Raw genomic sequence first — 55,890 nt, forward strand, 5'->3', positions numbered from 1 at the left:
GGCCGCGGGCGGCCAGCGCCGCCATCAGCCCGGTGGCCACGGTGGTCTTGCCCGCGCCCGAGGAGGGCGCGGCGATGACGAGACGGGGGATGTCCATGGAGCTAGCGGCCTACCACTCGATCCCGCGCTGGCCCTTGCGGCCGGCGTCCATCGGGTGCTTGACCTTGGTCATCTCGGTGACCAGGTCGGCGAGTTCGAGCAGCGGCTCGGCCGCGTACCGGCCGGTGATCACCACGTGCTGCGAGCCCGGACGGTCCCGGAGCACCGACACCACCTCGTCCACGTCCACCCAGCCCCAGTGCATCGGGTAGGTGAACTCGTCGAGCACGTAGAGCCGGTAGGTCTCGGCGGCGAGGTCGCGCTTGACCTGTTCCCAGCCCTCCTTGGCGGCCTCCTCGCTGGTCACCTCGGCCTCGGCCGAGCGCTGGATCCACGACCAGCCCTCGCCCATCTTGTGCCAGGCGACCGTGCCGCCCTGCTCGGAGGCGCCGAGCACCTTCAGCGCGTTCTCCTCGCCCACCTTCCACTTGGCGGACTTGACGAACTGGAACACCCCGATCGGCCAGCCCTGGTTCCAGGCCCGCAGGGCGAGACCGAAGGCGGCGGTCGACTTGCCCTTGCCGGGGCCGGTGTGCACGGCGGTGATCGGCTGGGTACGGCGCTGACGAGTCGTCAGACCGTCCTCGGGGACGACGGAGGGCTGGCCCTGAGGCATGGGTGTCACGCTGCCTTTCGACGCGGCTGGGTGGTGGCGGAGGGGCGGTGGGCGTGCACCAGGGCGGCCACGCCCTCGGCTCGCAGGTCGTCCAAGGTGACGGCGGTGGCGCCGAGTTGGCCCGCCAGGGTGCGGGCCAGGCCGAGCCGAACGTGGCCGGACTCGCAGTCCAGCACCACCGCGGCGGTGCCCTGGGCGGCCAACAGGCCTGCGGCCTGCCCGGCTTCGGCCAGCGCGGCGCGCCCGCCGGTGGCCCGGCCGTCGGTGACCACCACCAGCAGCGGACGCCGGTGCGGGTCGCGCAGCCGTTCCAGCCGCAGGACTTCGTGGGCGCGCAGCAGCCCGGCGGCCAGCGGGGTGCGGCCACCGGTGGGCAGCTGTTCGAGCCGGGCGGCGCCGACCTCGACCGACGAGGTCGGCGGCAGGGCCAGCTCGGCGCCGGCACCGCGGAAGGTGATCATGCCGATCTTGTCGCGGCGCTGGTAGGCGTCCATCAGCAGCGACAGGACCGCGCCCTTGACGGCGGTCATCCGCTGCCGGGCGGCCATCGAGCCGGAGGCGTCGACCACGAAGAGCACCAGGTTGGATTCCCGTCCCTGGCGCACCTGTTCGCGGAAGTCGTCGTGCCGCAGCACCAGCGCCCGGCCGGTGCGGCCGCGGGCCGCCTGGTGCGGGGCCGCGGCCTGCAGGGTTGCGGCCAGGTGCAGCCGGGTCAGCTGCCCGGCCGGGCGGCGCGAGCGGACGGTCTGCCCGCCGTCGGTCTCGGCGGGGGAGCGGCGGCCCTGGGCGCCCTTACCGGTGCCGGGGACCTTGAACAGCCTGGTCCGGTACGGGTCGTCGGCCGCCACGGGGGCGGACTCCCGGGAGGCGCCGGGCTTGGGAATCTGCGGGGGCGCCTCCTGCGCGGACGACTCCCCGGCGGGCGCCTCGCCGGGGTCGGACGACGGCTCGGGAGCACCGCCGCCGCCGTCCGGGCCACCCCCGTCCGGCCCGTCGTCCTCGGGCCCGCCACCCTGCGGCCCGTCACCGTCCGGCCCCTCGCCCTCGCCCTCCGGCTCCGGCTCCTGCTCGGCGTGTTCCTCCAGCGTCCGGTCCAACTGCTCCTCGTCCAGCCCGGGCGCGTCGAACGGGTTGCGCCGCCGCCGGTGCGGCAGCGCCAGCTGCGCGGCCTTGCGGACGTCCTCCTCGGCCACCGCCGTCCGCCCGTCCCAGGCGGCCAGCGCGACCGCCGTGCGGGCCATCACGATGTCCGCGCGCAGGCCGTCCACCTCGAACGCCGCGCAGACCGCGGTGATCTGGCGCAGCGCCGCGTCCCCCAGCTCGACGGCGGGCAGCAGCGCCCGGGCGGCGGTGATCCGCTCGGCCAGCGCGCGCTCCTCGGCCTCGTAGCGCCGCGCGAAACCGGCCGGGTCGGCGTCGTACGCCAGCCGGCGGCGGACCACGTCGGCGCGCTCCACCGGATCGCGGGTGGCGGCGATCTCCACGGTCAGCCCGAACCGGTCGAGCAGCTGCGGCCGCAGCTCGCCCTCCTCCGGGTTCATCGTGCCGACCAGCAGGAACCGCGCCGCGTGCCGCACCGACACGCCCTCGCGCTCGACGTACGAGCGGCCCATCGCCGCCGCGTCCAGCAGCAGGTCCACCACGTGGTCCTGGAGGAGGTTGACCTCGTCGATGTAGAGCACGCCGCGGTGCGCCCGGGCCAGCAGGCCGGGCTCGTACGCCTTGACACCCTCGGCCAGCGCCCGTTCCAGGTCCAGCGAGCCGACGATCCGGTCCTCGGTGACGCCGACCGGCAGCTCGACGAGCTGGGCCGGCCGGTCGAGCGGCGCGGCGTCCGGGTGCGTCCCGTCCGGGCACTGCGGGTCCGGCGCGGCCGGGTCACAGGCGAACCGGCAGTCGCCGACCACCGTGATGGACGGCAGCAGCCCGGCCAGCGCGCGCACCATGGTCGACTTCGCGGTGCCCTTCTCGCCGCGCACCAGCACCCCGCCGACCGCCGGCGAGACGGCGTTCAGCAGCAGGCCGAGCCGCAGGTCGGCCATCCCCACGATGGCGGTGAAGGGGTATCGGACGTCACTCACAGGCGTTCGCCTTCCATAGCGCGGACCGCGGGCGCACCCGGCGGGACGAAGGGCAGGCCGTCGCCGACGCCGCCCTCGATCAGCCGCCAGAGCGCGTCGGTGTCCGCGTGCTCCTCGATCAGATCTCCCAGCCGGTCGAGCCGGGCCTCGCGCGCCGCGGCGAACGAGGTGTCGGGGGAGGGCACGAACCGCCGTCCCGCCAACGCCGCGACCTCGCGCAGCAGGGCCCGCCGGAAGCCGTCGTTCTCCAGCGCGCCGTGCCAGGTGGTGCCGAACACCGACCCCTGCCGACACCCGTCCAGGAAGGTCTCCCCGCCCTCGACGGTCACCACCCCGTGGTGGATCTCGTACCCCTCGACCCGCTCGCCGAAGGCCTCGCCGACCGGCCGGCCGAGCACCTTCTCGGCGCCGAACCGCACCCGCACCGGCAGCAGCCCCAGCCCGTCGACCGCGCCGGCCTTCGACTCGACCTCGTCCACGATCTCGTGCCCGAGCATCTGGTAGCCGCCGCAGACCCCGAGCACCGGCCGCCCGGCCGCCACCCGCTCGTTCAGCGCACGGTCCAGGCCGCGTTCGCGCAGCCAGGCCAGGTCGGCGACGGTGGCCCGGGTGCCGGGCAGCACCACCAGGTCGGCGTCGGCCAGCTCCTCGGCCCGGCTCGCCCAGCGGACCAGCACGCCCGGCTCCTGCGCCAGTGCGTCCAGGTCGGTGAAGTTGGACAACCGCGGGAAGCGCAGCACGGCCACCCGCAGCACGTCGGCGCCGTAGGGCCCTTCGACGTCCTCGCGGTCCACCACGGTGGAGAGGTCGAGCGAGTCCTCGGCGTCCAGCCACAGGCCCTTCAGCATGGGCAGGGTACCGAGCACCGGACGGCCGGTCAGTTCGTGCAGCATGTCCAGGCCGGGCTTCAACAGCCGGGCGTCGCCACGGAACTTGTTGACCAGCCAGCCCGCCACCAGCCGCTGGTCCTCGGCGCTGAGCAGCGCCAGGGTGCCGAACATCGCGGCGAAGACCCCGCCGCGGTCGATGTCGCCGACCACCACGACCGGCAGGCCGGCGGCCCGGGCCAGGCCCATGTTGGCGATGTCGCGGTCGCGAAGGTTGATCTCGGCGGGGGAGCCGGCACCCTCGCAGATCACCACGTCGAAGCGGCGGCGCAGATCCGCCAGGCACTCCAACGAACGCTCCAGCAAATACGGTTTGCGCTCCCGGTAGTCGAGCGCGCCGACTTCCGCGACGGGCCGGCCGAGCAGCACCACCTGGCTGCGCCCGTCCGCCCCGGGCTTGAGCAGCACCGGGTTCATCGCCGCCTCGGGCTCCACCCGGGCGGCGGCGGCCTGCATCACCTGGGCCCGGCCGATCTCCGCGCCGTCGGCGGTGACCATCGAGTTGAGCGACATGTTCTGCGCCTTGAAGGGGGCGACCCGCACCCCCTGCCGGACCAGCCAGCGGCAGATCCCGGCCGTCACCACGCTCTTGCCCGCATCCGAGGTGGTCCCCGCGACCAGCAGTGCGTTGCTCATTTCCGTCCCCTCCGCAGAGCCGACACGGCGAACCGTCCGGCCACCGTCACCCCCAACGCCAGCAGCCCGACCCGGCGCGACAGCACACACGCCCGCTCGATGTCGTCCACCGCCACCGGCCGCAGCTCGGGGCCCAGCACCGGCCGCTCCTCCACCCGCGAGCCGTAGCGCAGCGTGCCGCCCAGCCGGACGCCGAGCGCGCCCGCGAAGGCCGACTCGGCCTGCCCGGCGTTCGGGCTCGGGTGTGCGGAGCCGTCCCGCCGCCAGATTCGCCAGGCGGTCCCCGGCGAGGGCGCGGCGGCCACCGTGAGCAGCGCGGTCAGCCGGGCGCCCGGCCAGCCGGCCACGTCGTCCAGCCGGGCCGAGGCCCAGCCGAACCGGCGGTAGCGCTCGGACCGGTGACCCACCATCGCGTCCAGCGTGTTGACGGCCCGGAAGGCCAGCAGCCCGGGGGTGCCCGCCAGGGCGCCCCAGACCAGCGCGTTGACGACGGCGTCCGCGGTGTTCTCGGCCACCGACTCGACCACTGCGCGGGCGATCTGCGGCTCGTCCAGGGAGCGCGGGTCGCGCCCGCACAGGTGCGGCAGGCGTTCCCGGGCGGCCGTCAGATCGCCCGCGCGCAGCGCGCCGTCGATCAGCCGCGCCTCCCGGGTGAGCGAGGCCCCGCCGAGCACCGTCCAGACGGCCGCGGCGGTCAGCACCGCCCGCCCGCGCCCGGCGGCCCGGTCGGCGACCAGCGCCGCGCCCGCCACCGTGCCCACGCACAGGGCGGTGTAGAGGCTCCCGGCGCCCCGGTGGTCGCGCCACAGCGCCTGTTCGGCCCGCCCGGCCGCCCGGCCGAAGCCGGCCACCGGGTGGCCCCGCCGGGGATCGCCGAAGCGGGCGTCGGCGGCATAGCCGGCCAGCGCGCCCACGGCGTAGGGGAGAGTGCGGCGAAGTGGGACCCTCACCGCCGTCAGCCCGCGGACGGCGGGCGGCGACGGGGTGGTCGGAAGGCTGCCGGCATGGGCGTGCGTGTCCTCACTCAGGGTCCGCGCCCTGGATCGACGTAACGGGGGCGAGAGTCTCCTGGCTTCCGGGTCCTGACGCACGCTCGGCGGCGTGCTCCCCGGTGACAGTGGCGGGACCGCGCCGGACTCGCACCGGCTTCCTCTGCTTGCCTCCGATTGGCCCCAGGATCCCATCACGTGCCGGAACCGGCAGTCAACCAGCGCCCCGGAGTGCTTGATCACATCCGGGATCGCATCCTCCGGTCACCCGGCACGGTCGGCCGGAACCGTCGTTACCTCCGAGTAGCCCGCGCTCCCGTTCGCCGGCCGCTGGTGAATCCTCCAAGGCCCGATCGAGGCCCGCTCCCCGGCTTCGTGCGTTCAGAGGCTGGGGCGCCACCCACCCCGCCCCTAGCGTCAAGTCATGCGACGCAGAACGCCGGCCCCCACCCCGGTCCCCTTCTCCCCCCAGGCCGCCCGGGCCCACCGCTCCGGGCTCGGCCTCACCCCCGAACAGGTCGCGGCCGGGATGGCCGCGCACGGCGTCCGGCTGCTGCCGACGCACGTCCTGGGCTGGGAGAGCGGTGAGCTGCACCCCACCGAGGAGGAGTTCGTCGCGCTGGCCCGCGCGCTCTGGTGCCCGGCGGCCCAGCTGATGGGCGTGCGCCCCAGCAGCCTGCGCGACTTCCGGGTGGCCCGCGAGCTCGGCCGGGAGCAGACGGCACGTCAGATCGGGATCGGCCTGAAGTCGTACGAGGCGGCCGAGCTGAGCGGGCGCTGGAGCGGCGACGAGGCGCAGACCCAGGCGCTGGCCCAGGTGCTCGGCCTGACCCTGCGCGACCTGGTCCGGGTGACCGGCGCGGGCGAGGAGCTGGAGCAGCGGCTGCGCCAGTGCGTGGACGGGCGCTGGCAGGCGCAGCTGAAGGCGGTCGGCCGGCTCGTCCCCGCGCCGCGCGCCGCGCTCTCGACCGTGCTGGCCGCCCTGCAGGGCGAGTACCAGGTGAACTCCTACTGGGGCTCCAGCGCCCCGGACGAGCAGCAGCAACCGGACGAGCCGCTGGAGCGCCGCTTCTGGGCCCTGCTGGCCGCGACGGACACCGGCATCCCCGTCTAGCGGCGCTGCGGTGGCCGCCCGCCCGCGCCCGGGGTGAACTGGCTGGAAAGTAACCCCTCACCACCCCGGGGAGAGCCATGCGTTGGGGAATCGTCGTCGCCGCGGGCACCGCCGTCGCCGCCGGAGCGGGGGCCGTCGTCCTGATCGTCGGGCGCCGGGTCTCCGATCTGGCGGTCCAACCGTCCCCGGGCGGTGAGAGCGGACCCCGCGCGGCGGACCCCGCGCTGCGGGTACGGGCGCTCGGCGCGGGCGACGTCACGCTGACCCGCACCGGCGCCGCCGAGCGCCGCGGCCGGTACGCGCTGGAGTGGCCCGGCGGCCACGCGGTGGTCGGCGAGGTGCTGCGCACGGGCCCGAAGACCGTCACCCGCCGGCTGGAGCTCAGCGCGGGCAGCCCGCCGGCGATCGGCACCGAGGTCGAGCTGACGCCGCGGGTGCTGCGCGGGGACCCCGGCTCGGCCTGCGGTCTGGACTACATGGACGTCCTGGTCGACGGCGAGCTCGGCGCGCTGCCCGCCTGGTACGTGCCGGCGCTGCGCGGCACCTGGGTGATCCTCGTGCACGGACCCGAGGCCGACCGGCGCCAGGCGCTCCCGGCCCTGCCCGTCCTGCGGCGCCTGGGCCTGCCGGCGCTGGTGGTCAGCTACCGCGGCGACCAGGGCGCGCCGCCCTCGCCGGACGGGCTCGGCCACTTCGGCGAGACCGAGTGGCGCGACGTCGAGGCGGCGATCCGGTTCGCCAAGGAGGCCGGCGCGGCCCGGATCATCCTCTACGGCTGGTCGCTGGGGGCGGCGACGGTGCTGCGGGCCGCCGCCCGCTCGGACCACCGCTCGGAGCTGGCCGGCCTGGTGCTGGACTCCCCGGTGCTCGACCCGTCGGCGTCGGTGCGCGGCCGGGCGGCCCGCGCGGGCGTGCCGGCCGGGGCGGCGACGCTGGGCGCCTGGGCGGCCGAGGGCCGTACCGGCATGGACGTGGCCGGTTTCGCCCGGCTCGCCGACGGCGCGGACCTGCCCGGGCCGACCCTGCTGCTGCACAGCCCGCAGGACGGCATCGCGCCGTGGCACGACGCGGCCAGGCTGGCCCACCGCCGCTCGGAACTGGTGAGCCTGCACGCCGTCCCCGGAGCCGAGCACGCGGCGCTCTGGAACGCCGATCCGGCCGGCTACGAGGAGAGCCTGCGGCGCTTCCTGACGCCTATTCTCTGAACCGGTGCGGAGCGGTTTCGGATTCGCACGCGGTCAGTCACCTCTTGACCACGGACGGTGCCGCCATGTTAATGTCGTGCACAGGTCACGCGGATCGGGCAGCCCGGTTTGGGCACCATTGCCCCATCTCCGCCCGTCGGTTGTCACCGGCTGCCAAAGACGCGCCGAACTCGATGTGACAGAAGCCCCGTGCACGGGGAAGACTGCACGGCGTGACGTCTCGGAACCCGCGCGACCGTGATGCCCCGCTCCCGCCGACCATGGGTACCGGCGCGACGGTGACCCGTCTACCCGGTACGGCCCCCCGCGCGGATACCGCGCTGCCGGCCGGCTCCGGCGTACCCCGACGCCGAACCCCCAGGCCCGCCCCCGGCCGAGGCCGGGTCCCGCTGCCCGAGGGCTTCCCCGTACCCGCCGAGCTCGCCCCGCTGGCGCGCCGGATGCTCGCCGACGCGGTGCGCATCGCGCGCTGGGCCGGTGAGCTCGAAGCCGTCGACAAGCGCGGCGAGTTGCTGCCCGACGACGCCCGGGCGGCCGGGCGGGCGCTGGCCGTGACGGTCGGCGCCGCAGCCAAGGCCTGGGGCCAGGCCCTGCTGGTCGGCCTGGTCGAGCCGCGCGACGGCGGCGCCGCCCCCGGCTGGCGCCTGCACGCCTGGGAGCGCGACGACGAAGCCGTGCTGCGCGGCTGGTCCGCGCTCTTCGACGCCTGGACCCTGCTGGCCCCCGTCCCGCCCGCCGCCCTGCGCGGCGTCTTCGCGGTGCTGGCCGGCCAGGCCGTGGACCAGGCGCCGCAGCTGCTCTCCTTCCTGCACCTGGTCGACGGCCCGGTGGCCGAGAGCGAGCTCATGGAGCTGCTGCGCCGCGGCCTGGACGAGCGCCGGCACGGCGCCGGCACGGGCTTCGCGACGCTGTCGCCGGTGCCGCACGCGGCCTCCGCCGTCTCGGCCGTCCGTGGCACCTGCCGCGAGCCGCAGATCGACACCCCGCCCGCGCCCTCGGACATCGCCGCCGTGCTGGACTGGATGCTGGACGGCCTGGCGGCCGTCGGCGCCGTGGTCCGCTCGGCGGAGGCCGCCGAGCTCTCCCCGCTGGGGCACTGGGCGGTGCGCGCCAAGCTGGAGGAGATCTGCACGGTCGCGCAGACCGCCGCGGGCCACATCGAGCAGAGCGCGCTGGAACTGCTGGACGCCTGCGCCAACTACTCGCCGGGCCCGGCCCGCGCCGAGTACCGCGCCTGGGTCGCGGCCCGGCCCGTGGACCGGGCGGTGGCCGAGCTCCTGGAGGCCGCCCGGGGTGACGACGCGCTGCTGCGGGGCCTGGCCTTCGAGGCGCTGCGGGTGGCCGGCGGAACGGCCGAGCAGGGGGTCCGGGCGGCGGTGGACGAGGCCGTGCTGCGCCCGTACGCGCTGCTCTGGCTGGCCGAGCAGCTGGACGAGGGCGGCGTGGTGCCGTCCGACGTGCTGAGCGCCGAGGACGCGGCCTGGCTCTGGGTGGACACCGCCGCCGCGGTACTCGACCACGGCGAGACCGAGCTGCTGGTGGGGCACGTCGAGGGCGCCAGCGCCGGCGACCCGGTGCGGCTGTTCGCCCGCGCCCGGCAGTCCGGCCACGCCCGCGCGGCCTCGGTGCTGACGGCGGTCGCCGGGGTGCACCCGGACCCGGCGGTCGCCCGCGCCGCGCGCCGCTCCGCCTTCAGCGTCCACCGCGGCGGGGCCTGAGGGCCCCAGCACGCCCCCGGGCCCCACGCCCGGGGCCGTGGGGCCACCGGCTCCGTCCGGGCTCCACCACGGCCCGATCCGGGCGTTTCACCCTGGAGCGTGACCGGACAGCGAAGTGCCCCGCCGGATCAGGGATCCGACGGGGCACTCGGGTGGAACAGGCGATCAGCAGCCGCGGGACTCCGCGCGGCGGGCCCGCACGTCGCCGACCTTCTGACCGACCTTGCGGCGGATCACCAGCAGCGGCGCCATCGCGGCCAGCGCGATCTGCGCGACGGCACCGACGTGCATCAGCACGTCGCCGCCCGGCAGGCCGGTCGCCCAGGCGGCCAGGCAGCCGATCGAGACGACGATCCAGGCCAGCGTGGCGGTGGCCAGCAGGCCCTGCGGCTTGGGGTACTCGACCTGGCTGACCATCAGGTACGCCACGCCGAAGATCGCCAGCAGACCGACCAGGAAGGGCGGGTCGAGCAGCACGATGGCGATCACCGTCATCGCGCCCATCGGGCAGGGCATGCCCTGGAAGACCCCGGGACGCATCTTGACGGTCGAGAAGCGGGCCAGCCGCAGCACCACCGCCAGCAGCACGGTGAGCGCGATGAAGGCGGAGAGCCCCTGCTTGCCGCCGGGCGACACGATGCCCCAGACCGCGACGAAGTAGGCCGGCGCGATGCCGAAGCTGATCAGGTCGGCCAGGTTGTCGAGCTCGGCGCCGAGCGCGGAGGAGCGCAGCTTGCGCGCCACCAGGCCGTCGAAGAGGTCGCACATCGAGCCGAGCAGCAGCAGCGTGACCGCGGTGGCGGCGCCGTGCCGGACCACCCCGCCCGCGGAGCCGTCGCTCCCGTTGATGTGCGGGATGAGCATGTTCGTGGTGATCGAGTAGATCGCCAGGAACCCGCAGACCGCGTTGCCGAGGGTCAGGAAGTCGGCCGTCGACAGGGTCTGCGGCGAGCGGGGGGCCCGCAGCTCGCGGTCGCGCGCCCAGCGGCGGCGACGCAGCTCGGTCTCGTCCGACTCGCTCAGTCCGACCAGTGTTTCGGGATCAGTCACGGTCAAGGCGTGTCACCCCCGCGGTGGTCTTCTGGCCGACCGTGACGCCGACCTCGACGCCGGCCGGGAGGTAGGTGTCGACGCGGGAGCCGAAGCGAATCAGACCGATCCGCTCGCCCTGCTCGACCTTGGTCCCGGCGAACGTGTAGGGCACGATCCGGCGCGCCACGGCGCCCGCGATCTGCACCATCTCGATGTCGCCGAGCTCGGTGTCGAAGTGCCACACCACGCGCTCGTTGCGGTCGCTGTCCTTGTTGAACGCGGGCACGAAACCACCGGCGATGTGCTCGACGGAGGTCACCGTGCCGGGCAGCGGGGCCCGGTTGACGTGGACGTTCAACGGACTCATGAAGATCGCGACGCGGGTCCGGCCGTCCGGCCAGGCGTCGATGCTCTGCACCACTCCGTCGGCCGGCGAGATCACTCTGCCGGTACCGATCTCACGCTCGGGGTCGCGGAAGAACCACAGCATGCCCGCGCTCAGCGCGCAGGCCGGGACCGCGGCCACGGCCCACTTGCCGTTCCGCCTGGTGAGGGCGGTGGTGAGGGCTGCGGTGGCCAGGGTCGGGACGAACCAGGGGGTGGCTCCGCGCGCGATGGTCACGCGGGGTCGCCGGCCGGCCGTCTCGGGAGCGAGGGCATCGCGATCCGTGACGGAGGTGTGAGGGGACGGGCTGATGGGCATCGAAGACCTTTGTCGCGGGCCCTGGGGCTTGGCACAGTATGGCCGCTGCACGGGGGCCACCGCGGGGATCGGGTGAGAAAGGGACAGCTGCTGTCCCGGTGGATGCTATCGGGAGCAGGTGGTGGGTGGGCAACCCGCCTGCTCGTTCAACTGTCCGCAGCCGGGCTGCTGTGCGCGCGCTATGTATACGACCGTAGCTGCCCGCAGTCCCGTCCCCAAGGGGTCTGTCGAGATCCGTGAGCGATCTCTCAGCCCCATGGGTGAAGCGCGGGGGGCGCGCGGAAGCAGCCACAGGGCGCGTGCCGTCCTGCACGAGCCCTGTGACCTGCGGCGACCCTCGGCGGACCGGTGGATCCCGGCCACCGACTACTCGGCGATCTTGTACTCCTCCAGCAGGCGGCGGCCCACGATCATCTTCTGGATCTCCGCGGTGCCCTCGCCGATCAGCAGCATCGGGGCCTCGCGGTACAGCCGCTCGATCTCGTACTCCTTGGAGAAGCCGTAGCCGCCGTGGATCCGGAAGGCGTCCTCGACGACCTCCTTGCAGTACTCGGAGGCGAGGTATTTGGCCATTCCGGCCTCCAGGTCGTTGCGCTCGCCGCTGTCCTTCTTGCGGGCGGCCATCACCATCATCTGGTGCGCGGCCTCGACCTTGGTGGCCATCTCGGCCAGCTTGAACTGGATCGCCTGGTGCTCGCAGATCTTCTTGCCGAAGGTGGAGCGCTGCTGGGCGTAGGAGATGCCCAGTTCGAAGGCGCGCCGGGCGACGCCGCAGCCGCGCGCGGCCACGTTGACCCGGCCGACCTCGACGCCGTCCATCATCTGGTAGAAGCCCTTGCCGGGGACGCCGCCCAGCACGCGATTGGCTGGAATTCGCACATCCTGGAGCACCAGCTCCGTGGTGTCGACGCCCTTGTAGCCCATCTTCTCGATCTTGCCGGGCACGGTCAGGCCGGGCACGGTCGGGTTCGGTCCGAACCCGGCGGTCTTCTCGATCAGGAAGGTGGTCATGTTGCGGTACGGGGTGTTGCCGCCCTCGTCCGTCTTGCAGAGCACCGCGACCAGGGTGGACGTGCCGCCGTTGGTCAGCCACATCTTCTGGCCGTTCAGGACGTACTCTTCGCCGTCCCGGACGCCCTTGGTGGAGATCGCCGCGACGTCCGAGCCGAGGCCCGGCTCGGACATCGAGAAGGCGCCGCGGATCTCGCCGGCGGCCATCCGGGGCAGGAAGTACTCCTTCTGCTCCTGGGTGCCATGGGCGTTGATCATGTGCGCCACGATGAAGTGGGTGTTGACGATGCCGGACACCGACATCCAGCCACGGGCGATCTCCTCGACCACCAGGGCGTAGGTGAGCAGGGACTCGCCGAGCCCGCCGAACTCCTCGGGGATGGTCAGGCCGAAGAGGCCGAGCTGCTTCATCCCTTCGACGATCGCGGTCGGGTACTCGTCCTTGTGCTCCAGCTCGGTGGCGACCGGGATGATCTCCTTGTCGACAAAGTCCCGCACGGTGGCGAGGATGTCCCGCTGGATCTCGGTGAGGCCGTCGGTCTGTGCGAGGCGTCCCATCGTGCGGCTCCAGGTCTGGCTAAGAGGGTGGGGGAGAGGGTGTGTCGGGGGCCCCGCGAAGCGTGACTTCCGCGGAGCCCCCGGAACCGGGTGGGGGTCGGCCGATGACGGCGGCCTACCCGTCCGGGGTCTTCAGGAGAGCGGCTCGGGCCGGCCGGGCTGCTCGCCGCCGCGGGCCGTGGTGTACGTCGCGGTCGGCACCATCACCTTGCGGCGGAAGATGCAGACGACCGTGCCGTCCTGCTTGTAGCCCTTGGTCTCGACGTAGACGATGCCGCGGTCGTCCTTGGACTTGGACGGCCACTTGTCGAGCACCAGCGTCTCGCCGTAGAGCGTGTCGCCGTGGAAGGTCGGCGCGATGTGCCGCAGCGACTCGATCTCCAGGTTGGCGATCGCCTTGCCCGAGACGTCCGGCACGGACATCCCCAGCAGCAGCGAGTAGATGTAGTTGCCGACCACCACGTTCTTGCCGAAGTCCGTGGTCTTCTCGGCGTAGTTGCTGTCCATGTGCAGCGGGTGGTGGTTCATGGTCAGCAGGCAGAAGAGGTGGTCGTCGTACTCGGTGACGGTCTTCCCGGGCCAGTGCTTGTAGACCGCGCCGACCTCGAACTCCTCGTAGGTGCGTCCGAACTGCATGGCTACGCTCCCGGGATCTCGAACTTGGAGGTGCGCTGGAAGCCCGCCGCACGGCCCTTGCCCGCGATGACCAGGGCCATCTTGCGGGAGGCCTCGTCGATCATCTCGTCGCCGAGCATGGCCGAGCCCTTCGCGCCGCCGGCCTCCGAGGTGCACCAGTCGTAGGCGTCCAGGATCAGCTCGGCGTGGTCGTAGTCCTCCTGCGAGGGCGAGAAGATCTCGTTCGCGGCGCCGACCTGGTCCGGGTGCAGCACCCACTTGCCGTCGAAGCCCAGCGCGGCGGCGCGGCCGGCCACCTCGCGGTAGCCGTCGGTGTTGCGGATCTGCAGGAACGGGCCGTCGATGGCCTGCAGGTCGTGCATCCGGGCCGCCATCAGGATGCGCATCAGGATGTAGTGGTAGGCGTCCGCCGGGTAGCCGGGCGGCTGCTGGCCGACCACCAGGGACTTCATGTTGATCGAGGCCATGAAGTCGGCCGGGCCGAAGATGATGGTCTCCAGGCGCGGTGAGGCGCCGGCGATCTCGTCGACGTTCACCAGGCCCTTGGCGTTCTCGATCTGCGCCTCGATGCCGATCTTGCCGACCTCGAAGCCCATGGTCTTCTCGATCTGCGTCAGCAGCAGGTCCAGCGCCTTGACCTGGGTGGCGTCCTGGACCTTGGGCAGCATGATGCAGTCCAGGTTCGGGCCGGCGCCCTCGACGACCGTGACCACGTCGCGGTAGGTCCAGTGGGTGGTCCAGTCGTTGACCCGGACGACCTTGGTCTTCTTGCCCCAGTCGCCGTTGTTCAGCGCGTCGACGATGTTGTGCCGGGCGCTCTCCTTGACCAGCGGGGCGCAGGCGTCCTCCAGGTCGAGGAAGACCTGGTCGGCGGGCAGGCCCTGGGCCTTCTCCAGGAAGCGCGGGTTGCTGCCGGGGACGGCCAGGCAGGAGCGTCGGGGGCGAAGCCGGTTGACGTTAGACATGGGGGTGAGTCAGTTCCTTCCAGGGGCGGTGACGGCCGAGGCCCACGGCTGGAGCCTGTTGGCGAGCCGGATCTCGTCGACGATCCGGCCGATGATGGTGGTGATGCCGAAGTCCTTCGGTGTGAACACCGCCGCGACGCCGGCGGCCTTCAGGGCCTCGCCGTCGGCAGCTGGGATGATGCCACCGACGATCACCGGGACATCCTCCACCCCTGCCCGTCGCAGCCGTCGCAGAACGTCCGGAACCAGCTCGGGGTGAGCACCCGAGAGGATCGACAGGCCGACGCAGTGCACGTCCTCGGCGACCGCCGCCGAGACGATCTGCTCCGGCGTCAGCCGGATCCCCTGGTAGACCACCTCGAACCCGGCGTCGCGCGCTCGCACGGCGATCTGCTCGGCGCCGTTGGAGTGACCGTCCAGCCCCGGCTTGCCGACCAGCAGCCGCAGCTTGCCGGTGCCCAGCTCGGCGGCGGTGGCGGTCACCGCCTCGCGGACGGCCGCCAGCTCGCCGCCCGGCTCGGCCGCCACCGCGACCGGCGCGCCGCCCACCCCGGTGGGAGCGCGGTACTCGCCGAAGACCTCGCGCAGGGCGAAGGACCACTCGCCCGTGGTCACCCCGGCCCGGACACAGGCCAGGGTGGCGGCCATCAGGTTCTCGTCGGTGCGGGCGACCGCCTTGAGGTGGTCGAGGGCGGCCAGCACGCCGGCCTCGTCCCGCTCGTCCTTCCAACGCTTCAGCCCCGCCAGCACGGCCTGCTCGGAGGCCGGGTCGACCACCATGATGGCGGCGTCCAGGTCGGCGGTGAGCGGGTTCTCCTCGGTGGTGTCGAAGCAGTTCACCCCGACGATGCGGTCCTCGCCGGCCTCGATCCGGGCCCGGCGCTCCGCGTGCGAGGTGACCAGGGCGGACTTCAGGTAGCCGCTCTCGACGGCGGGAATCACCCCGCCCATCCCCATCACCTTGGCGATCTCGGCCTCCGCGCCGGCCAGCAGCTCGGCGGTCTTGCCCTCGATCACGGCGGAGCCGTTGAAGATATCGCCGTACTCCAGCAGGTCCGACTCGTAGGCCAGCACCTGCTGGATCCGCAGCGACCACTGCTGGTCCCAGGGACGCGGCAGGCCGAGCGCCTCGTTCCAGGCGGGCAGCTGGACGGCCCGGGCGCGGGCGTCCTTGGAGAGCGTGACGGCCAGCATCTCCAGCACGATCCGCTGGACGTTGTTCTCCGGCTGCGCCTCGGTCAGGCCCAGCGAGTTGACCTGCACGCCGTAGCGGAACCGGCGCTGCTTGGGGTCCTGGATGCCGTACCGCTCGGTGGTGACCTTCTCCCAGAGCTGGGCGAAGGCGCGCATCTTGCACATCTCCTCGACGAACCGGACGCCCGCGTTCACGAAGAACGAGATCCGGCCGACCACCTCGCCCATCCGCTCGGCCGGCACCTGGCCGGAGTCGCGGACGGCGTCCAGCACGGTGATCGCGGTGCACATCGCGAAGGCGATCTCCTGGACCGGGGTCGCCCCGGCCTCCTGGAGGTGGTAGCTGCAGATGTTGATCGGGTTCCACTTGGGGAGGGTGCCGACCGTGTAGGCGATCATGTCGGTGATCAGGCGCACCGACGGGCCGGGCGGGAAGACGTGCGTCCCGCGCGACAGGTACTCCTTGACGATGTCGTTCTGGGTGGTGCCGGTGAGCTTGGAGACGTCCGAACCCTGCTCCTCGGCGACCACCTGGTACATCGCCAGCAGCCACATGGCGGTGGCGTTGATGGTCATCGAGGTGTTCGTCTGCTCCAACGGGATGCCGTCGAACAGGGCGCGCATGTCGCCGACGTGACCGACCGGGACGCCGACCCGGCCGACCTCGCCGCGGGCCAGCACGTGGTCCGAGTCGTAGCCGGTCTGGGTGGGCAGGTCGAAGGCGACCGAGAGGCCGGTCTGGCCCTTGGCGAGGTTCTTGCGGTAGAGCGCGTTGGAGTCGCTCGCGGTCGAGTGCCCCGCGTAGGTCCGCATCAGCCAGGGGCGGTCACGCTTCTGAGCGGTCATCAGATGTCCCGGAAGCGGTTGATGGCGTCCACGTGCTGGGCGCGGAACTCCTGGTCGCGCACGCCCAGGCCCTCGGTCGGTGCCAGGCAGAGCACGCCGACCTTGCCCTGGTGCTTGTTGTGGTGCACGTCCAGGGCCGCCTGGCCGGACTGGTCCAGGGTGTAGACCTTGGAGACGGTCGGGTGGATCTTGCCCTTGGCGACCAGCCGGTTGGCCTCCCAGGCCTCGCGGTAGTTGGCGAAGTGCGAGCCGACGATCTTCTTGAGCGACATCCACAGGTACCGGTTGTCGTACTGGTGCATGAAGCCGGAGGTGGAGGCGCAGGTGACGATGGTGCCGCCCTTGCGGGTGACGTAGACCGAGGCGCCGAAGGTCTCCCGGCCCGGGTGCTCGAAGACGATGTCCACGTCCTCGCCGCCGGTCAGCTCACGGATCCGGCCGCCCAGGCGCTTCCACTCGCGCGGGTCCTGGGTGTTCTCGTCCTTCCAGAACTTGTAGCCCTCGGCGCTGCGGTCGATGATCGCCTCGGCGCCCATCGCCCGGCAGATGTCGGCCTTCTGCTCGCTGGAGACCACGCAGATCGGGGTGGCGCCGCCGGCCAGCGCGTACTGGGTGGCGTACGAGCCCAGGCCGCCGCTGGCGCCCCAGATCAGCACGTTGTCGCCCTGCTTCATGCCGGCGCCGTTGCGCGAGACCAGCTGGCGGTAGGCGGTGGAGTTGACCAGACCGGGGGAGGCGGCCTCCTCCCAGGTGAGGTGGGCGGGCTTGGGCATTAGCTGGTTGGTCTTCACCAGGGCCAGCTGGGCCAGGCCGCCGAAGTTGGTCTCGAAGCCCCAGATCCGCTGCTCCGGGTCCATCATCGTGTCGTTGTGGCCGTCCGAGCTCTCCAGCTCGACGGACAGGCAGTGCGCGACGACCTCGTCGCCGGGCTTCCAGGCGTTGACGCCGGCGCCGGTGCGCAGGACCACGCCCGCGAGGTCCGAGCCGAGCACGTGGTAGGGCAGGTCGTGCCGCTTGGTCAGCGGCGAGAGGCGGCCGTAGCGCTCCAGGAAGCCGAAGGTGGAGACCGGCTCGTAGATCGAGCTCCACACGGTGTTGTAGTTCACCGCGCTGGCCATCACGGCGACCAGGGCCTCGCCCGGGCCGAGCTCGGGGAGCGCGACGTCGTCGAGGTGAAGGGACTTGCGAGGGTCCTTGTCGCGGCTGTCGAGGCCGGCGAACATCTGCTCCTCGTCCTTGTGCAGCGTCACCGCGCGGTAGGACTCCGGCAGCGCCAGGGCTGCGTAGTCCGCCGAGGTGGCGTTGTTGCTGAGGATGGCGTCGAGGATTTCCTGCATGGCTGCCTCCGAAGGCGTACCTGTGTCGAGGGCGCACAGGGCGTCTGGGGGAGCCGGGAGCGGACACCGGCTTCGCTGAGGGTCGGGGTGGGTGGTCTCGTCCCCGGGGTGTGGGGACGCCTGACTACGGCGCGCCGAGGTGGGGAGCCGCGGCGCCGCGACTGGTGAGTAACAAGCTACTGGCACCCTGTGCCACTCGTAAAGACACTGGGTGCCACGAATTTGGGACCCGCCTCACACTCCGCCCCGGACAGCGCGAAGGCCCGCCCCGGCGTACCGGAACGGGCCTGCGAACTGCGCTTACGACCTGCTCAGGGCCGCTCTGATGCTGTCCATCACGATGTCCAGCGGGGCATCGGTGCGGGCGACTGTGATGAGCACCTCACCGCCCGGGGTGGCACTCAGTGCGCTCGTGGCTGTCAGCTCGTGGCCCGTCGCCGGCTCCCCGTTGGCACCGGGTGCCACAGTGCTGCCACGGCGCCGCGCGCCGTGCGGCGCGGTCGCCCAGAAGGTGCCCCGGATGACCTCGAACGAGTGATCCAGCTGGGCCTCCACGTCCCCGTGCCCGCCGGCCCGCAGCCAGCGCCGCAGCACGTGGTTGTGGGCCGCGACCACCGCCGCAGCCGACACCTCGGCGAGCATCGAGTCGTCGTCCCCGCCGCGCTCCCAGCTCGGCGGGATGTCCTCGGCCGCGTCGAAGCGGCCGAGCAGGTAGCGGGTGAAGAGCCGCTCGTAGCGGGCCACCACGGCGATCTCGCGCTCGCGCAGCGTGGGCACCTGGCGGATCAGCTGGTAGCGGGCCACCGAGACGCCGGGAGTGGAGGCGTACATCCGCAGCACCTCCTTGATGCCGCGGCAGACCACGTCGAGCGGGTGCTCGTCGGGTGCCGAGCTGGCCAGCAGGTCGGCCACCCGGACCAGGGTGTCGTCGTGGTCCGGGAAGATCGCCTCCTCCTTGGACCGGAAGTAGCGGAAGAAGGTCCGCCGGGCCACGCCGGCGGCGGCGGCGATCTGATCGACCGTCGTCTCCTCGTACCCCTGGGTGGCGAACAGTTCCATCGCCGCTGCCGCCAGGTCCTGGCGCATCTGCTGGCGTTGGGCCGCGGCCCGGCGGTTGCCGGGGCCCGGTTCGGCGGCCGGGCGTGCAGTGTCCTGCCCGGTGGAGGACTGATCCCGATCCATGCCCGGAACGCTACACGCCCGGCCGGTCCCGGTTGCCGCCCTTGTCGGCATCGCCTGTCGCAGCGGGGTCGCCGGGCTCACCGCGGGGCGCGGCCAGCGTGAGGAGACCGCCCCGGCGCCCCAGGCCGGCCGGGTGACCGGCTCCGGCGGCAGCGGCACCCTGGGCTCGCCGCCGATCATCGGCGTGCGTGGTCGCGGAAGCCGCGACCGGTCTTGCGGCCCAGGCAGCCGGCCGCGACGAGGTGTTCGAGCAGCGGTGCGGCGGAGAGGCCCGGCTCGCGGAACTCCTGGTGCAGCACCCGCTCGATGGTCAGCGAGACGTCCAGGCCGACCACGTCCAGCAGCTCGAACGGGCCCATCGGGTAGCCGCAGCCGAGCTTCATCGCGGTGTCGATGTCGTCGACCGTGGCGTAGTGCTCCTCCAGCATCCGCACCGCGTCGTTCAGGTACGGGAAGAGCAGCGCGTTCACGATGAAGCCGGCCCGGTCCCCGCACTCCACCGGGTGCTTGCGCACGGTGGAACAGAGGCCCAGCACGGTCGCCGTGACATCGGCCGAGGTCAGCACGGTGGAGACCACCTCGACCAGCTTCATGGCCGGCGCCGGGTTGAAGAAGTGCATGCCGATCACGTCCTGCGGGCGCGAGGTCGCGGTCGCGCAGCTGATCACCGGCAGGCTGGAGGTGGTGGTGGCCAGCACCGCGCCCGGCTTGCAGATCTTGTCCAGGTTCGCGAACAGCTCCCGCTTGACCGCCAGGTCCTCGGCCACCGCCTCCAGCGCCAGGTCCACCCCGGCCAGGTCGGCGAGCTGCCCGGACGGCGTGACCAGGGCCAGCGCGGCGTCCCGCTGCTCGGCCGTCAGCCGACCCTTCTCCACCGAGCGGTCCAGCGAGCGGGTCAGCTGGCCCTTCGCCCGGTCGGCCTTCTCCTGGCTGCGGGCGACCAGCGTCACCGGGAAACCCGCCTTGGCGAAGACCTCGGCGATGCCGGTGGCCATCGTCCCCGAGCCGCAGACCCCGACGCTGCGCACCTCGCGCCCGGCCACCGCGCTCGCGCCCCGGGCGCCGGCCTCGGCGACCGTCCGGGACGAGCCCGGGGCCTCGTAGGAGTAGAAGCCGCGGCCGGTCTTGCGGCCCAGCAGCCCGGCCGCGACCAGCTGGCCGAGGATCGGGGCGGGGGCGTGCAGCCGGTCCTTGGACTGCTCGTACATCGCCTCCAGGACGGTACGGGCGGTGTCGATCCCGATCAGGTCGAGCAGCGCCAGCGGGCCCATCGGCAGCCCGCAGCCCAGCCGCATCGCCGCGTCGATGTCCTCGCGGGTGGCGTAGCGCGACTCGTACATCGCGGCGGCCTGGTTGAGGTACGCGAACAGCAGGCCGTTGACGATGAACCCGGCCTTGTCGCCGGCCGCCACCGGCTCCTTGCCCAGGTCGCGGGCGAACGCGGCTGCCTCGTCGGCGACCTGAGCGACGGTCAGGACGGTGCGGACCACCTCGACCAGCTTCATCGCGTGCACCGGGTTGAAGAAGTGCAGGCCCAGCACCCGCTCGGGGCGGCCGGTCGCGGCGGCGATCCGGGTCACCGAGAGCGAGGTGGTGCCGGTCGCGAGCACGGTCTGCGGCGGGCAGATCCGGTCCAGTTCGGCGAAGATCTCGCGCTTGAGCTCCAGCTGCTCGGGCACCTCCTCGATCACCAGGTCGGCGGCGGCCGCGGCGTCCAGCCGGTCGCCGACGGTGATCAGCGCGAGCAGGTCCGAGCGCTCCTGCGGGGTGAGCCGCTCGCGCTCGACGGCGTGCGCGGTGGCCTCCTGGATCCGGGCCAGCGCCCGGTCCGCGGCCGCGCCGTCGGCCTCGATGCCGAGCACGCGGCGGCCGCTGCGGGCGACGGCGACGGCGATGCCGGCGCCCATGGTGCCGAGGCCGACGATGGCGACGGTGGGAAAGGGTCGCTCCATTTTTCCTGACTCCTAGTCAGAGGTCACCACGGACGCGCTCCCGGCGCGGCGACGCGCCGGGAGGAGGGGATCGCGCCCGCGGGCGGGAGGGGTGACGGGGGTGGCAGGCGTCCGCGAGGCCGGTCCGCTCCGGCCGTACCGCGGCGTGGTGCCGTGCTCAGGGGTGAGACCCCGAGGTGAGCCCAGGTGTCGGGCTCAGGGTGAAGGAGTCGCGGTCCGCGGCCTTGATCGGCCCGGAACCGGAAAAGTACGCACCGCACACCCTCGTGGAGGATGGCCCCCGCTGGTGCGGCTCCCGAAGCCCAGCGGTGGTGCGTGCGGTCACTGTAGCGAAGTTACCGGGAGGTAGGAAGGGGGTCGGACGGTCAATCTGCGGCCCGCACGAACACTCGTCCGGGGAGTTCCGCGGTGGGCCCGCCGCGAGGAGGATGGATCGTGTGAGCACCACTCTCGTCGAACCCGGGTTCCCCGCCGAGCCGCCGCAGCCCGGCCGGTCCGCGGCCCTCCCGGACGCCGCTGCCGCCGCTGCCGCCGCCCGCGCCGAGCGGGCTGCCCGGGCCCGGGCCGTCGCGGCCCGGCTCGGCGCGGAGGGCGTCGACGGCGTCGTCCTGAGCTGGGTCGACAACGCCGGGCTGACCCGGGTGAAGAGCGTCCCGGTCCGCCGCCTGGAGCACGCCGCCGCGTGGGGCGTCGGCGCAGCGCCCTGCTTCGACGTCTTCCTGGTCGACGACTCCGTCACTACCAGCCGCCTGATCGGCGGTCCGGCCGGCGACCTCCGGCTGATCCCGGACCTCGACCGGCTGGTCCGGCTCGCCGCCCAGCCCGGCTGGGCCTGGGCCCCCGCCGACCGCTTCGCCCAGGACGGCACCCCGCACCCCGGCTGCCAGCGCCGCTTCGCCGGCCGGATGACCGAGGCGGCCCGGCAGCGCGGCCTCACCCTGCGGGCCGGCATCGAGATCGAGTGGGTGGTCGCGCTGGCCGGCGCCCCCGACGAGCCGCCCGGCTACCCCACGCACGGCCCGGCGTACGGCATGCACCGCCTCACCGACCTCTCCGACTACCTGCGCGATCTGCTGCGCGCCCTCGCCGAACAGGGCCTGACCGTCCTGCAACTGCATCCCGAGTACGCGCCCGGCCAGTTCGAGGTCTCGCTCGCCCCCGACGGCCCGGTCGGCGCCGCCGACACCACGGTGCTGGTCCGCCAGACCATCCGGGCGGTGTCCGGACGGCACGGCCTGCGGGTCTCCTTCGCCCCCGCGGTCGAGCCCGGCGTGGTCGGGAACGGCGGACACCTCCACCTCTCGCTCTGGAGCGGCGGGTCCGAGGGCGGCACGGGCGCCGAGCGCAACCTCGCGCAGGGCGGCCCCGGCCGCTACGGGCTGACGGCCGAGGGGGAGTCCTTCCTGGCCGGCGTCCTCGCCGAGCTGCCCGCCCTGCTCGCGCTCGGCGCCCCCGGAGTGGCCAGCTACCTGCGGCTGCGGCCGCAGCGCTGGGCGGGTGCCTACCAGTGCTGGGGGATGGAGAACCGGGAGGCCGCCCTACGGCTGATCCCCGGCCCGCCCGACGAGGGGCCCGGCGCCGCCAATGCCGAGATCAAGTGCTTCGACGGCGCCGCCAACCCCTATCTGGCCGTCGGCGCGGTGATCGCCGCCGGCCTGGCCGGTCTGGACGCCCGGCTCGCGCTGCCGCCCGAGGTCGCCGACGACCCGGCCGCCGCACCCGCCGGAGCGGTGTCGCGCCTGCCGGGCAGCCTGGAGGAGACGGTGGCGGCCTTCGAGCTCTGCGCCGTGCTGCGCGAGGCACTGGGCGACCCGCTGTACGAAGCCGTGCTCGCCGTCCGCCGCGGTGAGTGCGAACTCTTCGCCGGGCGCACCGACCAGGAGGTCGCCGCCGCCACCCGCTGGCGCTACTGACGCCGTGCCCGAGCCTGACAGCGTCCCCGAGCCTTACGGCGTCCGCGAGCCTGACAGCGTCCGCGAGCCTGACGGCGTCCGCGTTCCCGACGCCCTGCCCGTGCCGTTGCTGGACCAGCACTGCCACGGCGTCGTCGCTGCCGACCTCGACGACGATGCCTTCGGCGCGCTGCTGACCGAGTCCGACCGTCCGCCCGCGCCCGGCACCTCGCCCTTCGACAGCGCGCTCGGCCTCGCGCTGCGCCGCTGGTGCCCGCCCGCGCTCGGCCTGCCCGCGCACGCCGACCCCGCCGCCTACCTGGCCCGGCGGCGCTCCCTCGGACCTGCCGAGTCGACCCGTCGGCTGCTCGCGGCGGCCGGCCTGCGGGCCCTGCTCGTGGACACCGGCCTGACCGAGGCATCAGGCCAGCCGCTGCTCCCCGCCGACGAGTTGGCGTCCCTTGCCGGGGCCCGGGTGCGCGAGGTGGTGCGGCTGGAGAACGTCGCCGAGGCGCTGGCCGCCCGCGCGCCGAGGGCGGCCGACTGGCCGGCCGCCCTGCGGGACGCGCTCGCCGCCGCCCTGCGGAAGGCCGACGCCGTCGCCGTGAAGTCCGTCCTCGCCTACCGCCACGGCCTGGACATCCCCGCCGACCGGGTGAGCGACGCCGAAGCCGTCCGGGCGGCGGCCGGCTTCCTCGCCGGACCGGCCGGCCGACTCGCCGACCCCGTCCTGCTGCGCCACCTGCTCTGGACCGCCGTCGACCTCTGCGCCCGGCGCGCCCTGCCCCTGCCGCTGCAACTCCACACCGGCTTCGGCGACCCGGACCTCACCCTGCACCGGGCCGATCCCTCGCTGCTCACCCCCTTCATCCGCGCCGTCGAACCCACCGGTGTGCCCCTCGTCCTGCTGCACGGCTACCCCTACCACCGCCAAGTCGGCTGGCTGGCCCAGGTGTTCCCGCACGTGTACGCCGACACCGGCCTGACCCTCAGCCATACCGGCCCCCGCGCCGTCACCGTGCTGGGTGAGCTGCTCGAACTCGCGCCGTTCGGCAAGGTGCTCTTCTCCACCGACGCCTACGGCCTCCCCGAGCTCTACCTGGTCGGCGCGGCCCAGTTCCGCCACGCCCTCGCCACTCTGCTGGGCGACTGGCAGCGCGCCGGAGCCTGCGCGCCCGCCGACGCCGCCCACCTCACCCGCCTCCTCTCCTTCGCCAACGCCCGCCGCCTGTACGGCCTGGGGTGAGTACCAGCCCTGGATGAGTACCAGCCTGGATGAGCACCGGTCTGGGATGATCACCTTCGCTCGACCTGTCGTCGTCAACGAAGGGAAGCACGTGATCACCATCGCCAAGCTCGTTCCGGCCGACCGTCCGCAGTGGGAGGTCCTCTTCCGCGCGTACATAGAGTTCTACGAGCGCACCCTGCCCGACCACATGTACGACCGTGCCTGGGACGCCTTCCAGGAGGACACCCGGATGCACGCCATGGGGGCGAAGCTGGACGGCCGCCTGGTCGGCATCACGCACTTCCTGGTGCACGCCAACACCTCGGCGCCGGACGTGTGTTACCTCCAGGACCTGTTCACCGCACCGGAGGCGCGCGGCAAGGGCGTGGCCCGTGCGCTGATCGGCGCGGTGACCGACTGGGCCCGGGAGCAGGACTGCTCGCGCCTCTACTGGTCGACCCACGAGACCAACTCGCGGGCGCGGCTGCTCTACGACCAGGTCGCGAAGAACCACGGTTTCATCATCTACAAGGTCGACCTCCCGTAGCCGTCCTCGCCCCGCTTGTTCTGCTCGTCCTCGTTGTGCGCGTCCTCGCCCTGCTCGTTCTCGGCCGCCGCGGACCGTGGCAGCGTCAGCGTGAACACCGCGCCGTTGTCGTTCTCGACGGTCACCGACCGCGGTGCCTCGCAGTGCGCGACCACGTCGGCCACCAGGTGGGCGAGGTCGACCGGTTGGAGCCGGACGACCGCCTCGCCCGCGTCCATAGTCACCGTTGCGCAACGCCACTGGCGGCCGGCCTCGCGGCGGGCCCGGGTGAGCTCGCGGTTCACCCCGGTGCGCCGCTCACTTGGGGCCGTGCAGGTCCGGGACGTGTTGCAGCCATGCCGGCCGGCCCGCCTGGGCCTTGGCGATGCGGGCGGCCTCGGTGGCGCGCAGCTGCTCGTCCGTCGCGAAGTCCCTCGGTAGCCAGTGGCGGGAGAGCGCCGCGCGGGCGGCCAGATGCTGGACGTAGGCCGCGCGCAGCGCGTCCACGTCGGCGAAGCCGGGCTCGTCGGCGAGCCAGGCGTCGGGGACCAGGGCGAGGACCTCACGGAGCAGGGGCTCCGTCACCAGGGGCGCCAACTCGGCGTCGGCCGCCGCGACGTCGGGGTGGTAGCCGCCGAGCGCGTGGCCGCTGAAGTCGTACGCCTTCGCCACCGCGTCCGCGGCGCCGGACCAGCGGTGGTGGAAGACCAGCGCGGCGCCGTTGTCGATCAGCCAGAGGCGGCGGTGCCAGACCATCAGGTTGGGGTTGCTGCGGGTGCGGTCGACGTTGGCCGTCAGCGCGTCGAGCCAGATCACCCGGCCTGCTTCCAGCGGGTCGATCTCGACCGGCTGCGCGGGCGGTTGCACAGGTGAGCGCGTGGACGGTTGCGCGCGCGTTTGCGCGGGCCGTTGCGGCCGGACCGCGTCGGTCGGCGCCGGTCGGAAGTCCCGGGCTCCCGGCAGGTAGTCCATCCCGAGGTTGATCCCGGCGCTGGCCCGCAGGAGGTCCTGGATCTCGGCGTCCTCCTCCTGGGCGGCCACCGCCGGGTCGAAGTCGACGAGCACCAGCTCGGGCACCCGCAGCCCGAGGCGGCGCGCCAGCTCCCCGACGACCACCTCGGCGACCAGCGCCTTGCGACCCTGCGCCGCGCCGGTGAACTTGACGACGTAGGTGCCCAGGTCGTCCGTCTCGACGATCCCGGGCACCGACCCGCCCGCACGTAGCGCGTTCACATACCGCAGGGCCTTCACCTGGTTCAGCTGTTTCAGCACACCGGCCACCCTAAACCGACCCTGTGGCATGTGATTGGCTGGCCGTCATCACGCGCAGCGCTCACATGCGAGAGCACCGGTCACATGTGAGAGCGCTGGTCATCTGCGAGAGCATCGGTCACCGGCAAGAGCGGTGATTGCATGCGAGAGCAGTGATCACAAACGCGCCCAGCGATCACACAAGGAGACGAGCAGCCATGGCCCAGGTCTACGCCAGCACCGAGCGGACCTACCCCGCCACCCCCGAGCAGGTGTACGAGGCCCTCGCCGACTACAAGGTGGTGCGCCCGAAGCTGCTGCCCGCGCAGTACAGCGAGTACGAGGTGCGGGCCGGCGGCTTCGGGGCCGGCACCCAGGTGCACTGGAAGCTGCAGGCCACCGAGAAGCGGGTCCGCGACTGCCTCTTCACCGTCAGCGCCCCGAGCGCGGGCAAGCTGGTGGAGACCGACGCCAACTCCTCGATGGTGATCACCTGGACGGTCAGCCAGGACGCCCAGGCGGGTGCGGGTCAGACCAAGGTCCAGATCGAGACGACCTGGCAGGGCGCCGGCGGCATCGGCGGCTTCTTCGAGCGGACCTTCGCCCCCAAGGGCCTCAACCGCATCCACGACGAGGTCCTCGCCAAGCTGGCCGAGAACCTGGCCGCCACCTCGAAGTAACGGCCACCCGAAGTAACGACCACCCGACGTAACGACCACCCGAAGTAACGATCACCCGACCGTCGCACGGGACACTCGTACGAGCCGCCAGCCGTACGGGTGGACCCCGTCCCCGGGCGGGTGACGCCGGGCGAACACCCGCCGCGCCCCACCCTAGGCTCGCGGCCGTGCATCTGACGATCCTTCATGTTTCCCAGCCCGTCGACGGCGGCGTGGCCCGCGTGGTCACCGATCTGGTCCGCGGCCAGCGCGCCGCTGGGCACCGGGTGCTGGTGGCCTGCCCGCCCGGCGGGCGGCTCGGCCCGGAGGCGGCCGCGGCCGGTGCCGAGGTGCTGGACTGGCCGGCCCACCGCTCGCCCGGCCGGACGGTCCCCGCCGAGGTCCACCGCCTGCGCAGGCTGCTGAAGTCGGCCGCCCCCGATCTGGTCCACCTGCACAGCGCCAAGGCCGGCCTGGCCGGCCGGCTGGCGGTGCGCGGCCGGCTGCCCACGGTCTTCCAGCCGCACGCCTGGTCCTTCGCGGCCGCCACCGGCGCCCTCGCCACCGCCAGCTGCCGCTGGGAGCGGTACGCGACCCGGTGGACCGCCGCGCTGCTCTGCGTCAGCGAGCAGGAGCGGCTGGACGGTGAGGCGGTCGGGATCGACGCCCGCTGGGCGGTCGTTCCCAACGGCGTCGACCTGCGCCACTACGCGCCGGCCGAGCGCCGCGCCGCCCGGCTCTCGCTCGGCCTGGACCTCTCGGAGCCGTTGGCGGTCTGCGTCGGGCGGCTCTGTCGGCAGAAGGGCCAGGACGTGCTGCTCGCCGCCTGGCCCGCGGTGCTGCGCCGGGTGCCGACCGCCCGGCTGGCGCTGGTCGGCGGCGGCCCGGACGCGCAGGCGCTGGCCGCCCAGGCCCGCGCGCTGCCGGAGCCGTACCGGGTCCGGCTGGCCGGCGACGTGGCCGACCCGAGGCCGTGGCTGGCGGCAGCCGATCTGGTGGTGCTGCCCTCACGCTGGGAGGGCATGGCGCTGGCGCCGCTGGAGGCGATGGCGATGGCCCGTCCGGTCCTGTTGACCGACGTGCCCGGCGCCCGCGAACAACTGCCCGAGGCACACCGCGCCGACAGCCTCCTCCCACCGCAGGACCCGGCCGCGCTGACCGACGCGCTGGCCCGGGCGCTGGCCGATCCGCTGGAGTGCGGGCGCCGGGGAGCCGAGGCGCGCGGGTGGGTGACCGAGCGGCATGACGTGCGCTCGGTTGTCGGGCGGGTGTCCGAGTTGTACCAGGAGCTCTACCACGAGTTGATCACCGGCGGGCGTAGGACTCCCCGTGTCCCCGCGGGGATCTGATCGTTTCTCAGGCAGTGAGTGCCCGCCATGGGACTGCCTGTCGTGAGAATCACCGCCGCCACAGGAATGCTTCCCCCGTGTCGCATGGCCATTCGCATCGACAAGTCGGAAATTCCTATTAATGGGCGGGTGGAATGAAATGGCAAGTCAACTTCCGGAATTTTAGCCAGCGTTCGGTAATGTCTGATATTGCCTGCTTCATTCGTATTGTGCGAGATCCTCGACCAAGCCCTTGTGCACATCTGATCGAGAGCCGTCCGCGCGGTAGCAGGTGCTACCCGGACCGCGCCCATGGACCGGGATCTCGGTGCCGGGCAACCGGAGCCGGGAACCCGACGCCAGGGGCACACAGCAGGGGAGTTCGTGCGCTGATGACCATTGACCACGAGAGTGTGCCGCGACCCGGGCGGTCCGCGGCCGGGGGACGGCGGACCACGACCGAGGTCCTCGACCGACCCGCCCGGCCGGCCCAGTCGCGGTCCGCGCCGCCGCTCGGCCGGCACCGCAGGGGCTTCCGCTCCCGTTCCGTGCTGCCGGTCGGCCTGCTCGTGGTCGACGCGCTGGCCGGCTGCGGCGCCGCCGCGGCCTGCGCGGTGGACCCGGCCCACCCGCTGGCGGGCGCGGCCGCGGTGCTCCCCGTCCTGCTGCCGCTCAACCTGGCCGGCGGCCTCTACCGCATCCGGATGACCCCCTCCGCGCTGGACGAGCTGCCCGCGCTGGCCGGCCGTGCCGCCGTCGCGCTCGCCTTCGCCGTCACGCTGGCCGCCGCGCTGGCCGGCCACTGGCCGTCCTGCGGCCCGGCCACCCCGCTGCGCCTGCTGGCCCTGCTCGGCGTGCTGCTGCTCACCGCGGGCCTCGGCCGGGCGGTGCTGTACGGGCTGCTGCGCCGGGTTCGCCGGCGCCGTCCGGTGCCCGTCCTGGTGCTCGGCGCCGGCCCGCTCGGCCAGCGGGTGGCCGCGGTCCTGCGCGAGCGCCGCGAGTACGGCATGCGCCCGGTCGGCTACCTGGACCCCGATCCGGTGCTGCTGTCCGGCGACTCGCCGCTGCCGGTGCTCGGCGGCCGCGAGGTGCTGGAACGCGAGATCCGCCGGCACGGCATCCGCCACGTGCTCGCCACCGCCGGCGCCGCCGACGAGGCGGAGACCACCGCCGCGCTGCGCGAGGCCACCCGGCTCGGCTGCCAGGTCTGGCTGGTCCCGGCGCTGCGCGAGTACGGCTCGCTGGAGCCGTCCGTCCGGCGCTGCGCCGACCACCTCTGGGGCTTCCCGTGCCTGCGGCTGGGCCGCCCGGCGCTGCGCCGCCCCGGCTGGGCCGCCAAGCGGGCGCTGGACGTCGTCGCCGCGGGCCTCGGCCTGCTCGCCGTCGCCCCCGTGCTCGCGGTCTGCGCGATCGCGGTGCGCTGGGACACCGGCCCCGGCGTGCTCTTCCGCCAGCAGCGCACCGGACTGGACGGCAAGGTCTTCACCGTCCTCAAGTTCCGCACCCTGCGCCCCAGCAACGAGCACGAGTCGGCCACCCGCTGGAGCATCTCCCAGGACCACCGGATGGGCCCGGTCGGCCGCCTGCTGCGCCGCAGTTCGCTGGACGAGCTGCCCCAGCTGTGGAACGTGCTGCGCGGCGACATGAGCCTGGTCGGCCCGCGCCCCGAGCGCCCGTACTTCGTGATGCGCTTCGCCCAGGCCCACCCCGAGTACGCCGACCGCCACCGGGTCCCGGTCGGCATCACCGGCCTGGCGCAGGTCAACGGCCTGCGCGGGGACACCTCGATCGAGGACCGGATCCGCTACGACAACCGCTACATCGAGAGCTGGAGCCTCTGGCAGGACGTCAAGATCCTGCTGCGCACCGCCGCTCTGATGCTGCATCCGGACGGGAGCTGACACCCGGTGGCGATCGCCCTCCCCTGGTCCGCCGCGCGCGGTGCGGCCTTACGACGGCCCTGGCAACTGCTGCTCGACCGGCCCAGCCTGCTCGCCGCGGCCACCGTGCTGCTGGTCTGCGTGCCGACCGGTGAGAAGGACGTCACCGCCGCGGTCCACATCACCCCGGCCGACCTGGCCTCGCTCGGCCTGGTCGCCCTGATCGCCGTGGACCTGCTGCGCGGACGACCGATGGCCCTCAGCCGGCAGGCCTGCGTGGTCTTCTGTGGTGTGGTCTGCGCCGCCGCGGCCGCCACGGTGACCTCGATCGACCCGTCCACCAGCCTGACCGGTTTCGTCCGGCTGGTGCAGATCTTCGTCCTGGTGCCGGCCTCGGTGCTCTGCTCGCTGCGCGACCGCGGGGACCTGCACCTGGTGCTCGGCGCCTTCGTGCTGGCCGCGCTGATCGAGGGCGGGGTGGGCGCCGAGCAGTACCTCACCGGGACCGGCGCCTCCTACACCGGCGAACCGATCCGGGCGGTCGGAACGTTCGGCGCGCTGGACGTGATGGCGATGTCCGGGGTGGTCAGCTTCGGCCTGCTGGCGGCGCTGGCCCTGGCGCTGGCCGAGCGCCGCCGCCCGGCGCTGCGGCGCGCCCTGTTCGCGGCGGCGGCCTTCCTGGTCTTCCCGCTCGCGGTCTCCTTCAGCCGGGGCAGCTGGATCGCCACCGGCGTGGCGGCCACCGTCCTGCTGCTGCGCGCCGACGCCCGGCTCGCGGTGCGCAGCGCGGTGATCGGGCTGGCGGCGGCGGTCGTGCTGGTCGGTGGCCTGGGCCTGGGCGGCGGCGGGGTCGCCGAGCGGCTCAGCAGCATCGGCTCGGTCTCCGGCGGCAACGAGGACCACTCGGTCAGTGACCGCTACGACCTCTGGGCCACCGCCGCGGCGATCTGGGCGGACCACCCGGTGACCGGTGCCGGACCCAAGAGCTTCGCCCAACTGCGCGACTCGCACGCACCGTTGCGGCTCTCCTCGGCCAGCGACGCGGCCGACTCGACGATCGGCTTCGAGCGCGAGCCGCTGCTCTCCCCGCACAACATGTACTTCCTGGTGCTCAGCGAGCAGGGGCTGCTCGGCATGGTCGCGTACGGCGGGCTCTTCCTCGCCCTGCTGCTGGGCTGCCTGCGCCGCCCGGGCGAGGCCGGACCGGCCGCCGTCGGGCTGCTCTGCTGGGTGCTGGTCGACTTCCTGTACGCGGATATCGGGGGCACCACCACCGTGCTCACCTCGGTGATCCTGGGCGTGGCGGCCTGGTGGGCGCTGCCGAACCACCGGGACGGCAGCGCGCTGTGACCACCGACCAGACCGTCACCGCGCCACCGACCCCGGTCCCGCAGACCGGCGCCGAGCAGCCCGAGCCGCCCGAGGCGCGGCGCACCGGCTCGTTCCTGGCGCGCGCCTTCGGCGTCACCGCCGTGCTCAGCGCGGTCGGCTCGGCGCTCGGCCTGCTGCGCGACCTGCTGCTGGCCCGCTTCTTCGGCGCGGACGAGGGCACCGACGCGTTCCTGGTCTCCTGGACCGTCCCGGAGACCGCCGCGCCGCTGCTGATCGAGGACGCGATGGCGTTCCTGATGGTCCCGGCCTTCAGCCTGGCCCTGGTGCTGCGCGAGGAGCAGCCCGACGGGCCGGACCCGGTACGGCAGTTGACCGCCGCCACGCTGCCCTGGCTGCTGGCCGTGCTCTGTGCCCTGTCCGGGGCCACCGCGCTCTGGTCACCCGCCGTGGTGCACACGCTGGCACCCGGGCTGGCCGACCCGGCGCTCGCGATCACCTGCACCCGGATCACCGCGGTGACGATCCTGCCGTTTGGGGTGGCCGGCTACCTTGGCGCCGCGCTGCGCGCCCACCACCGCTTCACCGCTCCCGCCGCCATCTACGTGGCCTACAACCTGGGCATCCTGAGCATCCTGACCTTCGGTCACGGCCGGCTCGGGGTGCGCGCCGCCGCCCTGGGGGTGGCCTTCGGCAGCCTGCTGATGGCCGGGGTGCTGGTCCTGCCGTTCGCCCGACGGCTGCGGGCCGGCCGTCCGCGCGCCCGGGCCGGCGCGGCCCGTCGCGCGCGCCCGGCCGTACCGGCGCTGGTGCTCAGCCCGCTCGCCCTGCTGCCGGTGGCGGCCTTCACGCTCAGCCGCCAGTCGCAGGTCTTCATCGAGCGCTATCTCGGCTCGGCGCTGCCGCCCGGCACCATCTCGCACCTCAACTACGCGACCAAGGTCTCCCAGCTCGCCATGACCACGGCGATCCTGATCTGCACGGTGACCTTCCCGCTGGTGGCCCGGGCGCTGGCGGCCGGCGATCTGCTGGCGGCCCGCGACCGGGTGGAGAAGGACCTCGGCCAGGCGGCCGCCGTGGTCCTGGTCGGCACGTCCTTCCTGATCGCCTGCGCGCCGGCCGTGGTCGCGCTGCTCTTCCAGCGCGGCGCCTTCAGCCCCGAGGACACCGCCGCCACCGCGCAGGTGATCCAGGTCTACAGCCTCGGCCTGCTGGCCCAGGCGTTGACCGGGGTGCTGGTGCGGCCGTTCTTCTCGATGCGCCCGGCCGTCCGCCGCGCCGACGACCCGCGTCCGGAGGCCGGGGGGCGTCAGCTGCTCGACTGGTACCCGGTCGCCTCGATGGCCGTCGGCCTGGTGGTCACCACCCTGGTCAGCCTGCTGGCGATGCCCCGGTTCGGAGCGCTCGGCCTGGCGGCCGGCAACGCGGCGGGCATCACCAGCACGGCCGCACTGCTGCTGCGCGGGCTGCCGATGCGCGGCATCGCGTTGCGGATGCGCCAGGTGCTGGCCGGCCAGGCGCGGCTGTTGGCGGCCGGCGTGGGGGCGACGGCGGCCGGGACGCTCGCGGCCCGGGTCAGCGCCCAGCCGGTGCTGTCGATCGCGGCCGGGGGCTGGTGGTGCTGGCGGTCTACGCCGGCCTCGGCGCGCTGCTCGGCGCCCGCGAGGTGCTGGACCCGCTGCGCCGGTTCCGGCCCGCGGGGACCGGCCCCGAGCCGGCCGCCGTGCCGTTCGCCGTCCGCCAGGCCGGCTCCCGAGACCTCCCGGAGGAAGGAACACTGCCCGATGGCCGCTGAACTCAGCCACCCGCGCCTGCCGCAGCAGAGCGCCGGACGCCGGTACGGGGCGCCCTGGGTCCTGATGTACCACTCGGTCGCCGACGAGGAGGACGATCCATACCTCCTCACGGTCAGTCCCGAGCGGTTCGCCGCCCAGATGCGTTGGCTGGCCAGTCGCGGCTGGCGCGGCGTCAGCATGCGCGACCTGCTGGCCGCGCAGGCGGCCGGGGAGCCCGGCCGCCTGGTCGGCCTGACCTTCGACGACGGGTACGCGGACTTCGCCCGGCACGTCGTCCCGGTGCTGCGCGGCTACGGCTTCACCGCCACCGCGTACGTCGTCGCGGACCGGCTCGGCGGCGACAACGGCTGGGACGTCAAGGGCCCGCGCAAGCAGCTGCTCACCGTCGACCAGGTGCGCGAACTCGCCGCCTCCGGCTGGGAGATCGGCTCGCACGGGCTGAGCCACCGGGCGCTGCCCGGGGTCCCGGCCCAGGTGCTGCGCGCCGAGGTCCAGCACAGTCGCGAGGCCTTGGAGGAGTTGGTCGGCGGACCGGTCACCGGCTTCTGCTACCCGTACGGCGCGGTGGACGAGCCCGCCACCCGCGCGGTCGCGGCGGCGGGCTACGACTACGCGGTGGCGATCGGCCACAGCGTGCTGGCGGGGCGCTTCGCCCTGCCGCGCTGCTACGTGGGCGACCGGGACGGCGCCTGGCGGTTGCGCGCCAAACGCGGCCGGCACGGCCTGCGCGACGTGGTGACCGAACTGCGCAGAGCCGGAAGGGGATTCGAGCGATGAAGGTACTGCACATCATCACCGGGCTGGCGGCGGGGGGCGCCGAGCGCCAACTCCTGCTCACCCTGCGGCACCTGCCGCTGGGCTACCAGAGCGAGGTGGCCACCCTGACGAACCCCGGCACGGTGGCCGACGCGCTGCGCGCCGAGGGCGTCCCCGTGCACGACCTCGCGATGCGCGGCAACCGCGACCTGACCGTGCTGCCCCGGCTCACCAGGCTGATCCGGCGCGGGCAGTACGACATCGTGCACACCCACCTCTACCGCGCCGGGCTCTACGGACGGCTGGCGGCCCGGCTGGCCGGGGTGCGCACGGTCCTCGCCACCGAACACTCGCTGCACGCCGGAACCATCGAGGGCCGGCCGGTCGGGGTCGGCGTCAAGTCGCTCTACCTGGCGGCCGAACGGCTCGGCGGCAGCACCGTCGCGGTCTCCGGGCAGGTCGCCGCGACGCTCGCCGCCTGGGGGGTGCCCAGCCAGCGGGTGCACCTGGTGCCGAACGGCATCGAGGCCGCCCGCTACGCGCTGCCCACCGCCTCCCGCGCCGCGCTGCGGCAGACTGTCCGCGCCGCACTCGGGGTGCCGGCGGAGGCCTGGGTGCTCGGCGCGGTGGGGCGGTTGGTGCCCGGCAAGCGGTTCTCGGTGCTGGTGGAGGTGCTCGCCGCGCTGCCCGCCGAGCGTGACGCCAGGCTGCTGCTGGTCGGGGACGGGCCCGAACGGACCGTCCTGGAGCGGCAGGCGGCCCGGCTCGGCGTCGCCGACCGGTTGATCTGCACGGGCGAACGGGACGACGTGCGCGACCTGATGACCGCGATGGACGTGCTGGCGGCGCCGTCGGTCGAGGAGACCTTCGGACTCGCGGTGCTGGAGGGCCTGGCCGCCGGCCTGCCGGTCTGCCACAGCGCCTGCCCCGCGCTGGACGAGCTGCCCGCGGACGCCGCGCCGGGCGCGGTCAAGGTGCCCTCCGACGCCGCGTCCTACCTCACCGCGCTCTCCGCGCTCGGCAACCGGCGCAGCACCGCGCTGCCGCAGCCACCCGCCGTGGCGCACTACGACATTGCCCGCACGGCCGCCGAACTGGCCGTTCTGTACCAGCGGTTGGGACGCGGCGCGAAGACGCCCGTCCGGATCGGACCGAGGGAGTCCTGAGAGATGTCAGAACTACGCAACAGTGCCCGCAAGCTGGCCCGCATCTGGTGGCCGGTGGCGATCGCCGTGCCGCTCGGCGCGGTGGCCGGCGCCGGCTACGCGGTGCTCTCGCCGCCGGTCTACTCGGCCAACTCCTATGTGGTGGTGGTCCCGGAGACCGGCGGTGACGGCGCGCTGGCGGTCAACTTCGCGCAGGCGTACGGCCGGCTGGCCGGCCAGCCGCAGGTGCTGATCGGCGCGGTGGCCGACGCCGGGCGCAGCAGCGCCGAGTTGGCGAGCCTGGTGCACGGCACCACCTCGCCGGACGCGCCGGTGATCGAGATCGACGGCAGCGGCGCCCGTCCGCAGGACGCCGTGCGCTCCGCCGACGCGGTGGCCAAGTCACTGGTGACCTTCGCGAACGCCAACAGCAAGGAGACCGGCGTCAAGCTGGTCCCGCTGGCCCCGGCCGCCGATCCGGACGCGCCGACCACCCCGAGCCGCCAGCTGGACGTGGCGGTCGGCGGGGCCGCGGGCGTGCTGGTCGGCGCGCTGGTGATGATGACCCGGCGACGGACCGGGCCGTCGGGGGAGCGGCCGGCCGAGCCGGTCGCGGCCGTCCCCGGCCCGAGCCCGGAACCCGTCCCGCAGCCCGAGCCCGAGCCCGCCGCCGCGCGTGCCACACCGGAGCCGAAATCCGTGGCGGCCGGGAGGTCCAAGTGACCACCAGCACGCCGGCCGTCACCCGGGCCGGGACGATCGCTGCGCGGTGGACCACCGAGGTCCGCCGCGACGACCTGGCGCTGGCCCACCTCGCCGACGAGTGGGAGGGCCTCGCCGCCCGCTGCCGCACCGCCACCCCGTTCCAGGCGGCGGCCTGGCAGCAGTCCTGGTGGCGCGCCTACGGCCGCCCGGGCGCGCTGTACGTCCTGTTGGTGCGCCGCGACGGCCTGCTGGTCGGTGCGGCCGCCCTGCAACGCGGTCGCACCGGGACCTTCACGGCGCTCGGCGGCCGGCTGATCGACTACACCGAACTGCTGCTCGACGACTCCTGCGCCGCCGAGGCCGCCGCCCAGCTGGCCGCCGCGCTGCCGCTGCACCGCCCCTGGCACGCCCTGGACCTGCGCGAGGTCCGGCCGGGATCGGCCGCCCACCTGGTCTACGCGCACTGGCGCGGCCGCCGCCACCAGCTGCTCGACTCGGTCTGCCAGCACCTCCCGGCCGTGCCGATGGAACAGCTGCTGGCCCGGCTGCCGGGCCGCACCGCGCAGCGCAGCCGCGCCAAGCAACGCAAGCTCGCGGACGCCGGCGTGGAGTCCCGCCGGGTCCCGGCGGCGGAGGTCCCGGCGGCGATGGACGACCTGCTCGGCCTGCACGCCCTGCAGTGGGAGAGCCGCTCGGTCACCCCCGAACACGTCAGCGAGCGGTTCGCCGCGCACCTCAGGGAGTCCACGGCGGGTCTGGCCGAACTCGGCCAGGCGGTGGTCTACCGCTACTACCTGGAGGGCGAGCTGATGGCGGTGGACCTGCTGCTGCTCTGCCCGTCCTTCGCCGGCCTCTACCTCTACGGCGCGCATCCACGGCTGCGCGAGCGCCTGGACATCGCCGGGCTGCTCTTCGGCACCTCGCTGGAGGAGGCGGTCCGGGCCGGGATCCCCGAACTCAGCCTGATGCGCGGCGAGGAGCCGTACAAGGAGCGCTGGCGCCCGGAGCGCGAGCGCAACCACCGGCTGCTGCTCGGGCCCCGCTGGTTCGCGGTGGCGCTGACCCTGCGGCTCACCCGGGTCCGGGCCCGGGCGGCCGCCGCCCCGCATCTGCGCGGCCCGGCCCAGCGGCTGCGGCCTCTGCTCGACCGCGTCAGCCGCGCGCGACGCTGACCGGCCAGCCGGTCGGCCAGACCGAGGGCCAGCCGGGCGGCCACACCGAGGGCCAGCCCGGCAGCGGGACGGACGGGATCGCCGACGGCGACGACGAGGGGGACGGCGACGGCGCGGGGCCCGTGGGCGTCGGCGCCGTGCAGCGCGGGTTCGGCCGCACCGGCCTGACCGGGCGCCCGTCCGTGCCGTGTCCGGGGCAGGCCGGCTCGCCGGCTCCGTTGGACCCGGCCAGCAGGCTCTTGTAGACCGCGCTGGAGCGCGGGTTGCTGCGGCACTCCCAGACGCCGTGCGGGCAGTAGTCGGTCACCGTCTGGTAGGCGGTGTCGTGGGTGCGCGTCCAGTCGACCATCCGCCGTACGAAGTCCGGGTTGTCGCCGTGCCGCCACAGCCCCCACTCCGGGTAGGAGACCGGCTTGCCGCGCTTGGCCGCGAACTCGACCTGGTCCTGCAGCCCGTACGGCTCGCGCACGTAGTCGTCGAAGGTGTTGCCGGGCTGCTGGTCGTAGCTGTCCATCCCGATGATGTCGACCACGTCGTCGCCCGGGTAGCACTTGGTCCAGGCGATCGCGTCCAGGCCGCGGTTGGGGTCGAAGTCGAAGCGGAACTTCTGCCCGGGCACCGAGCGCATCACGCCGACGATCCGCCGCCAGTAGGCCTTCCAGGCCGCCGGGTCCGGCTCGCATCGGCCGGTGTAGGTGGTGCCGTTCATCTCCCACCCGGGCACCAGCACGGTGTCGCCGCCGCCGAGCGCGACCAGCTTTCTGGCCAGCTTGAGGAAGTGCTGGTCGTAGGCCCCGCGCGCGCCCTGCTTGAGCAGCCGGGAGACCTGGTCGCCGTCCTGGACGGCCGGCTCGTTGGGCGCCAGCATCGGGACGTTGAGCACCAGGATCCGGGAGGGGTCGGCCTGTCGCCACTGCGACCAGAGCGCCAGCACCTTGGTGTCGCCCTCGACGTCGTTCCAGCTGTTTCCGGCCAGGTAGGTGTGGCCGACCTGGAGGTTGGCGCCGTTCAGCCAGGTGGCCAGCTGGGCGATCTGCGGGATGTAGGTGTCCCAGGAGCCGACGAAGGCGCCGAACGGCACCTCGTGCGCGGGGCGCTGGACGGGCGGCTTGGGCGCGGCCCCGCGCGGGCGCGCGGCGCTGTCGGAGGAGTCGGAGGAGAGGCCGGGCAGTCGGTCGGCGGTGGGCAGCGGGCCGCCGGTGGAGACGCCCGCGGTGATGAGCAGCAGCAGGGTGGAGGCGGCCAGGGCCGGGCGGCCGATTCGCATGCTCTCTCCTCGGGGGCTTCGCGAGGCGGTCCGAGCACGCCTGCATCACCGACAGTAAGCCTACGAGCCGTCAGAAAAGCCGAATGTCACCCTAAAGGGGACAAGTACGGCGAGTATGGCCGAATTCGGCGTGCAATCTGACGCTCGGTGATCGAGGCGCACTGCTGTCTGAATGTCCGGTTATCTGTCCGGAACGTGGGTAGACGGCCCCGCCATGCTGACGCTCCAGCTCTCGCCAGGTACCCTCCCGAGGTGTCCTGGAAGCCGCTACGTACCCTCACGCCCCGATCCGCCCTGCCCGCCATGGCCGTGCTCCTGGTGCTCGGCGCGGGCGCTGCCGCCCACGCCAACCGCCCGGTCCCGTTCGGCGACCAGGTCTCCGCGCCCGGCCAGGCGCAGGCCAGCCCGGTGGGCGCCCAGTCGGACGGAGCGCCCACGCTGGACCTCCGGGTCGGCCCCGGCCTGGAGGCGTACGACCGCACCAGCGGCGCACTGCTCTGGACCTACCAGCGCGACGGCGCGACCGCGCTGCACCTGTCGGTGCTCGGCGGCAGCGCGATCGTGGTCTGGGACGACGGCATGGTCACCTCGGTCCAGACCAGCGACCACCAGGTCCGCTGGCACCGTGCCGTACCCGGCCTGGCCGAGTGGCTGCGCGGCGACGGTGAGCCCGGTGCCGACCAGCGCACCGATGCCCAGCGCAAGCAGCTCCAGCTGGAGCGGGCCGCCGCCGCGCTGCAGACCGTCACCGCGCCCGAGGCCTGGGTGCAGGTCACCACACCGGGTCTGACCATGGGCTTCCGCGACCGCGACGGCGACCTGCGGTTCAACTTCCGCCCGCTCTTCGGCTGCCTCTTCGACCCGCTGCGCGCCGTCCAGACCGACAGCGCCGTGCTGGTCCCGCGCACCTGCACCGGGACGAACAGCTCCGGTCACCTGCTGCCGGGCGGCATCACCGGTTTCAAGCTGGACGGCCACGGCTGGCAGCTGAACGCCGGACCGAAGGTCCAGCTGACCGCGCTCAACGGCCACCTGGTCAAGATCGACGACGGCCCGCTGGCCGGCACCCGGATCTTCGACACCGACCAGGGTGCGCCCGAGACCCCCTGCGACAGCCCGGCCGAGCCGTTCGCCGCCCTCAAGCCGCCGACGGGCTGCCCCGCGACCGCCGCCGCCGCTCAGCCACTCGCGACAGCGGGGTAGTACCGGCCCCGGCCCGGGCTGGGCGCCGGGTGGCCGGAAACCCTTCGAGCACCTGCGGGCGGCCCGGTAGACTGGGCCGCATGGCTGTTCTCCGCGGGCACTAGCGGCGGTAGGCAGCGAGCTCTTCGGTCCGTGCCGGTGCGGTGCGGGCCGTTCGGCCGCCGTCGCACCGTCCAGCGCCGTCCAGGCGCCGCCCAGACCCCCGCCGCACCCTTGTGCCCCTGCCGCCTGACGTCATGACGCGGCCCGGGGCCGTACCAGCCCCAGGAGCTTTCCCAGCCATGATTTCCGTCAACGCCCTCGAACTGCGCGCCGGCGCCCGCATCCTCATCGAGTCCGCCAGCTTCCGGGTCACTCCCGGCGACCGGATCGGTCTGGTCGGGCGCAACGGTGCCGGTAAGACCACGCTGACCAAGGTGCTGGCCGGCGAGGGCATCCCGGCCAGCGGCACGGTCACCCGGTCGGGCGAGGTCGGCTACCTCCCGCAGGACCCGCGCACCGGCGACCTCGACGTGCTGGCCCGTGACCGCATCCTCTCCGCCCGCGGTCTCGACGCGGTGCTGCGCAAGATGCGCGAGAACGAGGAGCGGATGGCGAACGGCAAGGGCGCCACCCGGGACAACGCGATGAAGAAGTACTCGCGCCTGGAGACCGAGTTCCTCACCAAGGGCGGCTACGCGGCCGAGGCCGAGGCCGCCACCATCGCCGCCGCGCTCGGCCTGCCGGACCGCATCCTCGGCCAGGAGCTGCACACCCTCTCGGGTGGTCAGCGCCGCCGGGTGGAGCTGGCCCGGATCCTCTTCTCGGACGCCGACACGCTGCTCCTGGACGAGCCCACCAACCACCTGGACGCCGACTCGATCGTCTGGCTGCGGGACTACCTGAAGTCGTACAAGGGCGGCTTCATCGTGATCTCCCACGACGTCGACCTGGTCGAGACGGTGGTCAACAAGGTCTTCTACCTGGACGCCAACCGCTCGGCGATCGATGTCTACAACATGGGCTGGAAGCTCTACCAGCAGCAGCGCGAGGACGACGAGAAGCGCCGCAAGCGCGAGCGCGCCAACGCCGAGAAGAAGGCCGCCACCCTCAACGCGCAGGCCGACAAGATGCGCGCCAAGGCCACCAAGACGGTCGCCGCGCAGAACATGGCCCGCCGCGCCGAGAAGCTGCTCTCCGGCCTGGAGCAGGTGCGCGCCTCCGACAAGGTCGCCAAGCTGCGCTTCCCGGACCCGGCCCCCTGCGGCAAGACCCCGCTGACGGCCGCCGACCTCTCCAAGTCCTACGGCTCGCTGGAGATCTTCACCGGCGTCGACCTGGCGATCGACCGCGGCTCGCGCGTCGTGGTGCTCGGCCTGAACGGCGCGGGCAAGACCACCCTGCTGCGGATGCTGGCCGGCGTCGAGAAGCCGGACACCGGCGAGGTGATCCCCGGCCACGGCCTGAAGATCGGCTACTACGCCCAGGAGCACGAGACGCTCGACCCCGAGCGCACCGTGCTGGAGAACATGCGCTCCGCCGCCCCGGACACCGACCTGGTGCAGATCCGCAAGATCCTCGGGTCCTTCCTGTTCTCCGGCGACGACGTCGACAAGCCGGCCGGAGTGCTCTCCGGTGGCGAGAAGACCCGTCTCGCGCTGGCCTCGCTGGTGGTCTCCAGCGCCAACGTGCTGCTGCTCGACGAGCCCACCAACAACCTGGACCCGGCCAGCCGCGAGGAGATCCTCGGCGCGCTGCGTTCGTTCTCCGGCGCCGTGGTGCTGGTCACCCACGACGAGGGCGCGGTCGACGCGCTGGAGCCGGAGCGGATCATCCTGCTCCCGGACGGCGTCGAGGACCTGTGGACCCCGGCCTACCACGACCTCGTCTCGCTGGCCTGACCCCTGCCCGGCTGACCCTCGCGCCACCCGCACCGCAACCGCCCGTGACCACGCCCGTGGTCACGGGCGCTTTCGTTGAGTAGACACGCGCTCCTGCATCTGGCCCAGACGAACCCGTCATCCGGGCCCTCGCGGGAATGCGGGGGTCTGGGATTCCGTTTTAGCCGCACCGCCTCTGTGACGACCGCCGGACGACCCTGCTGATCAGCTCTTTCGTCCGCTACGGCCGTTTTCTCCGGTGCCGTGGACACCCAGGGTGAGCGCCCGGATGCGCGGGCGATACGACTCGCCGTCGTCCGATTGCGCGGATGGACCTTGTCGAATGGGTGGCCAGGAGCCGGGGGATGGGTGATCATGGGAATCCGATCGAGCACAGCTACGAGGAGGCACGGGTGGCCGAGACTCTGAAAAAGGGCAGCCGGGTAACTGGTGTCGCGCGTGAGAAGCTCGCGACCGAGTTGAAGAAGAAGTACGACTCCGGAGCGAGTATCCGTGCGCTGGCGGAGGAGACCGGCCGCTCGTACGGCTTCGTGCACCGCATGCTCAGCGAGTCCGGGGTGAACCTCCGGGGTCGCGGCGGCGCCACGCGCGGCAAGGCCAAAGCGGCTGCGGCAGCTGGATCCTGACCGACCGTCAGGTTGGCGCAGGACTGGACCACCGGTCAGGCCCCCCGGTGGTCCCGGTGACGTGTCAGCAGGTGTTCGACAGGCTCAGCCGGCCCGCTAGCAGCAGGCCCAGGCGAATCGGCGACCGTGACGAGGATGTCCGGCCGCCGATCGTCATGTCCGGATCCGGATGGTTTGCGGTCGGGCCCCGCTGCTCGGTACCCAAGGCCGACGGGATAAGTTACTCTCCGGTAGAAGTAGAGGGCGGCGCACCGGAGCCTGCCCTGCCCGTCGCCGGAGGTGCCCATGACCGCGCCCGTCTCCACCCCTCCCTCCCCGGACTCCGCGGACTCCTGGGAGGAGGTCGGCGTCCGGCTGGAGGTCGAGGGCGAACTCGCCGTGGTGACGCTCTGTCACCCCAAGCGTCGCAATGCCCAGACCCCGGCCATGTGGCGCGCGCTCGCCGCGGTCGGCCGTGAGCTGCCCGGCACCGTCCGCGTGGTGCTGCTGCGCGCCGAGGGCCTCTCCTTCTCCGCCGGTCTGGACCGTGCGATGTTCAGCCCCGAGGGCATCCCGGGTGAGCTGGGCTTCACCGCCCTGGCCGCCGCCCCGGACCAGGAGCTGGACCGCTTCATCGCGGAGTTCCAGGAGGCCTTCACCTGGTGGCGGCGCTCCGACCTGATCACCGTCGCCGCTGTCCAGGGGCACGCGGTCGGGGCCGGTTTCCAGCTGGCGCTCGCCTGTGACCTGCGGATCTGCGCGCTGGACGCGAAGTTCTCGATGCGCGAGACCTCGCTCGGCCTGGTCCCCGACCTGGCCGGCACCAAGCCGCTGACCGACCTGGTCGGCTACGGGCGGGCGCTGGAGATCTGCGCCACCGGCCGGGACGTCACCGCCGAGGAGGCCGCCGCCATCGGCCTGGCGAACCTCGCCGTGCCGAACGAGGAGCTGGACACCGCCGCCCGCGAGCTGGCCGCCGCGCTGCTCGCCGCGCCGCGCAACGCCGTGATCGAGACCAAGGCCCTGCTGCAGGGCGCCGGCGGCCGCTCCTACGACGAGCAGCGTTCCGCCGAACGGGCGGCCCAGGCCCGCCGCCTGCGCGACCTCGCCGGCCTCGGCGACTGACCGAGCCGCACCGCGCGAGCGACCCGCGACCCCGCAGGGGCCCGGCTTCCAGCGAAGCCGGGCCCCTCGCCGTGTCCGGCGGGAGCCCGGAAGCCGTCCGGAATATGCCCGGAGGCGGGGTACGTGGCGAAATGCCAGAGTTGGGGTCTATTGCGGTATAGCTGGAGACGCGACCCCAGGAGGCACTCCCATGCCCGACACCCCGAAGCCGTCCGATCTCACCAAGGCCGGAACACCGCACGGCAGCCCGCCGGCCGAGGAGCGCGGACGCACGGCTCTCGCCGACGGCGTGGTGGAGAAGATCGCGGGGATGGCCGCGCGTGAGGTCCCCGGCATCCACGCACTGGGCTCCGGGCTCTCCCGGACCTTCGGCGCGATGCGCGACCGGGTGCCCGGCGGCCGTTCCAGCATCTCGCGCGGCATCAAGGCCGAGGTGGGTGAGAAGCAGACCGCCATCGACATCGCCTTGGTGGTCGAGTACGGCGTGGTCATCCCGAAGCTCGCGGCGGCCGTCCGGCACAACATCATCACCGCGGTCGAGCAGATGACCGGCCTCGAAGTGGTCGAGGTGAACATCGCCGTGAACGACGTCCATCTGCCGGACGAGCCGGACGAGGACGAGGAGGAGCCGCCCTCCGAGCGGCGCGCCCGGGTCCAGTAGGGCCCCGCAGATCCCGAGCAGGTCCCGAGCAGCGGCCCGGCGCCGTCCACCGATCGGAGAAAACCAGTGAGTCTCGCGTTCATCGGCATGGTGGCCGGCATGGCCCTGGGCTTCGCCGGCTACTTCGGCGGGTTCGCCGCCTTCCTGCTGGTCGCCGTGCTCGGTGCGGGCGGCTTCGTGGCCGGGCGGCTGCTGGAGGGCGACCTGGACCTGGGCGACCTCGGCGACCTGCTGCGCGGCCGCGACCGGCGGCGCCGATGACGACACCCGCGGTGGACGGTCCGGGGCGCCGGGCCAATCCCGGCTGGGGCCGGGACACCGGGCGGGCGACGCCGCCGGCCCAGCGCGGACGGCTGCGGATCGCCGACCGGGTGCTCGCCCGGATCGCCTGGCTGGCGGCCCGGGACGCCCTCGCGGCGGCCGTGGCGGCGATGCCCGCGGTGCCCGAGGTCGGGCCGGGGGAGTCGCCGCGGATCGCGGTGTCCGTCTCGGGCGGCCAGGCCCGGATCCGGGTGGGGCTCGACCTCCCGTTCCCGTCCGAACTGCCCGTGCTCGCGGGGGCGGTCCGGGACGCGGTGGCCGACCGGGTGGGCACGCTGACCGGGATCCCGGCGCGCGAGGTGGTGGTCGTCGTCGAGCGGCTGCTGCTGCCGCAGGAGCCGGCCGCCGAGGAGCAGAGCGCAGAGGAGTCGGCCGCCGAGGAACCGACCGCCGACGTCGCGGGCATTGACGCGCCGACCGTGCGGATCCCGGCGCTGGAGCCCGCGTCCGAGGGGCCGCCGTCCGAGGAGCCCGCGTCAGAGGAGCGCCCGAGCGGCGGGGCCGACGAGCCGTGAGCGAGCCCGAGGGCGTCGAAGCCCCGGCGAACCGGGTGCCGCGCGCGGCGCGCGGGGCCGCCGCCGGCGTGGTCGCGCTGGTCGTCCTGGTCGCCGCCGGGGCGCTGCTCTACGACGTGGCGGCCGTCCGCACCGGCCGGCGGGCCGGCGCCTGGCGGGTGCGGATCGCCGACGAGCTGGCCACCCGGCAGCTGGGCTCGCTCTGGGTGCTCGGCGCCGCCGGGGCGGTGGCGCTGCTCGGCTGCTGGCTGCTGTGGCTGGCCCTCGCCCGGGGGAACCGCCGTTGGCTGGCGCTGCGCAGGCTGCCCGGCGCGCTGATCGAGTGCGCGGGGGTCGCGGCGCTGCTGGAGTCCGCGGCGCTGGAGCTGACGATGGTCGCGGACGCGCGGGTCCGGGTCAACCCCCGCCGAGCCCGGGTGACGCTCTTCGGCAGCGTCGACCTCAGCACGGCGCGGGACGCCCTGACGGCTGAGCTGGAGCGGATCGGCCTGGTCCGCCCGCTGCGGCTGCGGCTGCGGACCCGACCGGCCAAGCACCGTCCGCCGATGCACTGAGCCGACCTACCGAAGGGGTGCCGTTTCGATGAGCAGGGCCACCGTCAACCGCCTGCTGCTCGGCCTCGTCGGCCTGGTGCTGCTGGTCGCGGCGCTGCTGGTGCTGGCCGGCGGGCTGAACCTGTATCGGGACTGGCACCTGGGCCAGCCGTCCTGGTGGCCGCTGGCCTCCTCCCACCGGGTGGCGCTCAGCGAGGCGGCGCGCGCCCGCTGGCGGGACCGGGGCTGGTGGTGGCCGGTGGTGATCGGCGTGCTGGCGCTGGTCGCCGCGCTCGCGCTCGGCTGGCTGCTCGCGCAGCTGCGGCGCTCCTCGCCGGTCGAGCTGGCGTTGCCGACCCCGGACCGGAGCGGGCTGACGCTGCGGCTGCGCGGCAGCGCGCTGGTGCAGGTGCTGGAGGCCGGCGCCGCCGCGCTGCCGGGGGTCGCGCGGGCGCGGGTGCGGTCGGCGGGTCGCCCGCCCCGGCTGCGGATCCGGGCCCAGCTGCTGCTGGAGGCGGGCACCGAGGTGACCGCGACCCTCGACGCGTTGGAGGCCGGGCCGCTGACTCAGGCCCGCGCGCTGCTCGGCGGGCCGGCCGAACTCCCGCTGGACCTGCGCCTGCGGGTGGCCGCCCCGCCGAAGCGCCGGGTCCAGGCGCCGCGCCACCCGCGCCGGCCGCGGGTGGTCTGACGGTCCGTCGGTTCCAGCAGTGCTCCAGGAGCGGTCCAGGAGCGGTCCTACAACCCGTGCAGGGCGCCGCCGTCGACCGGGATCATCACCCCGGTCAGGTACGACGCGGCGGGGGACAGCATGAAGGCCGCGACCCTGCCGAACTCCTCGGGCGTGCCGTAGCGGCGCAGCGGGATCGCGGCGCTCGCCCGGGCCCGGGCGGCGGCCGGGTCGTCAGCGAGCGAGTCGAGCTCGCGGACCCGGTCGGTGTCGATCCGCGCGGGCAGCAGCCCGAAGACCCGGATGCCGCGCGGGCCGAGCTCCCCGGCCAGCGACTTGGCGGCCATCGCCAGGCCCGGGCGCAGCCCGTTGGAGATCCCGAGGCCCGGGATCGGCTCGCGCACCGAGGCGGAGAGCACGAAACCGATCGCCCCGCCGTCGCCCAGCACCGCGGCCGCGCTCCGGGCGATCCGCAGGGCGCCGAGGAAGACTCCCTCGAACGCGCCGCGCCAGTCCTCGTCCGTCATCGAGGCGACCGGGCCGGGCGGCGGCCCGCCGACGCTGATCAGCACGCCGTCCAGCCGTCCGAAGTGCTCGACGGCGGCGGTCAGTACGCGTTCGGCAGCGTCGGGGTCGGCGTTGTCGGCGACGACGCCGGCGGCCGTCGCGGGACCGCCCAGCAGCTTGACGGCCGCCTCGACCGCCGCCGGGCCCCGCCCGCTGACGACGACCCGGGCGCCGTCCGCCACCAGTTCGCGCGCGGTGGCCAGGCCCAGGCCGCGGGTCGCGCCCGTGACCACGTACACCTTGTCCTGCAGTCCAAGATCCATGGGCCCATCCTGCCGCACGGCCCCGCCCGGGCAGGGGTCAGGCCGTCCTCGCGTCCCTGGCCTCGCGGCGGACCAGCACCCACAGGCCCACCGGCAGCAGGGCGCCGAAGAGCCACCACTGGATCGCGTAGGCCAGGTGCGGGCCGATCTCGGTGTGGTTCGGCGCGGGTAGCAGCTGGGCCTGGCTCTGCGGGCCCGGGTCGGGGCTGGTGGCGGCCAGCTCCAGGTAGCCGCCGAGGACCGGGCGTCCGGTGATCCCGGCCTGCTGGGCGGCGTTGATCAGCATGAACTGACGGTCCGGCAGGCCGCCGCGCTCGCGGATGCCGCTGCCGGCGCTGGTCTCGTCGGCGCGCAGCCGTCCGGTGACCGTCACCTCGCCGGCCGGCGCGGCGGGCACCTGCGGGTAGCTGGTCGCGTCGGGGCCGGGGGAGACCCAGCCGCGGTTGACCAGCACGTCACCGCGCCCGTTGGAGAGGCTGAGCGGGGTGATCACGAAGTAGCCGATGGCGTGGCCGCCGGAGTCGGTGCGCTGGCGCACCACGAACTCGTGCGCGGTGTCGTACGAGCCGGTGGAGGTGACGGTGCGCCAGGTCAGTCCGCCGGGGACGGTGGAGCCGGGCGCGCCGGAGAGCGTCTCGAAGGGGACCGGTCCGGCGGTCAGGCTCTGGCCGATCAGGGTGTTGCGGGCCACCCGGGACTCGTGCCGGTGCAGCTGCCAGAAACCCAGCCGGATCATCGCCGGGATCAGCAGCAGCGTGACCAGGGTGAGGGCAACCCACTGCCGGGAGAGCATGAATCGGTACACATCGGCACGTTACGCCCACACCGGGCGTGGGTCAGGCACCGGGGTGCGGGGCGACGTCCGAGAGCAGCTGCAGGAAGGCGTCCTCGCCGATCACCGGGGTGCCGAGGTCGCGGGCCTTGCGGGCCTTGCCGCTCCAGCTGCCGGGCTCGTTGGTGACCAGCAGGCTGGTCAGCCGGCTGACCGAGGAGGCGATGTGCAGCCCGGCGGCGATCGCCCGGTCCTCCAGCACCTCGCGGTCGGTCGCGGTGTCGCCGGTGATCGCCACCCGCATGCCCTGCACCAGCAGTTCGCCCTCCTGCCAGCGGCCGGGGTTCGGGTAGGGGCAGGCGGGCCGCTTGCGCGCGGGCCGGTACGAGGAGCCCCAGGAGCCGCGGACCGGACCGAGCGCGCTGGTCGAGGAGTCCTCGCCGAGGTCGGTCACCGCGACGCAGGTGGTCAGCGGCAGCGGCACGCCTCCGCTGCGGGCCAGCTGCAGGCTGGGCCGGAACGCCTCGGCGAGGACCCGGGCGTCGTCCAGCGCGTTGTGCGCGTTGCGCTGCTGAACGCCGAAGTACTCGGCCAGCGAGGCCAGTTTGCCGTTGGGCAGCGGCAGGCCGAGGTCGCGCGAGAGCACCATGGTGCAGAGCCGCTGTTCGACCGGGGCACGCAGCCCGGCCCGGGCGTACTCGCGGGAGATCATGTTCCAGTCGAAGAGCGCGTTGTGTGCCACCATCACCCGGCCGCTCAGCCGGGCGCCCAGCTCGTCGGCGATCTCCGGGAAGGTCGGCGCGTCGGCCAGCATGGCGCTGGTGAGGCCGTGGATCCAGACCGGTCCGGGGTCACGCAGCGGGTTGACCAGGGTGTACCAGTGGTCGAGCACCTCGCCGTGCGCGTCCAGCCGGTAGACGCCCGCCGAGATCACCCGGTCGGAGCGGCCCAGGCCGGTGGTCTCGACGTCGACGACGGCGTACCCCTCGGGGCCTTCGAGGCCCTCGGGTGCGCTGGTGCGCTGCGGGGGGATCGGTAGGGCCGAAGGCTGGGGCGCGTGCATGGTGCACCAGCTTAAGGGGCGTTTCGGTGCGCGGGGGGCCGTTCGGGTCCGTAGGGCCGCCTGGGGTGCCCCGGAATAGAGTGGAGAGCGGATTGGTCGTACAAGCGGACGAATCTATTCCGAGCTCCCCACAAAGGACAGCCCCATGCGCGCCACCGTCATCCACGGCCCCAACGACATCCGGATCGAGGACGTACCGGACCCGGAGATCCAGCAGCCGACCGACGCGGTGGTGCGGGTGGTGAACGCCTGTATCTGCGGCAGTGACCTGTGGGCCTATCGCGGCGTCGCGGCGCGCGAGGCCGGCCAGCGGATCGGCCACGAGTTCCTCGGCATCGTCGAGTCGGTCGGCTCGGCGGTGGCCGGGTTCAAGCCGGGCGACTTCGTGGTGGCGCCGTTCGTCTGGTCCGACGGCGTGTGCGAGTACTGCCGCGAGGGCCTGCAGACCTCCTGCCCGCACGGCGGGTTCTGGGGCAGCGTCGGCTCCGACGGCGGCCAGGGCGAGGCGGTCCGGGTCCCGTTCGCGGACGGCACGCTGGTGCAGCTGCCCAAGGACGCCGCCACCGACCAGGCGCTGCTGCCGCACCTGCTGGCGCTCTCCGACGTGATGGCCACCGGCCACCACGCCGCGGTCGCCGCCAAGGTGCGCCCCGGCTCGACGGTGGCCGTGGTCGGCGACGGCGCGGTCGGCCTGTGCGGCGTGCTGGCGGCCCACCGGCTCGGCGCCGGGCGGATCATCGCACTCGGCCGGCACGAGGTCCGCACCGACATCGCCCGCAAGTTCGGCGCGACCGACGTGGTGGCCGAGCGCGGCGAGGCGGCGATCGAGGCCGTCCGCGAGCTGACCGGCGGCCAGGGCGCGCACGCCGTTCTGGAGGCGGTCGGGACCGAGGAGTCGATGCGCACCGCGATCTCGATCACCCGCGACGGCGGCGCGGTCGGCTACGTGGGCGTGCCGCACGGCGGCAGCGCGGGCGTCGACATCGGTCAGATGTTCGGCCGGAATGTGGCCCTCGGCGGCGGCGTCGCCCCGGCCCGCGCGTACATCCCCGAGCTGCTCGCCGACGTGCTGGCGGGGAAGATCGAGCCCGGCCTGGTCTTCGACCGGACCGTGGACCTGGACGGCGTCCCGGACGGCTACCGCGCGATGGACGACCGCTCGGCGCTGAAGGTCCGCATCGCCTTCTAACACCTGTACGGCGGTGGATTCCGCACGTCGCCCGGCTTCGAGGGGGCGGTACCAGAACCTGGTGCCGCCCCTTCGGCATGTCCGAACACGGTGTGGACCGTCGTGTTTCGGCCAGTTTCACGGCGCGTTGGTGTGAAGAGTGGGCTGAATGCGCTCAATTACCCTCTGCAATTGCCTGATCGCTCTTAGCATGCAGCGGCACGCATTGCGAGTGTGACGCCCCTCACATCGCCCTGCCCCGCCTGTGCAGCACCGCGTGGACCGTCCCACGTCCCCTGGCCGCGCGGCTGTCCCACCAAGACGTCAGGAGAGTGGAGTGGACCACCCCCATCAGCAGCCCGGATCCCCACCGGACGGCATCGTCACGGCGACCGAACCCCTGGAGCTCGAACGCCCGGACGAGGACCCGGAGTTCCTCGTCCTGCGGGCCGGTTTCCGGAGCTTCGCCTTCCCGGTCACCGTCGGATTCCTGCTCTGGTACCTGCTGTACGTGCTGCTGTCCTGCTATGCGCGCGCCTTCATGGCCACCACGCTGTTCGGACACGTCAACGTCGCGCTGGTGCTCGGACTGCTGCAGTTCGCCAGCACCTTCGCCATCGCCGCCTGGTACGCGCGCTACGCGGAGCTGCGGCTCGACCCGTCCGCCTCGCTGCTGCGCGAGCGCTACGGCCGCCCCGGCCTCGTCACCCCCCGGGGGGCCGGCGAATGACCCTCTCGAACCTCACGCTGGCCACCGCGGCCGGCGACCACCGCGCGCTGACCCTGACACTCTTCGGCGTCTTCGTGCTGGCCACCCTCGGCATCACCGTCTGGGCCGGCCGGCAGACCAGGGACGCCGCCGACTTCTACGCCGGCGGCCGCGGCTTCACCGGTTTCCAGAACGGTCTGGCGATCTCCGGCGACTACATGTCGGCCGCCTCGTTCCTCGGCATCGCCGGAGTGATCGCGCTCTTCGGCTACGACGGCTTCCTCTACTCGGTCGGCTTCCTGGTGGCCTGGCTGGTCGCGCTGCTGCTGATCGCCGAACCGCTGCGCAACTCCGGCCGCTACACGATGGCCGACGTCCTGGCCTTCCGGATGCGACAACGTCCGGTGCGGACCGCGGCCGGCATCTCGACCATCGTGGTGTCGGTGTTCTACCTGCTGGCCCAGATGATCGGCGCGGGCTCGCTGGTCGCCCTGCTGCTCGGCATCGAGGGCGACGCCGCCAAGCGGTGGACGATCGTCGGAGTCGGCGCGCTGATGGTGCTCTACGTGGTCGTCGGCGGGATGAAGGGCACCACCTGGGTGCAGATCGTCAAGGCGGTGCTGCTGATCGCGGGCGCCGCGCTGATGACCGTCCTGGTGCTGGCCAAGTACGACTTCGACCCCTCCAGCCTGCTGGGCGCCGCCGCGCACGCCAGTGGCAAGGGCGACGCGTTCCTGGCGCCGGGCCTCAAGTACGGCGCGACCGGCACCAGTGAGCTGGACTTCGTCAGCCTGGGCCTGGCCCTGGTGCTGGGCACCGCGGGGCTGCCGCACATCCTGGTCCGCTTCTACACCGTCCCCACCGCCAAGGCGGCGCGGAAGTCGGTGTTCTGGGCGATCGGCATCATCGGGGTGTTCTACCTGATGACGCTGGCGCTCGGTTTCGGCGCGGCCGCGCTGGTGGGACCGAGGACGATCAAGGCCTCCAACGCGGCCGGCAACACCGCGGCCCCGCTGCTGGCCCAGCAGCTGGGCGGCGGCGCGGGCTCGACCGGCGGCGCGGTCCTGCTCGCGGTGATCTCGGCGGTCGCCTTCGCAACCATCCTCGCGGTGGTCGCCGGACTGACGCTGGCCTCTTCGGCCTCCTTCGCCCACGACATCTACGCCAACGTGATCCGGCGCGGGCGGGCGGGCGAACGCGAGGAGATCGGCTCGGCCAAGCTGGCGGCGGTGGCGATCGGCGCGATCGCGATCCTGCTGAGCATCTTCGCGGACCGGCTCAACGCGGCCGCCGTGGTCGCACTGGCCTTCGCGGTGGCGGCCTCGGCCAACCTGCCGACGCTGCTCTACTCGCTGTTCTGGAAGCGCTTCACCACCGCGGGCGCGGTCAGTTCGGTGTACGCGGGGCTGGTCAGCTCGGTGTTGCTGGTGGTCTTCTCCACCGTGGTCTCGGGCACGCCCACCTCGCTCCTCCCGCACACCGACTTCCACTGGTTCCCGCTGGAGAACCCCGGGCTGGTCTCCATCCCGATCGGGTTCCTGGCCGGCTGGATCGGAACACTGCTCTCGAAGCAGAGCGCTGATCCGGCGAAGTACGCTGAACTGGAAGTTCGTTCGCTGACCGGTCTCGGCGCGCACTGAGTCGCGGCTCACGGTTGGTCTAAGCTGGCCCGGCCCGTCGCAGTGGCGGCCCGGGCCAGCCCCCACTGGGAAAGGCGCGCACCGTGCTCCTCGACACCTTCGGTCGACAGGCCGTGGACCTGCGGGTCTCGCTCACCGACAGGTGCAATCTGCGCTGCACGTACTGCATGCCCGAGGAGGGCCTGCAGTGGCTGGGCAAGTCGGACCTGCTCACCGATGAGGAGATCGTCCGGCTGGTCACCCTCGCCGTCCACGACCTGGGCATGCGCGAGGTGCGCTTCACCGGCGGCGAACCGCTGCTCCGCCCCGGCCTGGTGTCCATAGTCGCGGCCTGCGCGCAGCTCGCACCGCGCCCCGAACTGTCGCTCACCACCAACGGCATCGGGCTGGCCCGGACCGCGAAGGCGCTGCGCGAGGCCGGACTCGACCGGGTCAACGTCTCGCTCGACACTCTCGACCCCGAGACCTTCCACACCCTGACGCGCCGCAGCCGCCACCAGGACGTCCTGGACGGGCTGGCCGCCGCCGAGTCCGCCGGGCTGCTGCCGGTCAAGCTGAACGCCGTCCTGATGCGCGGCGTCAACGACCACGAGGCAGCCGACCTGCTCGGCTGGTGCCTGGAGCGCGGTTACCAGCTGCGGTTCATCGAGCAGATGCCGCTGGACGCCCAACACGGTTGGGACCGCTCGCAGATGATCACCGCCGAGGAGATCCTGGAGCGTCTGCGCACCCGCTTCGACCTCACCCCCGAGACCACCGCCGAGCGCGGCGCCGCCCCCGCCGAACGCTGGCTGGTGGACGGCGGACCGGGCAGCGTCGGTGTGATCGCCTCGGTGACCCGTCCGTTCTGCCGCGCCTGCGACCGCACCCGGCTCACCGCCGACGGCCAGGTCCGCAACTGCCTCTTCGCCACCGGTGAGACCGACCTGCGCACGGCCCTGCGCTCCGGCGCCTCGGACGCCGAGCTGGCCGCCCTGTGGCGGGCGGCGATGTGGGGCAAGAAGGCCGGCGCCGGGATCGACGACCCCGAGTTCCACCAGCCCGACCGCCCGATGTCCGCCATCGGCGGTTGACGGCAGGAAGGCGGTAAGAAGGCGGTAAGACGGTTCGGGGCCTGTTCCGAGGGTGCTCCCATCCGCTGGGCGGGAGACCTACCTCGGCTCCGCCCGCGCCACCGGCTACGCGGGCGACGCCGCGCTCGCTCCCGGGACGGCGACCTTCCACTACCCGGCGGCCGTCCCCGACGACCAGTTCGCGCTCACCGGCACCTGGTCGGTCGACCCGGAGTCGCTGACCTCGAAGGCCAACGCCGGGATCACGCTGAACTACCAGGCCGACGACGTCTACCTCGACGTCGGCGGCACCGGAACCATCACCGTGACGGCCGACGGCAGGACCACGAGCTACCCCGTCTCCGGCGCGCCGAACATCTACACGCTGCTCAACCGCTCGACCCCGGAACGGGGTTCACTTCAGGTGTCGCTGTCCCCGGGACTGAGCGTCTACTCCTTCACCTTCGGCTGACCCGGCCGTCGCGGTGCCCGACCGGCGGAATTCGCCCGGGGGAATTCGCCCGACACGCCCGCGCCGGGGAGCGGGCGGCGCGGCGCGGACTGGGAGGGTGTCGATGCACAGCAGAACCCGCCAACACTGGGAGGCCCCCGTGGCGCTCAAGACCGTGACCGACGCGAGTTTCGACGAGGACGTGCTGCAGAGCGACAAGCCGGTCCTGGTGGACTTCTGGGCGGAGTGGTGCGGCCCGTGCCGGCAGATCGCGCCGAGCCTGGAGGCCATCGCCGCCGAACACGGCGACGAGATCGAGATCGTCAAGCTCAACATCGACCAGAACCCGGCCACCGCCGCCAGGTACGGCGTGATGTCCATCCCGACCCTGAACGTCTACCAGGGCGGCGAGGTCGTCAAGACCATCGTGGGAGCCAAGCCGAAGGCGGCCATCGAACGTGACCTGAGCGCCTTCATCAGCGGGAAGTAGCGCTACTCGACGAAGTCGGCGAAGGCCACGACCTCCTTGAGGAAGCCGCGGACGCTCAGGAACTGCGAGAGCTGCTCGCGGTGGTCGCCGCAGGCCAGCCAGGTCTTGCGGCGGTCGGGGGTGTGCAGCTTGGGGTTGTTCCACACCAGGACCCACTCGGCGTCGGCTCGGCAGGCCTTGGCCGAGCACTTGGGGGGTCCGGCCGGGCCGTCCGCCGCGGTGCCGAAGAAGTCGATGCTCATGATCGGCAGTCTCTCACCCGGGCGTCACCGGCGGACGAGGTGGCCGGGGCGGGCGAGGTGGCCGGGCTGTGGACATGGCGACGCCGGGCAGCCACGGGGGGAGCCGCCCGGCGTCGGTCCGTCGCCCCGACGGGGGATGCGGAGCGCGTACGCAGTATGTCACGGGAGCGGCGGCCTATGGCTAGGTCTTCCATGACTTATTTGAGCTTCCCCTGAGGTTTCTATCCGTCATAAACGGATAATTCCTGGCGAATCGGACACAGCTTAGATGACGATCAGATCTCGATCTCACCGGCCTGTGTACGGAGAGTCAGATTTCTGAGGCCCGTTCGCCCTGAGTGGCGGCGCCCCCGCCGCCCGTCCCGCCGGGGCCGAGCATCAGCGGGGTGGTCGGCGGAAGGTCGAAGGTGCTCGGCAACCCGGGGGCCCGTTCGCGCCCGGCGTTGGCGATGATCACCGCGAAGTACGGCAGCAGCACCGCCCCGACCAGCGCCCCCCACGCGACCTGCCGCTGGACGCTCCACAGCACGACCGCGAGCAGCAGGCAGACCGTGCGGACCAGCATGGAGATCACGTACCGGCGCTGCCGGCCGCGGACGTCCTCGGTGAGGCTTGCCCTGGCTCCGGTGATCCGGAAGACCTGCCTGCCCCTGACCCCGTCGTTCCTGCTCATCCCTACCGCCGCCTTCGTGCCGACCCGCGCGACACCGATTCCGCCCGGTTCCCTCACGGTACGCCGCGCGTGTCCGGTGGACGAGAGCGGGGCACGGCGTTTTGGCGTCAGTCGGCCACGGGGGTGGACAGGTACCGCGGCGGCACCGCGTCCGTCAGCCAGACGCCGTTGGCGCTCACCCGGAAGCTGTGCCCGTCCGCGGCCATCGCGGCGGCGTCCACCCGCAGCACCACCGGCCGGCCGTGCCGGGAGCCGACCCGCAGGGCGGTCCCGGTCTCGGCGGACAGGTGGACGTCCTGACGCGACATCGGCCGCAGCCCGTTCCGGAAGATCGCCGCGACCGAGCCCTGCGCGGTGCCGTGGAACAGCACCGGCGGGGGCTCGGCGGCGGCCAGACCGAGGTCCACCTCCACCGAGTGCCCCTGGCTGGCGCGGATCCGCAGGCCGTCCTCGGAGTAGGCGAACCGCTTCTTGTTGTTGGTCTCCACCACGTGGTCCAACTCCGCCCGGGTCAGCCGCCCGCCGCGCTCGGCGAAGGCGGCGAGCAGGGTGTCCACCACGACCCAGCCGGCCTCGTCGAGGGTGAGGCCGAGAGCGCCGGGGTCGTGCCGCAGCACCTTGGAGAGCCGCTTCGACGTCTTGACCTGGCGCTTCTCGTCCATCATGTGATCCCCCTAGGAAGCCTTGCTGACCGAGCTCATGTTGAAGTCGGGGACCCGCACCGCGGGCATCGCGGCCCGGCTGAACCAGTCCGACCACTCGCGGGGCAGGCAGCGCTCGGTGCGGCCGGCCTCGGTGATGCGGCCCAACAGGTCCACCGGGGACTCGTTGAACCGGAAGTTGTTGACCTCGCCGACCACCTGGCCGTCCTCGACCAGGTAGACGCCGTCCCGGGTCAGGCCGGTGAGCAGCAGGGTGGCGGGGTCGACCTCGCGGATGTACCAGAGGCAGGTGAGCAGCAGCCCGCGCCCGGTGTTCGCCACCATCTCGGCGAGGGTCGGGGCGGCGGCCTGGTCGGCGGTCGACAGCACCAGGTTGTCGCCGGCCGGGCGGACCGGCAGGCCGGTCAGGGCGGCGGTGTGCCGGCTGGTCATCAGGTTGGCCAGCTCGCCGTCCCGGATCCAGTCGGTGGGGCCGAGCGGCAGGCCGTTGTCGAAGACCGAGGTGTCGGGGTCGGAGGAGTGCGTGAGCAGGAACGGCGCGCTCTCCAGCCCGGGTTCGGCCGGGTCCGAGCGCAGCGTCAGGGGCAGCCGCGCCAGGCGTTCGCCGATCTTGCTGGCGCCGTTCGGCCGGCTGAAGACGGTCCGGCCCTCGACGGCGTCCCGGGCGCCCATCGACCAGTGCATGGTGATCATCAGATCGGCGAGGGCGCTGGGCGGCACCAGCGTCTCGTACCGCCCGGCGGGCAGGTCGATCCGGCGCTTGCCCCAGCCCAGGCGCTCGTCCAGCTCGGTGTGCAGCGCGTCGAGGTGAATGTCGCGGAAGTCGCGGGTGGCGGCGCCGGCCCAGGCCGAGCTGCGGCCCGCCTTGGCGTTGAGTTCGAGCGAGCCGGTCGGCTGGTCGTGCCGCAGCCGCAGGCCGCCGGAGGTGCC

The 55,890-nt window shown here is 73.4% G+C and carries 53 protein-coding genes and 1 riboswitch (2 of these 54 running past the window's edge); of the genes, 29 read left to right on the top strand and 24 right to left on the bottom strand.

The features are described 5' to 3' along the window. The 5 genes in view from BS80_RS06935 to BS80_RS06955 are tightly spaced (at most 35 nt apart) and all read right to left on the bottom strand, a layout consistent with a single transcriptional unit that may run on beyond the window. Positions 1-97, bottom strand: partial view of a cobyrinate a,c-diamide synthase gene (locus BS80_RS06935; protein WP_035794302.1) — the start only. 1,268 nt of this gene lie to the left of the window's left edge; only the first 97 of its 1,365 coding nucleotides appear in the window; the start codon lies at positions 95-97; its stop codon lies off the left edge, out of view. Positions 98-109: 12 nt separating this feature from the next. Next, positions 110-715: a cob(I)yrinic acid a,c-diamide adenosyltransferase gene (gene cobO / locus BS80_RS06940; protein WP_035794304.1), complete on the bottom strand. Its 606-nt coding sequence runs from the start codon at positions 713-715 to the stop codon at positions 110-112. A gap of 5 nt (positions 716-720) precedes the next feature. Continuing rightward, entirely contained in the window at positions 721-2,757 is a 2,037-nt protein-coding gene (locus BS80_RS06945) for a putative cobaltochelatase (RefSeq protein ID WP_051966326.1), read from the bottom strand. 35 nt (positions 2,758-2,792) lie between these two features. Next, positions 2,793-4,319: a cobyric acid synthase gene (locus BS80_RS06950; RefSeq protein ID WP_035794309.1), complete on the bottom strand. Its 1,527-nt coding sequence runs from the start codon at positions 4,317-4,319 to the stop codon at positions 2,793-2,795. Continuing rightward, the gene (locus BS80_RS06955) at positions 4,316-5,269 is read right to left on the bottom strand and encodes a cobalamin biosynthesis protein (protein ID WP_035794311.1); all 954 of its coding nucleotides are present in this window, start codon (positions 5,267-5,269) and stop codon (positions 4,316-4,318) included. The genes BS80_RS06950 and BS80_RS06955 overlap by 4 nt, the downstream gene beginning before the upstream one ends. A 111-nt stretch (positions 5,270-5,380) precedes the next feature. Then, positions 5,381-5,472: riboswitch (cobalamin riboswitch) on the bottom strand. A 260-nt stretch (positions 5,473-5,732) separates the two neighbouring features. Between BS80_RS06955 and BS80_RS06960 the strand changes: the two genes are divergently transcribed. The 3 genes from BS80_RS06960 (at position 5,733) to BS80_RS06970 (ending at position 9,345) form a co-directional block, all read left to right on the top strand. Further along, positions 5,733-6,422: a helix-turn-helix domain-containing protein gene (locus tag BS80_RS06960; protein WP_035794313.1), complete on the top strand. Its 690-nt coding sequence runs from the start codon at positions 5,733-5,735 to the stop codon at positions 6,420-6,422. Positions 6,423-6,499: 77 nt separating this feature from the next. Then, a complete protein-coding gene (locus BS80_RS06965; protein WP_035794314.1) occupies positions 6,500-7,627 on the top strand; it encodes an alpha/beta hydrolase in 1,128 nt (375 codons plus the stop codon). A gap of 212 nt (positions 7,628-7,839) precedes the next feature. Next, positions 7,840-9,345 carry a hypothetical protein gene (locus BS80_RS06970; protein ID WP_232246385.1) on the top strand — a complete coding sequence of 502 codons (1,506 nt, stop codon included), beginning with the start codon at positions 7,840-7,842 and terminating at the stop codon, positions 9,343-9,345. 165 nt (positions 9,346-9,510) lie between these two features. On the opposite strand, the gene BS80_RS06975 is transcribed toward BS80_RS06970, so the two are convergent. The 9 genes from BS80_RS06975 to BS80_RS07015 all read right to left on the bottom strand — a co-directional run bounded on the left by BS80_RS06975 (position 9,511) and on the right by BS80_RS07015 (position 20,761). After that, a complete protein-coding gene (locus BS80_RS06975) occupies positions 9,511-10,401 on the bottom strand; it encodes a CDP-alcohol phosphatidyltransferase family protein (RefSeq protein WP_035794319.1) in 891 nt (296 codons plus the stop codon). After that, positions 10,388-11,080, bottom strand: coding sequence for a phosphatidylserine decarboxylase (locus tag BS80_RS06980; protein WP_035794325.1), 693 nt, complete (start codon positions 11,078-11,080; stop codon positions 10,388-10,390). Before BS80_RS06980 ends, BS80_RS06975 begins: the two co-directional genes overlap by 14 nt. Before the next feature lie 366 nt (positions 11,081-11,446). Next, positions 11,447-12,649: an acyl-CoA dehydrogenase family protein gene (locus tag BS80_RS06985; RefSeq protein WP_035794326.1), complete on the bottom strand. Its 1,203-nt coding sequence runs from the start codon at positions 12,647-12,649 to the stop codon at positions 11,447-11,449. A 132-nt stretch (positions 12,650-12,781) separates the two neighbouring features. Further along, positions 12,782-13,285 carry a MaoC family dehydratase gene (locus tag BS80_RS06990; protein WP_035794328.1) on the bottom strand — a complete coding sequence of 168 codons (504 nt, stop codon included), beginning with the start codon at positions 13,283-13,285 and terminating at the stop codon, positions 12,782-12,784. Positions 13,286-13,287: 2 nt separating this feature from the next. Beyond that, positions 13,288-14,250, bottom strand: coding sequence for an HpcH/HpaI aldolase/citrate lyase family protein (locus BS80_RS06995; RefSeq protein WP_035794330.1), 963 nt, complete (start codon positions 14,248-14,250; stop codon positions 13,288-13,290). A gap of 9 nt (positions 14,251-14,259) precedes the next feature. Next, positions 14,260-16,290 carry a protein meaA gene (locus BS80_RS07000; RefSeq protein WP_035794331.1) on the bottom strand — a complete coding sequence of 677 codons (2,031 nt, stop codon included), beginning with the start codon at positions 16,288-16,290 and terminating at the stop codon, positions 14,260-14,262. Beyond that, entirely contained in the window at positions 16,290-17,627 is a 1,338-nt protein-coding gene (ccrA, locus tag BS80_RS07005) for a crotonyl-CoA carboxylase/reductase (RefSeq protein ID WP_035794333.1), read from the bottom strand. The genes BS80_RS07000 and ccrA overlap by 1 nt, the downstream gene beginning before the upstream one ends. A 300-nt stretch (positions 17,628-17,927) precedes the next feature. Next, complete coding sequence (locus BS80_RS07010) at positions 17,928-18,809, bottom strand: TetR family transcriptional regulator (protein WP_035794335.1); 882 nt, start codon at positions 18,807-18,809, stop codon at positions 17,928-17,930. A gap of 176 nt (positions 18,810-18,985) precedes the next feature. Then, positions 18,986-20,761, bottom strand: a complete 1,776-nt coding sequence (locus BS80_RS07015) for a 3-hydroxyacyl-CoA dehydrogenase family protein (protein ID WP_035794337.1) — start codon at positions 20,759-20,761, stop codon at positions 18,986-18,988. Between the two features lie 437 nt (positions 20,762-21,198). Between BS80_RS07015 and BS80_RS07020 the strand changes: the two genes are divergently transcribed. The 3 genes from BS80_RS07020 to BS80_RS07030 are packed head-to-tail and all read left to right on the top strand — an operon-like array spanning position 21,199 to position 24,428. Then, the gene (locus BS80_RS07020) at positions 21,199-22,674 is read left to right on the top strand and encodes a type I glutamate--ammonia ligase (RefSeq protein WP_232246386.1); all 1,476 of its coding nucleotides are present in this window, start codon (positions 21,199-21,201) and stop codon (positions 22,672-22,674) included. A gap of 4 nt (positions 22,675-22,678) precedes the next feature. Beyond that, a complete protein-coding gene (locus BS80_RS07025; protein WP_332262159.1) occupies positions 22,679-23,899 on the top strand; it encodes an amidohydrolase family protein in 1,221 nt (406 codons plus the stop codon). Positions 23,900-23,912: 13 nt separating this feature from the next. Then, the gene (locus BS80_RS07030; RefSeq protein WP_232246387.1) at positions 23,913-24,428 is read left to right on the top strand and encodes a GNAT family N-acetyltransferase; all 516 of its coding nucleotides are present in this window, start codon (positions 23,913-23,915) and stop codon (positions 24,426-24,428) included. On the opposite strand, the gene BS80_RS07035 is transcribed toward BS80_RS07030, so the two are convergent. Then, positions 24,407-24,712, bottom strand: coding sequence for a hypothetical protein (locus BS80_RS07035; protein ID WP_157535987.1), 306 nt, complete (start codon positions 24,710-24,712; stop codon positions 24,407-24,409). The genes BS80_RS07030 and BS80_RS07035 overlap by 22 nt on opposite strands. 13 nt (positions 24,713-24,725) lie before the next feature. After that, the gene (locus BS80_RS07040) at positions 24,726-25,679 is read right to left on the bottom strand and encodes a HipA family kinase (protein ID WP_232246388.1); all 954 of its coding nucleotides are present in this window, start codon (positions 25,677-25,679) and stop codon (positions 24,726-24,728) included. A 197-nt stretch (positions 25,680-25,876) separates the two neighbouring features. Between BS80_RS07040 and BS80_RS07045 the strand changes: the two genes are divergently transcribed. From BS80_RS07045 to BS80_RS07085, 8 genes are all read left to right on the top strand, one after another. Continuing rightward, positions 25,877-26,338, top strand: a complete 462-nt coding sequence (locus tag BS80_RS07045) for an SRPBCC family protein (RefSeq protein ID WP_035794339.1) — start codon at positions 25,877-25,879, stop codon at positions 26,336-26,338. A gap of 173 nt (positions 26,339-26,511) precedes the next feature. Then, positions 26,512-27,666, top strand: coding sequence for a glycosyltransferase family 4 protein (locus BS80_RS07050; RefSeq protein ID WP_051966330.1), 1,155 nt, complete (start codon positions 26,512-26,514; stop codon positions 27,664-27,666). Between the two features lie 371 nt (positions 27,667-28,037). Further along, positions 28,038-29,546, top strand: a complete 1,509-nt coding sequence (locus tag BS80_RS40395) for a sugar transferase (protein ID WP_051966236.1) — start codon at positions 28,038-28,040, stop codon at positions 29,544-29,546. 6 nt (positions 29,547-29,552) lie between these two features. Continuing rightward, positions 29,553-30,875 carry an O-antigen ligase family protein gene (locus tag BS80_RS40400; RefSeq protein WP_051966240.1) on the top strand — a complete coding sequence of 441 codons (1,323 nt, stop codon included), beginning with the start codon at positions 29,553-29,555 and terminating at the stop codon, positions 30,873-30,875. Beyond that, entirely contained in the window at positions 30,872-33,427 is a 2,556-nt protein-coding gene (locus BS80_RS38515) for a lipid II flippase MurJ (RefSeq protein WP_063771916.1), read from the top strand. The genes BS80_RS40400 and BS80_RS38515 overlap by 4 nt, the downstream gene beginning before the upstream one ends. Continuing rightward, positions 33,424-34,572, top strand: coding sequence for a glycosyltransferase (locus BS80_RS07075; RefSeq protein ID WP_035794344.1), 1,149 nt, complete (start codon positions 33,424-33,426; stop codon positions 34,570-34,572). Before BS80_RS38515 ends, BS80_RS07075 begins: the two co-directional genes overlap by 4 nt. A 3-nt stretch (positions 34,573-34,575) precedes the next feature. After that, entirely contained in the window at positions 34,576-35,274 is a 699-nt protein-coding gene (locus BS80_RS07080) for a YveK family protein (RefSeq protein ID WP_051966242.1), read from the top strand. Next, the gene (locus BS80_RS07085; protein WP_051966244.1) at positions 35,271-36,428 is read left to right on the top strand and encodes a GNAT family N-acetyltransferase; all 1,158 of its coding nucleotides are present in this window, start codon (positions 35,271-35,273) and stop codon (positions 36,426-36,428) included. Before BS80_RS07080 ends, BS80_RS07085 begins: the two co-directional genes overlap by 4 nt. On the opposite strand, the gene BS80_RS07090 is transcribed toward BS80_RS07085, so the two are convergent. Beyond that, entirely contained in the window at positions 36,409-37,695 is a 1,287-nt protein-coding gene (locus tag BS80_RS07090) for a glycoside hydrolase family 26 protein (RefSeq protein WP_157535993.1), read from the bottom strand. The two genes, BS80_RS07085 and BS80_RS07090, sit on opposite strands and share 20 nt — an antisense overlap. A 252-nt stretch (positions 37,696-37,947) precedes the next feature. Here BS80_RS07090 and BS80_RS37490 point away from each other — a divergent pair, with 252 nt between their 5' ends. From BS80_RS37490 to BS80_RS07135, 9 genes are all read left to right on the top strand, one after another. Further along, the gene (locus tag BS80_RS37490; protein ID WP_157535996.1) at positions 37,948-38,898 is read left to right on the top strand and encodes a hypothetical protein; all 951 of its coding nucleotides are present in this window, start codon (positions 37,948-37,950) and stop codon (positions 38,896-38,898) included. Between the two features lie 281 nt (positions 38,899-39,179). Next, entirely contained in the window at positions 39,180-40,778 is a 1,599-nt protein-coding gene (locus tag BS80_RS07100) for an ABC-F family ATP-binding cassette domain-containing protein (RefSeq protein ID WP_035794345.1), read from the top strand. Positions 40,779-41,170: 392 nt separating this feature from the next. Further along, positions 41,171-41,404 (top strand): helix-turn-helix domain-containing protein, encoded by a 234-nt coding sequence (locus BS80_RS07105; RefSeq protein ID WP_035794854.1) that lies wholly within the window; start codon positions 41,171-41,173, stop codon positions 41,402-41,404. 285 nt (positions 41,405-41,689) lie between these two features. Then, positions 41,690-42,508 carry an enoyl-CoA hydratase/isomerase family protein gene (locus tag BS80_RS07110; protein WP_035794348.1) on the top strand — a complete coding sequence of 273 codons (819 nt, stop codon included), beginning with the start codon at positions 41,690-41,692 and terminating at the stop codon, positions 42,506-42,508. Between the two features lie 190 nt (positions 42,509-42,698). After that, positions 42,699-43,169: an Asp23/Gls24 family envelope stress response protein gene (locus BS80_RS07115; RefSeq protein ID WP_035794350.1), complete on the top strand. Its 471-nt coding sequence runs from the start codon at positions 42,699-42,701 to the stop codon at positions 43,167-43,169. Positions 43,170-43,235: 66 nt separating this feature from the next. Next, positions 43,236-43,430 carry a hypothetical protein gene (locus BS80_RS07120; protein ID WP_035794351.1) on the top strand — a complete coding sequence of 65 codons (195 nt, stop codon included), beginning with the start codon at positions 43,236-43,238 and terminating at the stop codon, positions 43,428-43,430. Beyond that, the gene (locus BS80_RS41655; RefSeq protein ID WP_198045455.1) at positions 43,427-44,005 is read left to right on the top strand and encodes an Asp23/Gls24 family envelope stress response protein; all 579 of its coding nucleotides are present in this window, start codon (positions 43,427-43,429) and stop codon (positions 44,003-44,005) included. Before BS80_RS07120 ends, BS80_RS41655 begins: the two co-directional genes overlap by 4 nt. Beyond that, positions 44,002-44,559, top strand: a complete 558-nt coding sequence (locus tag BS80_RS07130) for a DUF6286 domain-containing protein (RefSeq protein ID WP_035794355.1) — start codon at positions 44,002-44,004, stop codon at positions 44,557-44,559. The genes BS80_RS41655 and BS80_RS07130 overlap by 4 nt, the downstream gene beginning before the upstream one ends. A gap of 28 nt (positions 44,560-44,587) precedes the next feature. Beyond that, the gene (locus BS80_RS07135) at positions 44,588-45,229 is read left to right on the top strand and encodes a hypothetical protein (RefSeq protein WP_051966250.1); all 642 of its coding nucleotides are present in this window, start codon (positions 44,588-44,590) and stop codon (positions 45,227-45,229) included. Positions 45,230-45,276: 47 nt separating this feature from the next. Here the strand turns inward: BS80_RS07135 and BS80_RS07140 are convergent, their stop codons facing one another. The 3 genes from BS80_RS07140 to BS80_RS07150 are packed head-to-tail and all read right to left on the bottom strand — an operon-like array spanning position 45,277 to position 47,873. After that, positions 45,277-46,038, bottom strand: coding sequence for an SDR family oxidoreductase (locus BS80_RS07140; RefSeq protein ID WP_035794356.1), 762 nt, complete (start codon positions 46,036-46,038; stop codon positions 45,277-45,279). A gap of 37 nt (positions 46,039-46,075) precedes the next feature. Then, entirely contained in the window at positions 46,076-46,843 is a 768-nt protein-coding gene (locus tag BS80_RS07145) for an SURF1 family cytochrome oxidase biogenesis protein (protein WP_035794364.1), read from the bottom strand. A 31-nt stretch (positions 46,844-46,874) separates the two neighbouring features. After that, positions 46,875-47,873: a DEDDh family exonuclease gene (locus BS80_RS07150; RefSeq protein WP_035794366.1), complete on the bottom strand. Its 999-nt coding sequence runs from the start codon at positions 47,871-47,873 to the stop codon at positions 46,875-46,877. A gap of 145 nt (positions 47,874-48,018) precedes the next feature. On the opposite strand from BS80_RS07150, the gene BS80_RS07155 reads away from it, so the two are divergent. The 6 genes from BS80_RS07155 to trxA all read left to right on the top strand — a co-directional run bounded on the left by BS80_RS07155 (position 48,019) and on the right by trxA (position 53,383). Beyond that, the gene (locus BS80_RS07155) at positions 48,019-49,062 is read left to right on the top strand and encodes a zinc-dependent alcohol dehydrogenase family protein (RefSeq protein WP_035794368.1); all 1,044 of its coding nucleotides are present in this window, start codon (positions 48,019-48,021) and stop codon (positions 49,060-49,062) included. A gap of 316 nt (positions 49,063-49,378) precedes the next feature. Then, positions 49,379-49,771 (top strand): DUF485 domain-containing protein, encoded by a 393-nt coding sequence (locus tag BS80_RS07160; RefSeq protein WP_051966252.1) that lies wholly within the window; start codon positions 49,379-49,381, stop codon positions 49,769-49,771. Next, on the top strand, positions 49,768-51,390 hold the full coding sequence (locus BS80_RS07165; protein WP_035794371.1) for a solute symporter family protein: 1,623 nt from the start codon (positions 49,768-49,770) through the stop codon (positions 51,388-51,390). Before BS80_RS07160 ends, BS80_RS07165 begins: the two co-directional genes overlap by 4 nt. 83 nt (positions 51,391-51,473) lie before the next feature. Next, positions 51,474-52,463: a GTP 3',8-cyclase MoaA gene (moaA, locus tag BS80_RS07170; protein ID WP_035794374.1), complete on the top strand. Its 990-nt coding sequence runs from the start codon at positions 51,474-51,476 to the stop codon at positions 52,461-52,463. A gap of 52 nt (positions 52,464-52,515) precedes the next feature. Then, positions 52,516-52,914: a hypothetical protein gene (locus tag BS80_RS07175; RefSeq protein ID WP_035794377.1), complete on the top strand. Its 399-nt coding sequence runs from the start codon at positions 52,516-52,518 to the stop codon at positions 52,912-52,914. Between the two features lie 103 nt (positions 52,915-53,017). Further along, positions 53,018-53,383, top strand: a complete 366-nt coding sequence (gene trxA / locus BS80_RS07180) for a thioredoxin (RefSeq protein WP_051966254.1) — start codon at positions 53,018-53,020, stop codon at positions 53,381-53,383. Positions 53,384-53,385: 2 nt separating this feature from the next. Here trxA and BS80_RS07185 read toward each other — a convergent pair whose 3' ends face one another. The 4 genes from BS80_RS07185 to BS80_RS07200 all read right to left on the bottom strand — a co-directional run. Then, a complete protein-coding gene (locus BS80_RS07185; RefSeq protein ID WP_083974344.1) occupies positions 53,386-53,625 on the bottom strand; it encodes a hypothetical protein in 240 nt (79 codons plus the stop codon). A gap of 310 nt (positions 53,626-53,935) precedes the next feature. Continuing rightward, positions 53,936-54,298: a DUF3099 domain-containing protein gene (locus BS80_RS07190; RefSeq protein WP_035794381.1), complete on the bottom strand. Its 363-nt coding sequence runs from the start codon at positions 54,296-54,298 to the stop codon at positions 53,936-53,938. Positions 54,299-54,405: 107 nt separating this feature from the next. Next, positions 54,406-54,960, bottom strand: coding sequence for an RNA 2'-phosphotransferase (locus BS80_RS07195; protein WP_035794864.1), 555 nt, complete (start codon positions 54,958-54,960; stop codon positions 54,406-54,408). A gap of 12 nt (positions 54,961-54,972) precedes the next feature. Next, a protein-coding gene (locus tag BS80_RS07200) for a metallopeptidase TldD-related protein (protein WP_035794384.1) crosses the window boundary here: on the bottom strand, positions 54,973-55,890 show its 3' portion. 474 nt of this gene lie beyond the right edge of the window; 918 of the gene's 1,392 nt are visible here — the last part of the coding sequence; its start codon lies beyond the right edge, outside the window — the gene reads right to left on this strand; the stop codon is at positions 54,973-54,975.

It is taken from the genome of Kitasatospora mediocidica KCTC 9733, from assembly GCF_000744225.1.
In the GTDB taxonomy this organism is placed as follows: Bacteria; Actinomycetota; Actinomycetes; order Streptomycetales; family Streptomycetaceae; genus Kitasatospora; species Kitasatospora mediocidica.

What these genes read in the sequence shown, in the direction of transcription:
- cobO (WP_035794304.1), bottom strand. Translation starts at nt 715, where the DNA reads ATGCCTCAGGGCCAGCCCTCCGTCGTCCCCGAGGACGGTCTGACGACT.
- BS80_RS06945 (WP_051966326.1), bottom strand. Translation starts at nt 2,757, where the DNA reads ATGGCCGACCTGCGGCTCGGCCTGCTGCTGAACGCCGTCTCGCCGGCG.
- BS80_RS06950 (WP_035794309.1), bottom strand. Translation starts at nt 4,319, where the DNA reads ATGAGCAACGCACTGCTGGTCGCGGGGACCACCTCGGATGCGGGCAAG.
- BS80_RS06960 (WP_035794313.1), top strand. Translation starts at nt 5,733, where the DNA reads ATGCGACGCAGAACGCCGGCCCCCACCCCGGTCCCCTTCTCCCCCCAG.
- BS80_RS06965 (WP_035794314.1), top strand. Translation starts at nt 6,500, where the DNA reads ATGCGTTGGGGAATCGTCGTCGCCGCGGGCACCGCCGTCGCCGCCGGA.
- BS80_RS06980 (WP_035794325.1), bottom strand. Translation starts at nt 11,080, where the DNA reads ATGCCCATCAGCCCGTCCCCTCACACCTCCGTCACGGATCGCGATGCC.
- BS80_RS06985 (WP_035794326.1), bottom strand. Translation starts at nt 12,649, where the DNA reads ATGGGACGCCTCGCACAGACCGACGGCCTCACCGAGATCCAGCGGGAC.
- BS80_RS06990 (WP_035794328.1), bottom strand. Translation starts at nt 13,285, where the DNA reads ATGCAGTTCGGACGCACCTACGAGGAGTTCGAGGTCGGCGCGGTCTAC.
- BS80_RS06995 (WP_035794330.1), bottom strand. Translation starts at nt 14,250, where the DNA reads ATGTCTAACGTCAACCGGCTTCGCCCCCGACGCTCCTGCCTGGCCGTC.
- BS80_RS07000 (WP_035794331.1), bottom strand. Translation starts at nt 16,290, where the DNA reads ATGACCGCTCAGAAGCGTGACCGCCCCTGGCTGATGCGGACCTACGCG.
- ccrA (WP_035794333.1), bottom strand. Translation starts at nt 17,627, where the DNA reads ATGCAGGAAATCCTCGACGCCATCCTCAGCAACAACGCCACCTCGGCG.
- BS80_RS07010 (WP_035794335.1), bottom strand. Translation starts at nt 18,809, where the DNA reads ATGGATCGGGATCAGTCCTCCACCGGGCAGGACACTGCACGCCCGGCC.
- BS80_RS07015 (WP_035794337.1), bottom strand. Translation starts at nt 20,761, where the DNA reads ATGGAGCGACCCTTTCCCACCGTCGCCATCGTCGGCCTCGGCACCATG.
- BS80_RS07030 (WP_232246387.1), top strand. Translation starts at nt 23,913, where the DNA reads ATGAGTACCAGCCTGGATGAGCACCGGTCTGGGATGATCACCTTCGCT.
- BS80_RS07045 (WP_035794339.1), top strand. Translation starts at nt 25,877, where the DNA reads ATGGCCCAGGTCTACGCCAGCACCGAGCGGACCTACCCCGCCACCCCC.
- BS80_RS40395 (WP_051966236.1), top strand. Translation starts at nt 28,038, where the DNA reads ATGACCATTGACCACGAGAGTGTGCCGCGACCCGGGCGGTCCGCGGCC.
- BS80_RS07075 (WP_035794344.1), top strand. Translation starts at nt 33,424, where the DNA reads ATGAAGGTACTGCACATCATCACCGGGCTGGCGGCGGGGGGCGCCGAG.
- BS80_RS07080 (WP_051966242.1), top strand. Translation starts at nt 34,576, where the DNA reads ATGTCAGAACTACGCAACAGTGCCCGCAAGCTGGCCCGCATCTGGTGG.
- BS80_RS07090 (WP_157535993.1), bottom strand. Translation starts at nt 37,695, where the DNA reads ATGCGAATCGGCCGCCCGGCCCTGGCCGCCTCCACCCTGCTGCTGCTC.
- BS80_RS07100 (WP_035794345.1), top strand. Translation starts at nt 39,180, where the DNA reads ATGATTTCCGTCAACGCCCTCGAACTGCGCGCCGGCGCCCGCATCCTC.
- BS80_RS07110 (WP_035794348.1), top strand. Translation starts at nt 41,690, where the DNA reads ATGACCGCGCCCGTCTCCACCCCTCCCTCCCCGGACTCCGCGGACTCC.
- BS80_RS07115 (WP_035794350.1), top strand. Translation starts at nt 42,699, where the DNA reads ATGCCCGACACCCCGAAGCCGTCCGATCTCACCAAGGCCGGAACACCG.
- BS80_RS41655 (WP_198045455.1), top strand. Translation starts at nt 43,427, where the DNA reads ATGACGACACCCGCGGTGGACGGTCCGGGGCGCCGGGCCAATCCCGGC.
- BS80_RS07135 (WP_051966250.1), top strand. Translation starts at nt 44,588, where the DNA reads ATGAGCAGGGCCACCGTCAACCGCCTGCTGCTCGGCCTCGTCGGCCTG.
- BS80_RS07140 (WP_035794356.1), bottom strand. Translation starts at nt 46,038, where the DNA reads ATGGATCTTGGACTGCAGGACAAGGTGTACGTGGTCACGGGCGCGACC.
- BS80_RS07150 (WP_035794366.1), bottom strand. Translation starts at nt 47,873, where the DNA reads ATGCACGCGCCCCAGCCTTCGGCCCTACCGATCCCCCCGCAGCGCACC.
- BS80_RS07155 (WP_035794368.1), top strand. Translation starts at nt 48,019, where the DNA reads ATGCGCGCCACCGTCATCCACGGCCCCAACGACATCCGGATCGAGGAC.
- BS80_RS07165 (WP_035794371.1), top strand. Translation starts at nt 49,768, where the DNA reads ATGACCCTCTCGAACCTCACGCTGGCCACCGCGGCCGGCGACCACCGC.
- trxA (WP_051966254.1), top strand. Translation starts at nt 53,018, where the DNA reads ATGCACAGCAGAACCCGCCAACACTGGGAGGCCCCCGTGGCGCTCAAG.
- BS80_RS07185 (WP_083974344.1), bottom strand. Translation starts at nt 53,625, where the DNA reads ATGAGCATCGACTTCTTCGGCACCGCGGCGGACGGCCCGGCCGGACCC.
- BS80_RS07190 (WP_035794381.1), bottom strand. Translation starts at nt 54,298, where the DNA reads ATGAGCAGGAACGACGGGGTCAGGGGCAGGCAGGTCTTCCGGATCACC.
- BS80_RS07195 (WP_035794864.1), bottom strand. Translation starts at nt 54,960, where the DNA reads ATGGACGAGAAGCGCCAGGTCAAGACGTCGAAGCGGCTCTCCAAGGTG.